54 protein-coding genes, 1 pseudogene and 1 riboswitch (2 of these 56 cut by a window edge) are annotated in these 56,937 nt (G+C 56.8%); of the genes and pseudogenes, 25 read left to right on the forward strand and 30 right to left on the reverse strand.

From position 1 onward, the window contains the following. Positions 1-397: the start of a hypothetical protein gene (locus RA157_RS17325; RefSeq protein ID WP_350334368.1), read on the reverse strand. 1,091 nt of this gene lie to the left of the window's left edge; only the first 397 of its 1,488 coding nucleotides appear in the window; its start codon is at positions 395-397; its stop codon lies beyond the left edge, outside the window. Positions 398-831: 434 nt separating this feature from the next. Here RA157_RS17325 and RA157_RS17330 point away from each other — a divergent pair, with 434 nt between their 5' ends. Next, on the forward strand, positions 832-1,167 hold the full coding sequence (locus RA157_RS17330) for a hypothetical protein (protein ID WP_350334369.1): 336 nt from the start codon (positions 832-834) through the stop codon (positions 1,165-1,167). A 23-nt stretch (positions 1,168-1,190) separates the two neighbouring features. Here the strand turns inward: RA157_RS17330 and RA157_RS17335 are convergent, their stop codons facing one another. The 6 genes from RA157_RS17335 to bhcA all read right to left on the reverse strand — a co-directional run bounded on the left by RA157_RS17335 (position 1,191) and on the right by bhcA (position 7,580). Further along, on the reverse strand, positions 1,191-1,937 hold the full coding sequence (locus RA157_RS17335; protein WP_350334370.1) for a hypothetical protein: 747 nt from the start codon (positions 1,935-1,937) through the stop codon (positions 1,191-1,193). Continuing rightward, a complete protein-coding gene (locus tag RA157_RS17340) occupies positions 1,934-2,932 on the reverse strand; it encodes a GSCFA domain-containing protein (RefSeq protein ID WP_350334371.1) in 999 nt (332 codons plus the stop codon). Before RA157_RS17340 ends, RA157_RS17335 begins: the two co-directional genes overlap by 4 nt. A 202-nt stretch (positions 2,933-3,134) precedes the next feature. Beyond that, positions 3,135-4,100: an iminosuccinate reductase BhcD gene (bhcD, locus tag RA157_RS17345; RefSeq protein ID WP_350334372.1), complete on the reverse strand. Its 966-nt coding sequence runs from the start codon at positions 4,098-4,100 to the stop codon at positions 3,135-3,137. A 150-nt stretch (positions 4,101-4,250) separates the two neighbouring features. Continuing rightward, positions 4,251-5,414 carry a 3-hydroxy-D-aspartate aldolase BhcC gene (gene bhcC, locus RA157_RS17350; protein ID WP_350334373.1) on the reverse strand — a complete coding sequence of 388 codons (1,164 nt, stop codon included), beginning with the start codon at positions 5,412-5,414 and terminating at the stop codon, positions 4,251-4,253. A 17-nt stretch (positions 5,415-5,431) separates the two neighbouring features. Then, complete coding sequence (gene bhcB / locus RA157_RS17355) at positions 5,432-6,379, reverse strand: beta-hydroxyaspartate dehydratase BhcB (protein ID WP_350334374.1); 948 nt, start codon at positions 6,377-6,379, stop codon at positions 5,432-5,434. Between the two features lie 10 nt (positions 6,380-6,389). Then, positions 6,390-7,580, reverse strand: coding sequence for an L-aspartate--glyoxylate aminotransferase BhcA (gene bhcA / locus RA157_RS17360; RefSeq protein ID WP_350334375.1), 1,191 nt, complete (start codon positions 7,578-7,580; stop codon positions 6,390-6,392). Between the two features lie 194 nt (positions 7,581-7,774). Between bhcA and bhcR the strand changes: the two genes are divergently transcribed. Continuing rightward, a complete protein-coding gene (gene bhcR / locus RA157_RS17365; RefSeq protein ID WP_350334376.1) occupies positions 7,775-8,587 on the forward strand; it encodes an HTH-type transcriptional regulator BhcR in 813 nt (270 codons plus the stop codon). 19 nt (positions 8,588-8,606) lie between these two features. Here the strand turns inward: bhcR and RA157_RS17370 are convergent, their stop codons facing one another. From RA157_RS17370 to RA157_RS17415, 10 genes are all read right to left on the reverse strand, one after another. Then, positions 8,607-9,353, reverse strand: coding sequence for an ABC transporter permease (locus RA157_RS17370; RefSeq protein ID WP_350334377.1), 747 nt, complete (start codon positions 9,351-9,353; stop codon positions 8,607-8,609). Beyond that, positions 9,353-10,087, reverse strand: coding sequence for an ABC transporter ATP-binding protein (locus tag RA157_RS17375; RefSeq protein ID WP_350334378.1), 735 nt, complete (start codon positions 10,085-10,087; stop codon positions 9,353-9,355). The genes RA157_RS17370 and RA157_RS17375 overlap by 1 nt, the downstream gene beginning before the upstream one ends. Positions 10,088-10,111: 24 nt before the next feature. After that, on the reverse strand, positions 10,112-10,795 hold the full coding sequence (tenA, locus tag RA157_RS17380; protein WP_350334379.1) for a thiaminase II: 684 nt from the start codon (positions 10,793-10,795) through the stop codon (positions 10,112-10,114). After that, entirely contained in the window at positions 10,792-11,727 is a 936-nt protein-coding gene (locus RA157_RS17385) for an ABC transporter substrate-binding protein (protein ID WP_350334380.1), read from the reverse strand. Before RA157_RS17385 ends, tenA begins: the two co-directional genes overlap by 4 nt. A gap of 58 nt (positions 11,728-11,785) precedes the next feature. Further along, positions 11,786-12,382: a thiamine phosphate synthase gene (locus tag RA157_RS17390; protein WP_350334381.1), complete on the reverse strand. Its 597-nt coding sequence runs from the start codon at positions 12,380-12,382 to the stop codon at positions 11,786-11,788. After that, positions 12,379-13,149 carry a thiazole synthase gene (locus RA157_RS17395; RefSeq protein ID WP_350334382.1) on the reverse strand — a complete coding sequence of 257 codons (771 nt, stop codon included), beginning with the start codon at positions 13,147-13,149 and terminating at the stop codon, positions 12,379-12,381. The genes RA157_RS17390 and RA157_RS17395 overlap by 4 nt, the downstream gene beginning before the upstream one ends. Before the next feature lie 284 nt (positions 13,150-13,433). Then, positions 13,434-13,631 carry a sulfur carrier protein ThiS gene (gene thiS / locus RA157_RS17400; protein ID WP_350334383.1) on the reverse strand — a complete coding sequence of 66 codons (198 nt, stop codon included), beginning with the start codon at positions 13,629-13,631 and terminating at the stop codon, positions 13,434-13,436. Beyond that, positions 13,600-14,595, reverse strand: a complete 996-nt coding sequence (locus tag RA157_RS17405) for an FAD-dependent oxidoreductase (RefSeq protein ID WP_350334384.1) — start codon at positions 14,593-14,595, stop codon at positions 13,600-13,602. The genes thiS and RA157_RS17405 overlap by 32 nt, the downstream gene beginning before the upstream one ends. Beyond that, a complete protein-coding gene (gene thiD / locus RA157_RS17410; protein WP_350334385.1) occupies positions 14,588-15,412 on the reverse strand; it encodes a bifunctional hydroxymethylpyrimidine kinase/phosphomethylpyrimidine kinase in 825 nt (274 codons plus the stop codon). The genes RA157_RS17405 and thiD overlap by 8 nt, the downstream gene beginning before the upstream one ends. A gap of 211 nt (positions 15,413-15,623) precedes the next feature. Then, positions 15,624-15,723: riboswitch (TPP riboswitch) on the reverse strand. A 188-nt stretch (positions 15,724-15,911) separates the two neighbouring features. Beyond that, on the reverse strand, positions 15,912-16,940 hold the full coding sequence (locus RA157_RS17415; protein ID WP_350334386.1) for an AbiJ-NTD4 domain-containing protein: 1,029 nt from the start codon (positions 16,938-16,940) through the stop codon (positions 15,912-15,914). Between the two features lie 347 nt (positions 16,941-17,287). Between RA157_RS17415 and RA157_RS17420 the strand changes: the two genes are divergently transcribed. From RA157_RS17420 to RA157_RS17430, 3 genes are all read left to right on the forward strand, one after another. After that, positions 17,288-18,238, forward strand: a complete 951-nt coding sequence (locus RA157_RS17420) for an isopenicillin N synthase family dioxygenase (RefSeq protein ID WP_350334387.1) — start codon at positions 17,288-17,290, stop codon at positions 18,236-18,238. 273 nt (positions 18,239-18,511) lie between these two features. Further along, positions 18,512-19,531 (forward strand): HEAT repeat domain-containing protein, encoded by a 1,020-nt coding sequence (locus RA157_RS17425; RefSeq protein ID WP_350334388.1) that lies wholly within the window; start codon positions 18,512-18,514, stop codon positions 19,529-19,531. A gap of 383 nt (positions 19,532-19,914) precedes the next feature. Beyond that, entirely contained in the window at positions 19,915-20,961 is a 1,047-nt protein-coding gene (locus RA157_RS17430) for a DmpA family aminopeptidase (RefSeq protein WP_350334389.1), read from the forward strand. A gap of 2 nt (positions 20,962-20,963) precedes the next feature. Here the strand turns inward: RA157_RS17430 and RA157_RS17435 are convergent, their stop codons facing one another. Continuing rightward, complete coding sequence (locus tag RA157_RS17435; RefSeq protein WP_350334390.1) at positions 20,964-21,929, reverse strand: DUF3137 domain-containing protein; 966 nt, start codon at positions 21,927-21,929, stop codon at positions 20,964-20,966. Positions 21,930-22,072: 143 nt separating this feature from the next. On the opposite strand from RA157_RS17435, the gene RA157_RS17440 reads away from it, so the two are divergent. Beyond that, a complete protein-coding gene (locus tag RA157_RS17440) occupies positions 22,073-23,392 on the forward strand; it encodes a hypothetical protein (RefSeq protein ID WP_350334391.1) in 1,320 nt (439 codons plus the stop codon). A 131-nt stretch (positions 23,393-23,523) separates the two neighbouring features. Next, positions 23,524-24,507: an ion transporter gene (locus RA157_RS17445; RefSeq protein WP_350334392.1), complete on the forward strand. Its 984-nt coding sequence runs from the start codon at positions 23,524-23,526 to the stop codon at positions 24,505-24,507. Positions 24,508-24,510: 3 nt separating this feature from the next. On the opposite strand, the gene RA157_RS17450 is transcribed toward RA157_RS17445, so the two are convergent. Further along, entirely contained in the window at positions 24,511-25,407 is an 897-nt protein-coding gene (locus tag RA157_RS17450; protein WP_350334393.1) for a LysR family transcriptional regulator, read from the reverse strand. A gap of 116 nt (positions 25,408-25,523) precedes the next feature. Here RA157_RS17450 and RA157_RS17455 point away from each other — a divergent pair, with 116 nt between their 5' ends. Together RA157_RS17455 and RA157_RS17460 are read left to right on the forward strand one after the other, a co-directional pair. Further along, complete coding sequence (locus RA157_RS17455) at positions 25,524-26,699, forward strand: acyl-CoA dehydrogenase family protein (RefSeq protein ID WP_350334394.1); 1,176 nt, start codon at positions 25,524-25,526, stop codon at positions 26,697-26,699. A 102-nt stretch (positions 26,700-26,801) separates the two neighbouring features. Continuing rightward, positions 26,802-28,439 (forward strand): AMP-binding protein, encoded by a 1,638-nt coding sequence (locus RA157_RS17460; RefSeq protein WP_350334395.1) that lies wholly within the window; start codon positions 26,802-26,804, stop codon positions 28,437-28,439. Between the two features lie 59 nt (positions 28,440-28,498). Here the strand turns inward: RA157_RS17460 and RA157_RS17465 are convergent, their stop codons facing one another. Next, positions 28,499-29,359 (reverse strand): DMT family transporter, encoded by an 861-nt coding sequence (locus tag RA157_RS17465; RefSeq protein ID WP_350334396.1) that lies wholly within the window; start codon positions 29,357-29,359, stop codon positions 28,499-28,501. A gap of 176 nt (positions 29,360-29,535) precedes the next feature. Between RA157_RS17465 and RA157_RS17470 the strand changes: the two are divergent. After that, positions 29,536-30,881 (forward strand): annotated as a pseudogene (locus RA157_RS17470) (aminotransferase-like domain-containing protein). A 24-nt stretch (positions 30,882-30,905) separates the two neighbouring features. Here RA157_RS17470 and RA157_RS17475 read toward each other — a convergent pair. After that, positions 30,906-31,790: a LysR family transcriptional regulator gene (locus tag RA157_RS17475; RefSeq protein WP_350334397.1), complete on the reverse strand. Its 885-nt coding sequence runs from the start codon at positions 31,788-31,790 to the stop codon at positions 30,906-30,908. Positions 31,791-31,893: 103 nt separating this feature from the next. On the opposite strand from RA157_RS17475, the gene RA157_RS17480 reads away from it, so the two are divergent. Beyond that, on the forward strand, positions 31,894-32,907 hold the full coding sequence (locus RA157_RS17480; protein ID WP_350334398.1) for a zinc-binding alcohol dehydrogenase family protein: 1,014 nt from the start codon (positions 31,894-31,896) through the stop codon (positions 32,905-32,907). A 28-nt stretch (positions 32,908-32,935) separates the two neighbouring features. Here RA157_RS17480 and RA157_RS17485 read toward each other — a convergent pair whose 3' ends face one another. Then, the gene (locus RA157_RS17485) at positions 32,936-33,415 is read right to left on the reverse strand and encodes an Lrp/AsnC family transcriptional regulator (protein WP_350334399.1); all 480 of its coding nucleotides are present in this window, start codon (positions 33,413-33,415) and stop codon (positions 32,936-32,938) included. A gap of 140 nt (positions 33,416-33,555) precedes the next feature. Between RA157_RS17485 and RA157_RS17490 the strand changes: the two genes are divergently transcribed. Continuing rightward, positions 33,556-34,572: a 1-aminocyclopropane-1-carboxylate deaminase gene (locus RA157_RS17490; protein WP_350334400.1), complete on the forward strand. Its 1,017-nt coding sequence runs from the start codon at positions 33,556-33,558 to the stop codon at positions 34,570-34,572. Here RA157_RS17490 and RA157_RS17495 read toward each other — a convergent pair. Further along, the gene (locus RA157_RS17495) at positions 34,569-35,027 is read right to left on the reverse strand and encodes an Lrp/AsnC family transcriptional regulator (RefSeq protein WP_350334401.1); all 459 of its coding nucleotides are present in this window, start codon (positions 35,025-35,027) and stop codon (positions 34,569-34,571) included. The genes RA157_RS17490 and RA157_RS17495 overlap by 4 nt on opposite strands. A gap of 114 nt (positions 35,028-35,141) precedes the next feature. Between RA157_RS17495 and RA157_RS17500 the strand changes: the two genes are divergently transcribed. The 3 genes from RA157_RS17500 (at position 35,142) to RA157_RS17510 (ending at position 40,642) form a co-directional block, all read left to right on the forward strand. Continuing rightward, positions 35,142-36,344, forward strand: coding sequence for a methionine gamma-lyase (locus RA157_RS17500; protein WP_350334402.1), 1,203 nt, complete (start codon positions 35,142-35,144; stop codon positions 36,342-36,344). A 31-nt stretch (positions 36,345-36,375) separates the two neighbouring features. Then, a complete protein-coding gene (locus RA157_RS17505; RefSeq protein WP_434058512.1) occupies positions 36,376-38,757 on the forward strand; it encodes a thiamine pyrophosphate-binding protein in 2,382 nt (793 codons plus the stop codon). A 1,555-nt stretch (positions 38,758-40,312) separates the two neighbouring features. Then, complete coding sequence (locus tag RA157_RS17510; protein WP_350334403.1) at positions 40,313-40,642, forward strand: hypothetical protein; 330 nt, start codon at positions 40,313-40,315, stop codon at positions 40,640-40,642. Between the two features lie 148 nt (positions 40,643-40,790). Here the strand turns inward: RA157_RS17510 and RA157_RS17515 are convergent, their stop codons facing one another. Then, entirely contained in the window at positions 40,791-43,583 is a 2,793-nt protein-coding gene (locus RA157_RS17515; protein WP_350334404.1) for a bifunctional aconitate hydratase 2/2-methylisocitrate dehydratase, read from the reverse strand. A 21-nt stretch (positions 43,584-43,604) separates the two neighbouring features. Next, positions 43,605-43,784 (reverse strand): hypothetical protein, encoded by a 180-nt coding sequence (locus tag RA157_RS17520; RefSeq protein ID WP_350334405.1) that lies wholly within the window; start codon positions 43,782-43,784, stop codon positions 43,605-43,607. Between the two features lie 298 nt (positions 43,785-44,082). On the opposite strand from RA157_RS17520, the gene RA157_RS17525 reads away from it, so the two are divergent. From RA157_RS17525 to RA157_RS17545, 5 genes are all read left to right on the forward strand, one after another. After that, positions 44,083-44,718, forward strand: a complete 636-nt coding sequence (locus RA157_RS17525; protein WP_350334406.1) for a helix-turn-helix domain-containing protein — start codon at positions 44,083-44,085, stop codon at positions 44,716-44,718. 288 nt (positions 44,719-45,006) lie between these two features. Then, positions 45,007-45,537: a hypothetical protein gene (locus RA157_RS17530; protein WP_350334407.1), complete on the forward strand. Its 531-nt coding sequence runs from the start codon at positions 45,007-45,009 to the stop codon at positions 45,535-45,537. 551 nt (positions 45,538-46,088) lie between these two features. Beyond that, a complete protein-coding gene (locus RA157_RS17535) occupies positions 46,089-46,385 on the forward strand; it encodes a helix-turn-helix transcriptional regulator (protein ID WP_350334408.1) in 297 nt (98 codons plus the stop codon). Further along, entirely contained in the window at positions 46,378-47,262 is an 885-nt protein-coding gene (locus tag RA157_RS17540; protein WP_350334409.1) for a reverse transcriptase family protein, read from the forward strand. Before RA157_RS17535 ends, RA157_RS17540 begins: the two co-directional genes overlap by 8 nt. Before the next feature lie 611 nt (positions 47,263-47,873). Then, positions 47,874-48,209 (forward strand): hypothetical protein, encoded by a 336-nt coding sequence (locus RA157_RS17545; protein WP_350334322.1) that lies wholly within the window; start codon positions 47,874-47,876, stop codon positions 48,207-48,209. Between the two features lie 258 nt (positions 48,210-48,467). On the opposite strand, the gene RA157_RS17550 is transcribed toward RA157_RS17545, so the two are convergent. The 5 genes from RA157_RS17550 to RA157_RS17570 form a co-directional block, all read right to left on the reverse strand. Further along, complete coding sequence (locus RA157_RS17550; RefSeq protein ID WP_350334410.1) at positions 48,468-48,848, reverse strand: group II truncated hemoglobin; 381 nt, start codon at positions 48,846-48,848, stop codon at positions 48,468-48,470. 66 nt (positions 48,849-48,914) lie between these two features. Next, positions 48,915-49,958 carry a heme-dependent oxidative N-demethylase family protein gene (locus tag RA157_RS17555; RefSeq protein ID WP_350334411.1) on the reverse strand — a complete coding sequence of 348 codons (1,044 nt, stop codon included), beginning with the start codon at positions 49,956-49,958 and terminating at the stop codon, positions 48,915-48,917. 9 nt (positions 49,959-49,967) lie between these two features. Continuing rightward, positions 49,968-50,933, reverse strand: a complete 966-nt coding sequence (locus tag RA157_RS17560) for a PDR/VanB family oxidoreductase (protein ID WP_350334412.1) — start codon at positions 50,931-50,933, stop codon at positions 49,968-49,970. Further along, positions 50,930-51,541: a dimethylamine monooxygenase subunit DmmA family protein gene (locus tag RA157_RS17565; RefSeq protein WP_350334413.1), complete on the reverse strand. Its 612-nt coding sequence runs from the start codon at positions 51,539-51,541 to the stop codon at positions 50,930-50,932. The genes RA157_RS17560 and RA157_RS17565 overlap by 4 nt, the downstream gene beginning before the upstream one ends. Before the next feature lie 227 nt (positions 51,542-51,768). Beyond that, positions 51,769-52,902, reverse strand: coding sequence for an aminomethyl transferase family protein (locus tag RA157_RS17570; RefSeq protein ID WP_350334414.1), 1,134 nt, complete (start codon positions 52,900-52,902; stop codon positions 51,769-51,771). Between the two features lie 166 nt (positions 52,903-53,068). On the opposite strand from RA157_RS17570, the gene RA157_RS17575 reads away from it, so the two are divergent. The 5 genes from RA157_RS17575 to RA157_RS17595 all read left to right on the forward strand — a co-directional run. After that, the gene (locus RA157_RS17575) at positions 53,069-54,427 is read left to right on the forward strand and encodes an ammonium transporter (RefSeq protein WP_350334415.1); all 1,359 of its coding nucleotides are present in this window, start codon (positions 53,069-53,071) and stop codon (positions 54,425-54,427) included. Positions 54,428-54,437: 10 nt separating this feature from the next. Beyond that, positions 54,438-54,653: a hypothetical protein gene (locus tag RA157_RS17580; RefSeq protein ID WP_350334416.1), complete on the forward strand. Its 216-nt coding sequence runs from the start codon at positions 54,438-54,440 to the stop codon at positions 54,651-54,653. Between the two features lie 167 nt (positions 54,654-54,820). Beyond that, positions 54,821-55,717 carry a class II glutamine amidotransferase gene (locus RA157_RS17585; protein WP_350334417.1) on the forward strand — a complete coding sequence of 299 codons (897 nt, stop codon included), beginning with the start codon at positions 54,821-54,823 and terminating at the stop codon, positions 55,715-55,717. Positions 55,718-55,721: 4 nt separating this feature from the next. After that, complete coding sequence (locus tag RA157_RS17590; RefSeq protein ID WP_350334418.1) at positions 55,722-56,408, forward strand: GltB/FmdC/FwdC-like GXGXG domain-containing protein; 687 nt, start codon at positions 55,722-55,724, stop codon at positions 56,406-56,408. Between the two features lie 9 nt (positions 56,409-56,417). Then, positions 56,418-56,937: the 5' portion of an FMN-binding glutamate synthase family protein gene (locus RA157_RS17595; protein WP_350334419.1), read on the forward strand. Its footprint extends 806 nt past the window's final position; the window shows 520 of its 1,326 coding nt (coding positions 1-520); the start codon lies at positions 56,418-56,420; its stop codon lies off the right edge, out of view.

The raw sequence follows: 56,937 nt of genomic DNA on the forward strand, positions 1-56,937 counted from the left end.
TTCGAGCTAATTTTTTAAAAACCTCCCTGTGTTGACTAGGAGATTTCTTCGGATCCTTAAGTAATTTCAGAGCACACAAACGCCTATTGCCTTCGGCTACAACGAAATTTACATCTCCTGGATCGTCCTGTGTATCCTCTTGAAAGACCATGAAGCGCTCGAGAGGAGATAGGCCATTTTCTACTATATCCTTTGCCAGTTCGAGAACTTTTTCTCCCTTGCAAAGCGCTTCAATTGCTTCTGCCTCTTCAAGAAGTCCTTCAAAACGAGGGTTGTCGTCGTGCAATATCAAACGGCTCAGAAAGACCCTTTTCACTTCGAACATAGCTATCAAATTCCAAAATTCATCACTTAGGTTCCATAAATCTCTTTTAAAAAGAGAATGTAAACCATTCAAGGTTGATTTTTAATATCTTTTAATAGAAGTATCAGAATTAATGGTACCGGAATCCAGGGCTAGAGCGAACCTCCTCCACATCCCCCTTGCCCACAACCGTCAAATCACTCTATAGTTGCATCAGGGTCGGGCTTAAACGGCCCCGGGGCTTGATAACCCCTCAACAAGCGGCTGACATCAGCCGTATAATGGTGTCTCCTCACTCATGTGATACCGTCACATGACGATTCGTCACGACGTTTCTATGGGCGGGGAGGCACTGGCCATAGAGAGTTGGGCTTTCGGGTCCGGCTTAAAAGCCAGTGCGACCGTCTTGTTGCGGTTTATCAACTCCCCGTCCGCCAGAGAGCTATAAGAAGACGTGCCCCTTGAGGGGGAGCGTCGGGTTCTTGCCCTCTCTGGCGGTTCCATGAAACGCAAGCGGGGTTGTGACGATGGAGAATAACGGATCTTTCCTGTTCGATATGTTCGACACGCTCCAGTCCATGCCGGACTGGATCAAGATGGCCTGGGTGCTGATGCCCTCCCTCACCTTTATTGCCGCTCTGGCGCTGGTGCTGAACTACCGGATCCGCCGGATGGAGGCCCAATGGCAGAAAGAGGATGAGGTTGCCTTCCGAACGGCGCGCAATCTGGGGGTCCATATGCTGCCTGATGATGCGCTGGTCGGCATTGTCTACAAGACCAGCGACGGCCTTTTCCGCATCCGCCAGCTGACCGACGGTGGCGAGATTGAAGGCCGGGAGCTTGAGGCTTTGCCCAAGGGGTGAGGAATGGGTGAGGTCTGATTGCGCTACCGCAAGACTTCTTCCAGGACCAGTCTGCCATAGGCTGCATTCATGTGTCTGAAATCCGTATCCGGGTGCAGTTTATTCATATTCTCGGATAATCGGACCGACCCTTTGCAATAGGTGTGGTGTGTGAACAGCCCGTGTTGTTCCAGTGTGCTTTCGGGCGGACCCATAATGCGGAAATTGTCTGTCGAGCTTGCCCGGACCTTTTCTTCAAGAAAGGCCTGAATTCTTTCAGCATGATGGCGTGTTCTGGATTGGGGGGCACTGATCTTCTGCAAAATCGTTTTTGCGTCGGGTGCTTCGCAGGAGATAAATGGTACCCCGATATGAGATACAAGCGTATTGCTGTTTGCTTCAGCCGTTTCCTTTACAAGCCGCATGAACCAGCTTTTCTCGATTGCTTTCCAGATTTCGTCCATAACTCTTTGACTCAACGCTGGAATGTCATCTCCTGCGATGAATGGACGGGCAGACAGCATGGAATTGCCCAGAATAAAGACAATCTCGTCGAATTCCGAGATGACAATTTCTGTTGCGCCGCCTGATGTCCAGCGAAAGCTCTCCTGAACAGAACTGTTGCTTGACGAGATAATGCCATTACGTACGCGAGCTGTTCTGATTGAATCGCGGTGGCTGCCAAATATGGTGATGTCTGCAGCCTTACCTGCACCAATATCATCATAGCTTGCGAGAGCCTTCTTCAAGGCACCAACATGTGAGTTTCCAACAAAACAGATGCGCTTCATTTGCTAAAAGCTTCCAGCATTTCATCATCGCACTGCACATCCGTGATCGAACTTATCCCGGTGTGGCTTTCAACGGATTCCATGGCCTCGGTACCGGGCGGGTGCGCCGAGAAAAACGTCTTCATGACAACCTGGACACCGTGGTCCAATACGGAGCGCAGATTGGCAGCAAAAAAAACACCGCGCGCGGCCGGATTGGTAATGATCTCGAAGCTGGGGAAATAGTCGACGTTTTCATACTTGTCGGACAGAAAGCCGGCGGCGGCGCGGAGGACTGATTTTGAATATGTTGTAGCTGCCAATACGTGATTTCCACTGGCTGTAGCAGTCAGGGGTACGGGCGATACGGTCAGGAGATAATGCAGATCACGACCTCTCTGCTCACGCAAGACAGCCATGATGGCCTGGAAATCAGAAACCACATCCTGATATGAAAAATTGACAAAGTCGTAAGTGTGGACCTGGTCTGCCCCGGCGACGACGCCCGGTGCCAGCGGGACAACGCGCGCTGTGTCCTTGTGGACCCAGGCCTCTGTCAATCCAAGTGTGAAAACAATAAGATCAACATTCAGGAACAGCGCCCTTAGACGTTCCAGATGGTAGGCCCGTGCATCAGCGACTTCCTGTCGAGAGCTGAAGCCGTCAGGTTCAATGTTGGGGCGGAGCGCGTCATAGAAGCGACCGTTCTTTTCCCATATCAGAAGATCCTGCGGCTCGTCTGAAAAGGCTTCTTCGATCAATTGCCTGAGTTGGCGTGTTGTGTAGATGTTTCCATATCGGCCGGAATAAAGTGAATAACCAAACGCCTCATGCAGGGGGCGTGGCAATCCATTGGGAGCCGGTTCAGCATCAATGATATGATATCCGTTGGATCTCAGGTGACGGGTAATATGTTGCGCAAAACAGCTGCCTGCTGTCGCAATGTTCCAGTCTTTCTGAATTGTCCATTTCTTTTGATAAATGTCAGGAACACCAAGAGGGTCCGCCTCAGCCAATCCGGTTTTCCAGAACGACCTTGCTTCTAAGCTGGCGTAAAAACTTGTCATGGAATTGCCTGACACAAATCTTGTTAGTTTTCCTGTTTTGTCTGATAGTCCCTGTCATATTACATGTCAAACTCTGTGCACGATAAGCCGTTAAACGACCTGTGCTAGAGCTGATCTGCCGGTTCTGACGAACCATTTATGGGTCTGAATCCTAAAAGTCCACCTCAACCGCTACTCCTTTGGCCACGGCGATGTCGACCACGGCGGAGGCGACGGCGAGGTCTTGCAGGCCGACGCCGGTGCCGTCGAACAGGGTGATGTCGTCAGGGCTGGTGCGGCCCTGATGTGTGCCGTTGATGACGGCGCCGATTGCGGTGATATCCGCGTCCTTAATCAGCCCCTGGGCCACGGCGTGCTGTGCTTCGCCGATTGTGACCGACTGGGCCACTTCATCGGTGAAGACACGAGCCTTTGCCAGCAGATTGGCATCCACTTCCTGTTTGCCCTTGGTGTCTGTTCCCATACAGGCCAGATGAGTGCCGGGGGTGACCTGGGCCGCGTTCAGGATAGGCGCGAAGCTTGAGGTGATGGAGATGATCACATCCGCCTCGGCCCCCAGCCGGTCGAGGTCCACCGCCTCAAAGGGCAGGCCTGCCTCACGGGCTGTTTCTTCCAGTCGGGAAAGCATTTCGGGGTGATAATTCCAGCCGATGACCTTCTCGAAACTGCGCTGCTCAAGGGCGGCCCGCATCTGGAAAGCGGACTGGTGCCCGGCGCCGATCATGCCCAGAACTTTCGCGTCCTCACGGGCCAGATGGCGGATGGAGACGGCAGAGGCGGCTGCGGTTCTAAGCGCGGTCAGAAGGTTGCCGCCAACCACCGCTTTCGCCTTGCCCGTATCCGCATCAAACAGAAAGACGGTGGACTGATGATTGGTCAGGCCTTTCGCTTCATTGCCCGGCCAGTAACCGCCTGACTTGAGCCCCAGCACCAGACCGGCGCGGTCAAACCCGCTTTTGAAGCCATAGAGCGCGTCCGCATGGCCGATTGCTTCGCGGATGACCGGAAAATTATAGGCGTCATCGCGGGCCATGGCGGCAAACACGGCCTCAATGGCGTCAAAACTTTCCGTCCGGCCGATGAGGTCGCCAATGGCATTTTCCGGGACAATGATCATGAGCGCATTCCTTGGGTCTTGAATAAAGGGGTCTTGAACAAAGCGATAGGAATAAAATCCTAAAATTCAAAAAGAGAGCGATAAGGCGGGAGAGGCGCAGAATGCCCGCTGGCCTGCCCCTCTCCCCCTGTTTCAGCCGCTTGCGGTTGGTCAGTAAGCCTTGCCGCGGGCGGAAACCGGCCACAGGGTTTCCACCTTGCCGTTGCGGACGCCCACATACCAGTCGTGCACATTGGCGGTCGGGTCACAATGGCCGGGCACAAGGCGCAACTTGTCGCCCACTTTCAGCTTGCCGTCCGGGTCTGCAATCACCCCGTGCTCGTCAGAGCACTTGATATATTCCACATCATCCCGGCCATAGATGAAGGGCAGGCCGCTATCCACCGACTGGGCCTTGAGGCCTGCATCGCAAATGGCCTTGTCCGCCTTGGCGTGGCTCATCACCTGGGTGAACAGGAAGAAGGCGTTCTCCCACTCGCCCTGATCGATGCGGTTGCCGTCCTTGTCGAGAATGCGGCCATAATCCGCATCCATGAACGCGTAAGACCCGCATTGCAGCTCGTTATAAACGCCGGAATTGGATTCAAAATAATAGGAACCGGTGCCACCGCCTGAGACCAGTTCCGGCTCAAGACCGGCGGCCTTCAGGCCCTCGACGGCGTCCCTGACCATGGCAATGGCGATGTCGAGCTTTTCCTTGCGGCCCTCATAGCTGTCAATGTGCTGCATGGCCCCCTGATAGGCCTGAATGCCGGTGAATTTCAGATTGTCGGCTGCATCAATGGCCCGGGCGATGGTGACAACCGCATCTGTTGTGGTCACCCCGCAGCGACCTGCACCACAGTCAATCTCCACAAAACATTCAAGGGTGGTGCCGTGCTTCTGAGCGGCCTGGGAGAGGTCTGCCACATTCTCAAGGTCATCGACGCAGACAATGGTGCGGGCTCCCAGTTTCGGCAGCTGGGCCAGCCGGTCCATCTTCAGCGGATCGCGCACCTGGTTGGAAACCAGAACATCCTTGATGCCACCCCGGGCGAAGACTTCGGCCTCTGAAACCTTCTGGCAGCAGACACCAATCGCGCCGCCGAGCGTCTCCTGAAGCCTGGCCACATCTACGGATTTGTGCATCTTGCCGTGCACCCGGTGGCGCATGCCGTGGGCTTTGGCGTAATCACCCATCTTTTTGATATTACGCTCAAGGGCATTCAGATCGAGCACCAGACAGGGGGTCTGGATATCGGCCTCATCCATCCCCGGCAGGGCAGGAACATCATAGCCAACAACGAGGGTGTCGGGTTTTGTCTGCGCGTTCATGTGTTTTCTCCTGTTGTCTATTGCCAGGGAAGCCTGTCCAGATCCACATTGCCGCCGGTGATGATCACCCCCACTCGTTTGCCGCGGAACACGTCCGGGTTCTTGAGAATGGTGGCCAGCGGTACGGCGGAGGATGGTTCCATGACAATCTTCATCCGCTTCCAGATGAGGTGCATGGCATCGATGATCTCGTCTTCTGACGCAGTCAGAATGTCGGTGACGTGGTTTGAGACGAAATGCCAGGTGAGGTCCTTCAGCGGCACTTTCAGCCCGTCAGCCACAGTGACCGGGGCATCATCCGCAATAATGTGCCCGGCCTTGAAACTGCGATAAGCGTCATCGGCCTGCTCGGGTTCTGCAGCATAAATCTCCACATGCGGGGCGAGGTTTGAGAGGGTCAGGCAGGTGCCAGAGACCATGCCGCCGCCGCCAATCGGTGCGATGACCGCGTCCAGTCCGTCCACCTGGCCCATCAGCTCGCGGGAACAGGTGCCCTGCCCGGCAATCACCCGGGGATCGTTATAGGGATGGACAAATTCCGCGCCGGTCTCGGCCACCACCTCGGCAAACACGGCCTCACGGCTGGAGGTGGAGGGTTCGCATTCCACCACGCGGCCGCCATAGCCCTTCACGGCATCCTTCTTGGCCTGCGGGGCGGTGCGCGGCATAACCACCGTGCAGGGAATACCCCGGCGACCGGCAGCATAAGACAGGCAGGTGCCATGATTGCCGCTTGAATGGGTGGCGACACCCTTCTGAGCCTGCTCATCGGACAGGCCAAACACGGCATTGGATGCGCCGCGCGCCTTGAACGCCCCGGCCTTCTGCAGGTTCTCGCATTTAAAGAACAGGTTTGCGCCGGTCAGCGCGTCCAGATAACGCGAGGTAAGCACCGGGGTTTCGTGTACATGCGGCCTTATCCGGTCATGGGCGGCCAGCATGTCATCAACGGTCGGGATGATCATCAGAGCCTCCTCACGCCGCCAGCCTGCTTGTATCGGCACGGCTTGAGCGGTAGTGCTCCTGGGCTGCGGCAACACCGGAACCGAGCGTGATCTCCAGGCCCAGATCAGCCATACACATCTCGGCCGTAGCGATGCCGCTGAGCGCCATCACATCGGTGAGGCTGCCCAGATGGCCGATGCGGAAGACCTTGCCGGCCACATCACCCAGTCCGACACCAAAGGCCACCCCGTAATGCCGGGCCGCATGGCTCACCACATCCGTGGCGTTGAACCCGTCCGGCGTGCGGATGGCGCTGACCGTATCGGACCAGAGGTCCGGTGAGGCGGCGCACAACTCAAGCCCCCAGGCGCGAACCGCAGCCCGCACCCCGCCCGCAATGCGGGCATGGCGGGCAAAGACATTCTCCAGACCTTCCGCCTGAAGCAGGGCACAGGACCGGTTCAGCCCGTTCAGCAGGCCGACCGATGGCGTATAGGGATAGCCACCGCCCTGATAGCTCTGCCGCATGTCGCGAATATCAAAGAAGGTGCGTGGCAGGCGCGCCGTTTCTACCGCCTCAATCGCCTTTTTCGAGAAAGCGACAATGGCCAGACCCGCAGGCAGCATGAAGCCTTTCTGCGACCCGGTCACAGCAACATCAACGCCCCATTCATCGAAGCGGAAATCCATCGAGGCAATGGAGCTGACACCATCCACAAACAACAGCGCCGGGTGGCCTGCGGCATCAAGTGCCCGGCGAACCGCGGCAATATCGGATTTCACACCGGTGGCCGTCTCGTTATGGGTGACGAGCACCGCACGGATCTGATGGGTCCGGTCGGCAGTGAGGATTTCCTCATAGCGGTCAACCGGAACACCCTCGCCCCATGGCACATCGACCACATCGACCGCCAGAGCGTGACGCTGGCACATGTCGATCCAGCGGTGGGAGAACATGCCGTTGCGGGCCGCAAGGATCCTGTCACCGGCACTCAATGTGTTGGTCAGTGCGGTTTCCCAGCCGCCGGTGCCGGTGGAGGGAAAGAAGAAAATCTCGGCATGGTCGCTTTTCACCACCGCCTTCACCCCGTCACGAGCCGGATGCAGGATCTCGGCAAAGGCTTCTGACCGGTGGTCCATAGTGGGCATGTCCACGGCCTTGCGCAGCGCTTCCGGCATGTTGGTGGGGCCGGGAATGAAGACGGGGTTCTGATCGCTCATGTGAGGGACTCCTGTAATGCTGAAAACAGGATAGGAGTCCTTGTTGCAGAAGGAAATTTTTTTGAAAAATTTTTTCAAAAATAAGAAATAGTGATTTTCATCATATAAAACAGTCTTCTATATTTTTTCATTGGATGAATTGGTTTTTCAATTATATTTGAAACTGCTTTCCGATTTATAGGCAAGGAGGCGAAATGCCCCCCTCTCTGCGCCGCAAGGGCCGTCCGAAAAATTTCGATACAGATACCACCACAAGCCGTATTCAGGCGCTCGACCGGGCGCTGGATGTGATGGATGCCCTGGCTGAGGCACAGGGGCTGACGCTGACCGAACTGGCGGGTGCCCTGAACCAGTCACCGGCGACCATTTATCGGGTGCTGTCCACCCTTGAGGCTCGGCAGATTGTCGAGATGGACCCGGTCGATCAGGCCTGGCATATGGGCTCTGCCGCCTTCCGGCTCGGCTCGTCCTTTCTGGCCCGCAACAATGTGGCTGAACGCAGCCGCCCGGAAATGCACGAGCTGATGCGGTTGACCGGCGAGACCTCCAATCTGGGCATTGAACGCAATGACGAGGTGATGTTCGTGGGGCAGGTGGAAACCCCGCAATCAATCCGGGCCTTCTTTCCGCTGGGCACCATCTCTCCCATGCATGCCTCGGGTATCGGCAAGGCGCTTCTGAGCTGTTATCAGCCCGAGCGGCTGGACCGTTATCTGCGTGATGCCGCACTCGAACGCTTCACCACCCATTCCATTACCGAGCCGGAGGTCCTCCGCGCAGATCTGGAAAAAGTGCGTGAGCGGGGCTGGGCGCTGGATGATGAGGAAAAGGCCGACGGCATGCGCTGCGTCGCCGCCCCCATCACTAATATCTATGGCGAGGCCATTGCCGGAATCTCGGTCTCCGGCCCGGCCATGCGGATGACCAATGACCGCCTTGCTGAAATCGGCCAATGGGTCTCAGACGCCGCAAAGCGGGTGTCGCTTTCCATGGGTATGGCGGGGTGAGGCTCCAGAGGCTTCCGGTTCAATCCACCCCGTCGGACTGAGCGGCCCAGCGGGCTGTCAGGCGGCGGGTGATTTCGTAGAGCAGGATTGAGAAAACCCCAAGGGTCAGCATGGCGGCGAACATCAGGTCTGTCTTGGCCCGGCCATTGGCCAGCAGCATCAGATAACCCAGCCCTTTCGAGGCTCCGACCCATTCGCCGATAACGGCCCCGATTGGCGCATAGACGGCGGCCAGCTTGAGACCGGAGGCCAGTGATGGCAGGGCGGCGGGAATACGGATATGCAGCAGGACCGCGCGCGGGCTGGCCTGCATGGTGCGGGCCAGATCCAGATAGCCCTGCGGGGTGCGCATCAGCCCGTCAAAGAAGGAGGATGTGACGGGGAAATAGATAATCAGCACTGCCATCGCCACTTTTGACCAGAGCCCATAGCCGAGCCACAGGGTCAGGATGGGGGCGAGTGCGAACACCGGCAGCGCCTGGGTGAAGACCAGAATGGGCCGGACCAGCAGCCGGGCGGCTTTCGAGGTTGCCAGCTGAATGGCTGTGACAATGCCAAGCAGAGCCCCGAGCGCGAGGCCGATCAACACCTCGATGGCTGTAATCAGCGTATGTTCGGCAATCACTTCGCGGTGGAACCACCAGGTTTCCGCTACAAGCAGCGGTCCCGGCAGGATAAAGCGCGGCAGGTCAGTCAGGCTGACAATGGCCTGCCAGACAGTGATGGCGAAAACAGCCGCAAGCCCGGCATAGACATAGCCCTTCATCAGCCGTCCTCCCGCATCAGCCGCATCAAGGCGCCCTGACTGTCGAGCGTCGCCCGGTCATCCACCTGGCGGGGGATTGGCGCATCAGGCGGGGTGCAATGGGTGAGCCCGGTCTTGCGCATGACCACGATTTTGTGGCCGATGCGTGCCGCCTCTGCCGGGTCATGGGTGACCAGAAGCACCGTCTTGCCATGGAGCAGTTCAACCGCCAGATCCTGCATATCGGCGCGGGTGCGGGCATCAAGGGCCGAAAAGGGTTCATCCAGCAGAATGATGTCCTTGTCTTCCATCAGCGTTCGGGCCAGCGCCACCCGCTGTCTCTGGCCGCCGGACAGTTCAGACGGTTTTTTGTTGGCATGCGCATCAAGACCGACGCGGCGCAGAAGTGTCTGAAGCCGGTCCGTGTCGGTTGGCTCCCCGCGCAACCGCGCGCCCAGCGCCACGTTGTGGGTGACACTGGCCCAGGGCAGCAGCAGGTCGTCCTGGGCCATATAGGCCACGCGGGTCATCACATCATCGCCGTCAGAGGCGGTGATGGTGCCGGAAAAACGTGCGCCGGTGCTGAGTCCGGCCACCAGTCGCAGAATGGTGGATTTCCCCACACCCGATCCGCCTAGCAGGCAGGTCCACTGACCCGGGTTCAGCACCAGGGACAGGGGCGCAAACAGCGCCACCCCGTCAATCGCGGCTGACCCGTCAATGGTGATGCCCGGCGTCTCGGGTGCAGATGTCATCAGCAGGACCTCATCAGGGCGCCATCAGGGTGTCAGGCCCATCTGCCAGAACCCCACTTCAAGCCGTGTGGCCATGGTGAAGGTCTCACAGAGCTTCTGCCAGACCGGCAGCGTGTCGTAGTCCTCGCCCAGACGGCGGACCAGTGCCTTGTCCAGCAGGTCACCCACCGCCTTGCACGACCCCTGATACTCCTCACCTGAATAGGTGTTGATCCAGTCACGATAGATCTCGCTTGTGGCTTCTGTGCTGAGCCGCGCGCCAATCTCGCCATAGCCCATAACGCACGGGGCGAGAGCGGCCAGCAGGCTGAGGAAATCGCCGGAGAAACCCGCTTCCAGCACAAACCGCGTATAGGCGAGGTTCTCGGGGCGCTCGGGCGTTGCGAACAGCGCGTCCTCGGAAATGCCGAGATCGGCGCAGATGCCGATATGCAGCTTCATTTCCTCACCGACCAGCGCGTTAACCGTGGCGGCGGCCGTCATCATTTCCTCGTGGCTTTCGCCCTTCACCACGGCAAGTGCCCAGGCGCGGGAGAAATGCACCAGAAACACATAATCCTGTCTGAGATAATGCAGGAATGCCTCTTTCGGCAGCGTGCCGTCCTTCATGCCCTCAACGAAGCCGTGGCGGGTATAATCCCGCCACAGATCGCCGGAAGCCGCGCGCATCAGCGAGAAGGCGCGGCCATAATCGGGACGGGTGCTCATTTCGCGGTCACATCAACGGTGATTGCATCGACCGCGTTCTGAGACGGGATCATGCCTTTTTCGTTGAGGAAGGCCTCAAAGCGTGCATACCGACCTGCATCAAAGCCTGCCGGACGCAGGGCAAAACGTGGCAGGGTATCGCGCCAGGCGCGCTTGTTCAGCTCATCCTGCAGTTCTTTTGAGGTGCCGGAGAAGATCTCCCAGCTTGCCTTCGGATTGTTGACGATGAACTGGGTTGCTTTCTCGGTTGCCGCCAGGAAACGGGCCACCTTGTCTGCATCCATGCGCTCCGGATTGGCCACATAGATCAGCTCGTCATAGGAGGGAACGCCCTCTTCCTCGATATAGAAGCAGGTGCCCGGACGGCCTTCGATATCCATCTGGTTCAGCTCGAAATTGCGATAGGCACCGATCACCGCATCCACCTGACCGGACATCAGGGACGGAGACAGGGAGAAGTTCACATTGATCATCTCAACATCGCTGAGCTTGACCCCGTGCCGCTCCAGCACCGTGCCGAGAACCGCTTCTTCAACACCGGCAACGGAGAAGCCGATTTTCTTGCCCTTCAGGTCAGCAGGTGACTTGATCGGGCCGTCTTTCAGCACCAGCAGGCAATTGAGCGGGGTGGCCACCAGTGTGCCCACACGCTTCAGCGGCAGGCCCTCATGGATCTGCAGGTGAAGCTGCGGCTGATAGGAGACGGCCAGATCAGCCTGACCGGCAGCCACCAGACGGGGCGGTGCAGACGGGTCAGCCGGTGGCACGATTTCCACCTCAAGCCCTTCATCGGCGAAATAGCCCTTTTCCTGCGCCACGATGATCGGGCCATGATCCGGGTTGATGAACCAGTCGAGCAGAAGCGTCATCTTGTCTGCCGCTATGGCCGGGGTTGAGGCCAGCATAGCCAGCGCAAAAAGCAGTTTTTTCATGAAAGGCGTTTCCTTCTCCGAGACGTCTGTTGTTCCGTTTGTTCTATCGATTATGAGCTCACCGGGTCGCCGCGAGCCATTGTCTGACCCGGCCTTCCGGGTCGTCGTTCAGTGTGATGTCGGTGACCGCCGAGACGATATCGGCACCGGCTTCAAAAACGCCGGGTGCGCGCTCAACACTCATGCCGCCAATGCCCACCAGCGGAATGGACCCGACCCGCTGTTTCCACTCGGTCACCCGTGGCAGGCCCTGCTGATGCCATTTCATCTTCTTGAGGATGGTGGGATAGACCGGGCCAAGCGCCACATAGTCGGGCTCCATGGCCAGCACCCGCTCAAGCTCGTCATCATCATGGGTGGAGACACCCAGTTTCAGCCCCGCCTTGCGGATGGCCCTGAGGTCTGCGTCATCCAGATCTTCCTGACCCAGATGTACCCAGTCGCACCCGGCCTCAATGGCTATCTGCCAGTAATCATTGACCACCAGAACGGCGTCATGCGCGCGGCAGAGATCACGGCCGGTCTCGATTTCAGATCTGACCTCCTGATCGGGCCTGTCCTTGATGCGTAACTGCACCAGTTTGACCCCGAGCGGCAGCATCCGCTTCAGCCAGTCCGTGTGATCGAAAATCGGGTAGAACGGATCGAGCGTCATGACAGGAAAGCCTTTCCGATAACCGGGGTTGAGGCTTCCGCCATATCGCGCGCCTCAATCGGGTCGGCCTCAAAGGCCAGCCTGCCCGCTTCAATCGCCAGCGCCATGGCCTTGGCCATGGTGGCAGGTTCTCCGGCGCGGGCCACGGCGGTGTTGAGCAGCACCGCGTCATAGCCAAGCTCCATGGCATGGGCCGCATGGCTGGGCAGACCAATGCCCGCATCCACCACAAGCGGCACATCGGGGAACTCGGCCCGCATGGCTCTCAGCGCATATTCATTGTTCAGCCCGCGACCCGAGCCGATAGGCGCGCCCCAGGGCATCAGCACTTCGCAGCCCGCTTTCAGAAGCTGCTCACCGACAATCAGATCCTCGGTGGTGTAGGGAAACACCTGAAATCCGTCCTCAGAGAGAATACGCGTCGCCTCCACAAGCTGGAACACATCCGGCTGCAGACTGTCTGTGTGCCCGATCAGCTCGAGCTTGATCCAGGGCGTGCCGAAAACCTCCCGCGCCATCTGGGCGGTGGTGACGGCTTCCTTCACTGTGTGACATCCGGCTGTGTTGGGCAGAACCAGAACGCCAAGCGCCTTGATCATCTCCCAGAAGCTGCTGCCTTCACCGCCTGCGCCCTCACGGCGGAGCGAAACGGTGGCTACTGCCGCCCTGCTCGACCGGAACGCCTCTTCCAGAATGGCCGGGCTTGGATATTGGGCCGTGCCCAGCATCAGCGGATTGGCCAGCTCTGTACCGTAGAATGATCGCATCGTCTCAGCCTTTGCCCTTAGGGTCAGGACCCATTAATTTCATTCATACTGCGGAGGAGATTTTTCTGTTCGGCGCGGCGAAGATCTGAAGGAAACCTGGCAGGTTTTCGAAGAGCTTCAACAAAGCCGAGCGGTAAAATCACCCCGCCCTACGGGTTTGTCAGGGAAATGCAGCCTGGACACAAATCAGACCTTGAATAGGGTCCACCTGTCCTGCGTCCTGTTTTGCGCCCATTCTACATTTCCCTGACGAACAGAATGAACGAAATTAATGGGTCCTGACCCTAACCACCTTGCATAGGGGCGACCACTTCAACCCGGTCGCCATCCTGCAGCTTCTGTGCGGCACGGTCTGGTGCGGGCACGAATTCCTCATTCAGCGCGGTGGCCACAGGGCGGTCTCCATAGCCGCATTCATCCAGAAGCGCGGACAATGTGTCCGCTGCGCTGTTATGCGCTTTGCCGTTCAGCGTGATCTTCATCGACCATCTCCGACTGTCTGTTCTCAAGCACCAGATCGGCTACCCCGCGCGCCAGCGCCGGGGCCAGCAGATAACCGTGCCGGTAAAGTCCGTTTGCATGAACCACTGAACCCTTGCGGCGGATACGCGGCAGATTATCCGGGAAGCCGGGGCGCACATCGACGCCGATCTCCAGAATTTCCGCCTCGCCGAAGGCCGGGTTCAGGGCATAGGCCGCGCTCAGCATTTCCAGCATGGAGCGGGCTGTTATACGCGTGCCATCGCCGCTTTCGATCATGGTGGCCCCGAGCATATAGACCCCGTCGCCGCGCGGTACGATATAGAGCGGCATGCGCGGATGCAGCAGGCGCACAGGCCGGTTCAGCGTCACATCCGGTGCCCGGATGACCAGCATCTCGCCTTTTACCCCGCGCAGATCCTTAAGGCTGTCCCGCGCTGCAAGCCCCCGGCAATCAATGGCGTTCGGCAGGGTTTCCGGATTGACCTCTTCTGGTACAAGGGTGACGCCCTTTGCGATAAGCGCGTCATACAGATCCGTCAGCGCCCGGCGCGGGTCGAGATGGGCTTCATCAGCAAAGAAAAGCCCCTTTGTAAAGCCGTGCAGGTCCGGCTCCAGCTCCTGAATGCGGGCCTCACCAACCTCGTCAAACCCTTCGGTGCGACGAGAGAACCGGCGTAGGTCCGGCAGGTCGCGCGAGTTGGCCACAACAAGCGTGCCGCGCCGGGTGACAGGCGTGCGGGTGGCCCACCAGTCAATCGCCTCCCGGCCAAGACGCAGAACGGGCTCTTCAGCATTTTCAAACTCGCACCAGGGGGCCAGCATGCCGCCTGCCCACCAGCTGCAACCGTGAGGTCCGGGCGCGCCGGACCGGTCATACAGCGTGACGGTCGCCCCGCGGTCCACAAGCTCTGTGGCAACCGCAAGACCGGCAACGCCCGCGCCGATGACAGAGATATCACTCATGTGAGCCCTGCCCTGTCGACGTCCATGCCTGGTAGAAATGATGCACCGGCCCGTGACCCTGGCCGATATCGAGCGCGTCTGCGGCGGCAATGGCCCCCTGCAGATAGCTGTGGGCTGCGCCCACGGCCTCAATCAGGGGCAGGCCTCTGGCCAGTCCGGAGGCAATGGAAGAAGACAGCGTGCAGCCCGTGCCATGGGTGTTGCGGGTCTGTTTGCGGGGGGCGGTAAATTCCGCCGCGACCCCGTTAGAGGTGATCAGCAGGTCGTGACAGAGTTCGCCTTTGGCGTGCCCGCCCTTCATCAGCACGGCCTGTGGCCCGAGCGCGCAGAGCTTCTGCCCCTGCAGACGCATGTCGTCAGGTGTTGATGCCTCTTCAGTCTCAAGAAGCCGGGCGGCCTCGGGCAGGTTGGGCGTTAGGACAGTGGCGCGAGGCAGGAGCACATCTCTGAGCGTCTCAACCGCATCATCAGCCAGAAGTGCATCCCCCGATTTGGCAATCATCACTGGGTCAACCACCACCGGGCCTTCATACTCGCTGAGGCCATCAGCCACAGCCCGGATAATCTCGGGCACCGCCAGCATGCCTATTTTGACCGCATGAATCTCAATGTCAGACAGCACCGCCTCGATCTGGGCGGTAATCACATCGGTGGGGATGGAATGAACCGCCGTAACCGCGCGGGTATTCTGGGCCGTGATGGCCGTAACAACGCTGGCCCCATAGACCCCAAGCGCCGACATGGCCTTCAGATCCGCCTGAATTCCGGCACCGCCGCCGCTGTCTGATCCCGCTATGGTCAGTGCGCTATAGGCCACATCCTTGCTCCGCTTCTCTTTGCTGAAGCGCGCTCCCGAAAAGCTGGAGACTTTTCGGATAAGAGTTCGCTCAAAACAATGACTTAAAGTGCTGATCCTTCGGAATGAAGGCAGGCACTTTATCTCTTTGCTGAAGCGCGCTGTTCATCACCAGACCGGGTCCCCGCTCTGGTGCAACACGCGTTCATGAAGGCAATGGATGAAGGGACGGCTTTCTGGTGACACCGTTCCCTCCGCCGGCACTGCCCGGATCAGGTTCGATGGGTTGGCACAAAGCCTCTCAGCCCGGACGGGCACCCCAACGGCAGAAGGTTTGAGTACCACCCGACCGGGGTGACGTCAATTTTATTGATGAGGGTAGGGAAACAGCTCATACGGGCAACCGACCATCCTAAGGAAAAACACCACAAAAGGCCAATAGAGTAAGACATGCGGACGTGAGGCCAGATTAGTGCACTACAACAGTGTTCAGCGATTTTCTGGCGTCTAAACAAGAATGCTACAGACGCATTATAAGGCTCTTTATCCAGCTCATACTGAATTCAATTGCCCATTCTGTCTGTTGTTTTGTCAAAGATGGCATAGTTGAGCTACCAGCTCCATGCCCCAGCGGATTTCGAATATGTGTAAAGAAGTCTTTGATCAGCGCACATTCCCAAGGAGCTAAGAAGGTATTTTTCTTAGAGCCAAGATTATCAATATAATTATGTGCTCCCTTCTCGCCTCCATGAGTCCATTTTTTGGTATCGGAGATGACCTTGATGGTACTTTCCAAAGCCCTTGCTGCATAGAATGCAGGATCCCTTCCATCACTATCGCGAAGATCTAGAGCTTCTTTCATGTCCGTATCGACATTTTGCCATTTTGAGTCTGATAACAGAGACCAGAAAGGAGTTTCAATCTGATCCTGCACAAAGTCGTCAGTAGCTATTTGAATGAAGCCATTGTGGTAGTTCAGTGGGTATTTAGCTTGACGAAAACGAGTGTTCAACTCAGCAGTAGCATCCTGAAATACACTTAAACGCCTGGCTCTTAGAGAACGCGCCGCATCTTCGGGATCTCCCCGCACTCTCGGTCCTGTGGATTTCAACGAGGCAATTAGCTTCTCAGTTTCTGAGATCGCCTTCCTGTTCTCTGCTTCAATTTCGGTTTCCTTAGCACGAAAGCCAAGTTCAATAAGGCTCAAACGCTCTTTTATATAGATATCAGGAGAGCCAGAAACGGGTTGTGACAACCACGTTTCACAGACCTTGAGAAGAGTATTCTTAGATGCCTGAACGTACCCGTTAGCATTGTAAGATGACCATTTCGGAGAAAGCGCTTTAATACCAAGTTCACGTGATAATCCGCTTTCAAGTGATGTCCAGAAATTGACAGATTTAGAATCCTCTTTCCCACCTAGGTAATAGGGTGATAGATCCTCTGCCAAGATACGGAATGCTTGGATGAGTAGGCGACGATCCCTATCCTCAAAGGTGTTTCTGAGCTGGAACTCATCATAGCGGCGTGCAAAAATATCAATAAGCATTGTGTTATGACGACTATACAACGCTAGTCGCGGCCCTTCCTAATTTCATACTTGGGAGATGTGTGATGTAGTTGCTTACCAATTGAAAGTCACCCACAAGCATTGGATTTTTTTAGGTTATTTTGTGATGATGAATTTGAGTAGAAGCAATGAACCAATATCCTGGTCCGTGTCTTGCTGAGCTTGATCATCGAGAGTGCTCGCTCTAACCTGAACGTTATGTCAGAGTTTCTCCACATCATCGTCCTTGAGCGTCACAGCGCACATCGGCGGAAGCGGTTTGCTGGTTAGCGACGCTCTGTTGCACGCCTTTATGCACGTTTCGCACAGCAATCTGGAGACCTTGAATGACTGAATTCACATCAATTCCGGTGCTTGATCTTGCGCCGCTTGTCAGGGGTGAGGACACGTCGAGTCTCGCCCGGACCTTTGCCCTTGCTTATGGTGAAACCGGCTTTGGCTATGTGATCAATCATGGCATTGATCCCGCCTTGCGGGCGGCTGTGTTTGACGCCTCGAAGCGGTTTCACGCCCTGCCGGAGGAGAAAAAGCAGGCGATTGCGCTCAACGGCAATCATCGCGGTTATATCGCCATCAACACCTCAACGGATGTGACATCTGATCTGGCGGAGGTAACGAAGCCCAACCAGTCGGCGTCTTTCATGATGATGCGTGAGGATGCTGTGGCCGATCCTGATACTTATCTGTCCGGGCCCAACCAGTGGCCGGAACTGGACGGGTTTCGCGAGGTTTGCGAGGCCTATGCCGAGGCGATGACCGGGCTTGGGCAAAAGCTGATGGGTCTGGCACTGGAGGCCATCGGGGTGACGGACCGATCCATTCTCACAGCGTTTGACCCGCCAACCCTCTGGCTGCGCCTGTTGCATTATCCGCCGCAATCCCCTCAAGCCCCGGATGACCTCTACGGCTCCGCTCCCCACAAGGATTTCGGATGCCTGACCCTGCTGGCGCAGGATGATGTGGGCGGCCTGCAGGTTCAGACGCCGGAGGGCCGTTGGGTGGATGCCCCGCCGATGGAGGGTGCCTTCGTGGTCAATGTGGGCGACATGCTGCACCGGCTGTCGAACGGCAGGCTCCTGTCAACGCCACACCGGGTGATCAATACCTCAGGACAGGAACGCTATTCCGTCCCCTTCTTCTTCGACCCCCACGTCTCCGCCACCATCAGCCCCCTGCCCGGCACAGGCCCCGCGCAGTTTGAGCCGCTGGTCTTCGGCGATTTCCTGAGAGGAGAACTCGAAGCCAGCTACGACGCGCATCAGGCGGAGGAGGCTTGAGGGGGTGGGGGGAGCAAGAGCACTGATCAGCGCGGGCTACCCGAGGTTAGGTTGCAGGAGCCCGATCAGCGTCTTAATGCGAATGGTCGATTTTGAGCCCGACTTTCCAATTCAGAGATTGTCACTTCTATAGCATCTTAAAACTTAAGTACTTGACAGCTATGAACCTAAGTCGCCAAAATCACTTGGCAAATGGTGTCGTTCACGCTGATTGCATTTGACGGAAACGACGTCATATTGGTTTTCAAAGCTTTGGGTCGGGACAGAAGTATTTTGTTTCATATCAGTCTTGAAAATGACCTAAGATTTGCTCGGTCAGAAAGATTTAAATCGACCACCCAACAAATCCTTGTGAAGCTTTCTGAGAATTTCTGGAACAATAAATCGTTGAAGTCTTGCACTTTCGACGATCTCGATTTTTTCAAAAGTGCGTTTGTTTCTGAGGACAGTGAAATTTGGACGAGAGCAGCAACCGCGATCACACGTTTGGCGCAAGATAACGAAAGCTGCAGACAATTATGGCTGAGCCTCGCGGTATCGCCTGATACCGAAACAAGGGTCAAGGTTGCAGAAAAATTTATTTTTTCGCCACCAGACCTGATCGAGCAAATTTGCCGCACCTTGAGCACAGATGCGGATGTACGTGTGCGATCCGAATTAGTTAAGGCGCTAAAGGATAATGGTGACCCTTTGGCGTTGCCGATCATCAAGGACGCGCAGGCATCGGAAACTGACCCGATGATGAGAAGAAAATGGGGTGCAGTATTCCGCCACATACATCGGTACTTTACCCCGCAAAAAAGCTTTGAAATTTTCAAATGGGACAAAATCGGTCAGTTGCTTCTCGATGATTCCTGCGAACTGTTGAAAGCTTTCGGCGACCAAGTACCAGATGTGGAACCTCGCGCGATAATTTTGGACTGTAATCCACCTTACGGCGAAGTCCTCATTACAATTGGTACAGCTGCAGATATTAAATCTGAACCTACACGCTGGGATGTTGGAAATTGGGAGTTCTTTGATCTAGAAACAACGTTGAGTAGTCGAAAAAAGCGATATTTTAAGAAATGGTCTAGACAGGGAAGCCGTATCAGCGAACTTATGCACGAAACGGAGTTTGCACTGGGTGAGAATCCCGAAGAAGACTTCATGTTAATGGCAGCAGGGGTTGCGAAGTTGCTTGAGAAGTCCGTCACCGTCCGAAACTTTTCTCGAGGGGCAGAATTGATGGTACTGGCAGTCTCACATGATGAAAGCATCAATACGGCGATTGAACGTCGCAGAGCTGTCTGAATTGGAACTCTAAGACTGCTAATAGCAAAAACCTGCCTCCGGTATTGTCGCATAGCTGATATTTAACTTCAGCAGTTCAGCAGAAGAAGAATCCACACCAGAACTATCGCTCAATTGAGCTATTTCCAATTTGTTGAATGAGAATCATCTCTATTCGTCTTTGACAATGGTATCCTTAGTTAGAGGGATCTTAAGTTTCGCCGTAGAGCATCGAAGCTCAAACCTATCCCGCCTCTTCAGCCAGTCGACCAAGCCGTATTGGGTGCGGTCGTCGAAGATCCAGGTTACCCGGGTGGGCTGCCAGCCGGCATGAGCAACACCATTGTATCCTCAGCTCCAATCCGCTACCCCTCCCGTGATATTCCACTGAAGGACCCTCCCCCATGCTTGACCAGAAGCGGATTCGTGATTTTGGTGTTCGGATTGGTGACATGCGCACCGGTGAGCGGAATGCGATCAGTGATGTGGCGGAGGTGACTGTCGGGCATGTGACCCTGGCTGACGGGCCGACCCAGACCGGGGTGACGGCCATCCTGCCCCATGGGGGTAATCTGTTTCGCGACAAGGTGATGGCTGCGGGCCACGTGATCAACGGGTTTGGCAAGTCCATGGGGCTGATGCAGATCCAGGAGATGGGCACCATCGAGACCCCTATTCTGCTGACCAATACGCTCTGTATTGGTACAGCGTCTGATGCGCTGATCCGCCATATGCTGGGGGATAATCCTGATATTGGTCACACCACGGGAACCGTGAACCCGGTGGTGTGTGAATGCAATGACGGCTATCTGAACGACATCCGCAGCAATGCCATTGAAGCCGACCATGTGCTTGAGGCCATCGCTTCAGCCTCAGACATGTTTCTGGAAGGGGCAGTCGGGGCCGGACGTGGTATGTCCTGTTATAAGCTGAAGGGCGGCATCGGCACGGCTTCGCGGGTTTTCGAGCTGGATGGAGCCGGTCACACGCTTGGGGCTCTCGTGCTCTCCAATATGGGGCAGAAGCGGGATCTGACGGTTGCAGGCAACCGTATCGGGCCGCTGGTTGCAGCGCGCGACAAGGATGACAGCCTGCCTGATGTGGGCTCCATTGTGGTGGTTCTGGCGACCGATGTGCCGCTGAGCGAGCGGCAGCTTGGCCGCATCGCGCGCAGGGCCGTGGTTGGTATTGGCCGCACCGGGTCTTTTATCGGCAATGGCAGCGGCGAGCTGGTGCTGGCCTTTTCAACCGGGAACCGGGTTGCCCATTATGACGAATGGGCCCAGCAGCCGATGATGCGCCTGCGCGAGGGGGATCTGGACCTCTTGTTCCGGGCCGCTGTTGAGACCACGGAGGAAGCCATTCTTAATTCCATGATTACGGCGGAATCTGTCACGGGCCGCAATGGTCACAGCCGCCGCTCGCTGCTGGAGTTTGAAGAGCTGTTGTAGGGTCAGGCCAGCAGTTCGTCGATGATTCTGGCTGGTATTCTGAGGTCCGCAAGGGCAGCGCTTATTTTGTCGTTCAGCTCATGCAGTGCATCCCCGCCCACATCGAAGTTCATGAAATCATAGGGCAGGTTAATGGCCATGTAGAATGTCCTGCCCCTGAACGCTGCGGCTATGTGTTTCCTGCCGCCCTGATAGTCTCTGGCAAAGGCCAGCAGCTTCTGGCCAAAGGCCGGATCGAGCAGCGTCTGCGCCGCGTCCAGGTCATCGGTATAGACCTCAAACACCTCTTCCACCTCCTGGTCGGGGAAGTGCAGTTTGTGAGGCGGACGGACGGCACGTGTTGCCCAGCCGAAGAGCTTGTTCATCGTGTTGCCGTAGTCGGGGTAGAACACCACTGTGGGCATGTCGGCTGGGCAGGCGATTTCAAGAATGATCCCCCTGAACAGCCGCCTGGTCCTGCGGTCTCCATCGCTGTCACGATCCTCATCATAGAAGGCTGCCTTGGTCAGGCGATAGGCGGTGTTGCGCCAGGTGCCGGAGAAGCTGGGACCGATGGACTGACGGTCCGCCTGGGGTACGAGATTCAGCGACCGCAAATCGCTGAGCGAAAAGCTCTCGCCCGGATGCAGGTCCGAATAGGTCACATCGTCGAAAAAATCACACAGGATCGGGCGGATGAATCTGGTCAGCTCGCTCTGCAGCTTGTCAAACCGGCTGAGATAGAGAAAAAGCCCCAGTCCTCCACCAAAGAAGATCGGGAAAATAGCCGCAACCGGATGCAGTTGAGTGGCGTACAAGGCCAGAAGCGCCGTGATGGCACCGACAATCCCCAGCCGGATTTTATTGCGTCTGGCTATGGCCTGTCGCTCGGCTTCCTTCTCCCTGAGATAGGGCACGATTTTCTCGTCATAGACTTTGGAAAAGCCCTGTTCGTAGTCTGCGCGTTCTTCGTAAGTAAAGTCAGTCATCGGTGGGCTGTCCGTTTCGTGGTTCGGCTTTTGCGAGACCCAGAAAGGATACTGGGAGGGTACAGGCAATGCGCGGTATAGGCGTTGCGTCGCCGGTTACCCTGATTGTACTCTCTTGAGAGGTGACGCCAACAGGGCTGAAGATGATTTTTGGGGTGCTTTTTGTGTTGGGGCTGGCTTGCATCGTCTTTGGGCGGTGGGGGCTCTATTCGTCTGCCGGACAGGAGCTGTTTCCGGAAATGGCGGGTATCATCCCGGCCTTTACCGAGATACTGGGCTATGGGCTGATCGGTCTTTCTGTTCTCATTCCGCTGCTCCGCAAATTTGTTTTCAAAAGAGGTCAGCGCACAAACAAGACATCTTCAAAGGGTGGGAACAGTGACCCGGGCGCCAGGCCTTATGATGGTCCGGATTACGGGCGCCTGGCCAATTATGGTCTTCTGTGTCTGGTCATGACAAGCGGACTGCTGTTTCATCTGATCTGTGTTCTGACCGTGGATGCAGACGGGCTATATGTGCTGTCCATCTGGTTGAAGGCTTCGGATCTGGCCTGGGTCGCCTTTGGGGTGGCCCTTGTGATTATCCTCTTTGCATCAATCCTGCTGCTTGACTTCCTGAAGGTGCATTATGCAATCCGCCGGGCACGTGAGACCTCTTTCCTGGTTCTCGGCAGGGATCTGAACAACGGCACTATTCTGCTGAAGCCCGATGCAGCCCGTGGTGAGGAAATTGTCGCGGCCGGTTCCATCTATGACCAGACAAAATGGTTCTTTGATCGCCTTGGCGATCTCGAAGAGCGAACCATGATCGAGATCGGCCCAAGGGCACAGGAGAGGGCACAGGATCTGATTACCTTTGAAGAGCTTCATGTGCGCCGGGTCATCAGGTTTGTTGTCATGGAGCTGCTTCTGACCGCCATTCTGGGTCTCATCGCCCTGTCAGCTATCGGGACCTATCTTGAAGAGGAGGCCAGCAGCCTCTTTGTGGTGCAACAGGCGGAATCCTCTCTGATGACGGCCATCCTCTGGCTTTGGGATATGGCCCCCGCCCAGATGATGGCAACGCTTGCGGTTGCTCTGGCGCTCTTTGCCGGTCTGGTCAGGGCAACAGCGTCCGTGCACAAGACCCTGCGCCGGAAACTCGGTCACAGATTGATTGAGAAACGGCCGTCAGATCTCACAGCAGGCGATCGCATCCTCGGTGAGATCACCGAGCTGGCACTTGAAAACGCCCATTCCGAGCCAGGATCGCGGCCAAGGCGGTCGCATGCAAATCTGCTTATCAGGTTCAGCCGGATCTTTGAGGTGCCGGTCTATCTGCGGGTGAGCCTGCGAGATAACAAGGCCAGCCGGAACTGGCTCAAGAAACTCGATCATGGCCTCCCATACAATCAGCGTTTCACCATCCGGGACGATTTCACCCTATGGCCAGACGATCTGGCTGATGAGGATTCTGCAATTTGATCCTGATCGTTTCATCACGATTTGGGCCGATGTATGCTTGGTGATCTGATACCGTGGGGGCGAGTCGGATGTGTCCTGCCGTATTAAGAGCTTCCTGAACCGGAGAGCCACCAACGACAATGGGGCAATGCATGACGACAGATCAGACCATCCAACAGAATACCCTCAGAAAACGTGTCTTCGACAAGCTGGAGCCCACCGACCGGTCTGATATGCCGGGGAAGCTGGTTGACCTGTTTCTGATCACGCTGATTGCCGTCAATATCATCGCCGTAGTGTTGGAAACGGTCGCTAGCATCAGGGCAGAACATCAGCGGCTGTTTGAGGTAATAGAACTGGTCTCGGTCGCCATTTTCACGGTGGAATATATCGCACGCCTCTGGTCTTGTGTTGAGAATCCGGACTATACTGGAGAAACCAGTCCCCGCCGGGCTTATATGCTGTCGCCTATGGCGATTATTGACCTGATTGCCATTCTGCCTTTCTATCTCAGTTTTGTTCTGGCCATCGATCTGCGTGTGCTCAGGGTGTTGCGTCTGCTACGGGTCTTCAAACTGACCCGCTATTCCTCGGCCATGTCCATGCTGCTGAATGTGATCCGAGAGGAGGCGAATGCCTTCTTTGCCGGGTTCTTCATTTTGATGGTGTTGCTTATTCTGGCCGCCAGCGGTGCCTATCTGGTGGAGCATGATGCCCAGCCGGATAAATTCGGTTCCATCCCTCATGCCATGTGGTGGGCGATGGCGACATTGACCACGGTGGGTTATGGCGATGTGACTCCTGTTACTCCGGCTGGCCAGTTTTTCGGGGCGCTGGTCACAGTAATCGGGGTTGGCATGGCCGCGCTCCCTGCCGGTATTCTGGCCTCAGGCCTGGCTGATCAGTTGCGTCGCAACCGGGAAGAACTGACCAGCGAACTGAGACGCGCGCTCGAAGATGGCATTATCGACGAGAATGAGGAAAGTGAACTGGAAGAACTGCGCAAATCCCTCGGCCTCAGTCAGCGGATTGCCCGAGAAGTGCGCAAAAGCGTCCATGACCAGCGCGAAGCCAGCGAAACCTTCTGCTGCCCGGAATGCGGAACAGTGACTGTCAGGGAGGTGGTGCAGAAGTAGGAGTTACTCCCCCACCAGAACCTCGCGGACAGCGCGTCCCCGGCGGGTGTCGAGAAAGCCCGGGCGGGAGAGGAGCCAGTAGCCTGCGTCTGACTTGAGGCTGTGGTTTGAGACACGGACCAGGCTGCGGCTGGCGAGAAGATCTGTCACCACCCCGAGCCAGCCAAGCGCGACCCCGGCCCCGCTCAGGGCCATATGCAGGGCAAGGCCGTGATCGGTGACCGAGATACGGTTTTCCGGCAGCTCAGAAATCAGATCCTGGCTCTGGTGCCAGTCTGCCCAGGTTACCCAGCGCTGTTCTGCGTCCTCCTGCTCGATGATCGGAGCGGCTTTGAAGAAGGCTTCTTCATTGGTTGCCCCAATGGCGTCTACCAGGGCGGGCGCTGCCACCGGGCAGACATCTTCCGGAATGATCATGTGGCTTTCAAAGCCCGGCCAGTCGCCCCTGCCAAAGGCAATCCAGCAATCGGCATTTTCCTTGAACAGCTCGCGGTCGCTGATCACCGTGACAATGCGGATATCGGGCTGGCTGTCCGGTGCCGTTCCGCGCGCCACCTGCCCCAGACGCGGGGTCAGCCAGTAATTGGCCAGCCCCGGATAGGTGGCCAGCGTTATGGGCGCGTCAGACACAGCCCGGCGAATGTCGCTGCAGGCCTCGCGGACGGAATCAAAAGCCGGAGCCAGCTTGTCGAACAGGTCATCGGCATAATGGGTGGGAACAAGCCGGTTGCTGCGCACCACAAACAGTTTCACCCCCAGCTCTCCCTCAAGCTTCTTGATCTGGTAGCTGATGGCCGGTTGCTGCACGTTCAGCCGTCGGGCGGCTTCCGTAAAGCTGCCAAGCCTGTGGCACATTTCAAAGGCCTGCAGGGCCTTCAGGCTGGGGAGAGATTCGCTCATAAAATTTTTCAATGACCATCTTAAATTTTTCAAGATACTAGCACAGACAAATATCAGGTAAACGGTCTTTCAGTCTTCAGTAACCTGCGCTGAATTTGCGCATCGGGAGGTTTTTCATGACAACGAAACTGGACCAGATTCTGGACGCTGCACGCAGCCATACTGACGAGGTGATCAAGCCTAATGTGGATGCATGGAACGAGGCCGGTGTATGGCCGCGCGATGCGTCTGACAAGGCGGGCGCGCTGGGGCTGACCGGGCTCTATGCGCCGGAAGACTTTGGTGGCCAGGGCCTGCCTCTTGGCGAGGGCATTCGCGTTTATGAAGAACTGGGCAAGGGTGATGGTGCCTATGCGTTCGCGCTCTCCATGCACAATATCTGCACTTTTGCAGCCTGTGGCTATGGCACAGACAAGCTGAAGGATGACTGGGCACGGGATCTGACCTCGGGCCGTAAGCTGGCCAATTTCGCCCTGACCGAGCCGCAATCAGGCTCTGACGCCACAAACATGTACAGCCGTGCCGTGATCAATGAGGATGGCACCTGGACAATCAACGGCGCGAAAGCCTGGGTCAGCCTGGCCGGTGAAGCGGATATCTATTTCACCGTGGTCAAAACCACCGATGAACCCGGCCACAAGGACATGGCAATGATCGCCATTCCGAAAGACACGCCAGGCCTCAGCTTCGGGCCGCGCTATGAGACCCCGAGCTATAACTTCCTGCCGCTGTCCGAGATGTATATGGACAATGTGATTGTCTCTGAAGACAACATCATCCTGCCTGTGGGACAGGGCCTGCAGGGGTCTCTGATGGCGATTGATATTGCCCGTGTCTCCATTGCTTCGGGCTGCTGCGGGCTGATGGAAGCCGCCCTTGATACGGCGCTGTCCTATGCCAAGAACCGCAAGATGTTCAAAGGCAGCAATCTGGACCTGGACGGCATCCAGTGGATGCTGGGCGAGGTGGCAACCGAGCTTGAAGCCTCGCGCCTGCTCTATCGTGCCGCGGCCAATGCTCTTGGCACGCCGGAAGGTCCGCTGATGGCGGCGCATGCCAAGCGGTTTGTGCCTGATTGTGCAGTAAAGGCTGCCAACACCTGCACCCAGGTTCTGGGTGGCATGGGGCTGCTGAAACCCTATGGCATGGATCGGTTGAGCCGCCTGTCGCAGATGCTGCGCATTGTGGATGGCACAACGGAAATCAGCCGGGTTGTTATTGGCCGCAGCCTCAAAAAGCGGGCTGAGGGTCTACCTGATCTGCCGGTTCCCAAAGGCTTCGGCGAGCGCTAAAATTCAGATTCGGGACAAATGATCAGACCCGCGCCGGGACAGAACCGAAACAACAGGTTTGAGAGTGCGGGTCGAAACCCCTGACGGTTCGGGAGGACGACCATGAAAGAGCAGTTTGACGCCTTTGGCCAGACAGGAGCCAACCATGTGCCCCTGTCACCCCTGTCCTTTCTGAACCGGGCGGAAAGTCTGTTTCCAGACCGGACAGCGGTGATTTATGGCGACTTGCGGCTGAGCTGGCAGGAGGTCGGGCAGCGGGTCCGTTCGGTGGCCGCCGGGCTGCAGGCCATGGGCATTGGCGAGGGGGACACGGTGACGGTCCTCGCCCCCAATATCCCTGAACTGTTCGAGCTGCATTTCGCCGTCCCCCTCTCCGGTGGTGTACTGAACACGCTGAACACCCGGCTTGAAGCGGAAACCATCGCCTATATCCTCGACCATGCGGACAGCAGGCTGGTGATTGCCGACCGGGAATTGCTGCCGCTTCTGAAAGATGCCTTTGAGCGTCTCGGACGCACCATTCCGCTGGTTGAGATCAATGACCCGGCCACCAGCATTGAGATGACGCTGGGCGGTGCAGGTTATGACACGCTTCTGTCGGCAGAGCCGATAACGGGTCTTCTGCCCCTGCCACAGGATGAATGGCAGGCCATTGCGCTCAACTATACGTCCGGTACATCCGGCAAGCCGAAGGGCGTGGTCTATCATCATCGCGGGGCCTATCTCATGGCGCTCGGCACGGTGCCAGCCTGGCAGGTGGCGCCTTTCCCGGTCTATCTGTCCATCGTGCCCATGTTCCATTGCAATGGCTGGGGGCATCCGTGGATGATGGCGCTGACCGGCGGCACCATGGTCTTTACCCGCATGCCGCTTCCCGCTCTCATCTTCAAGGCGATTGAAGAGCATGGGGTGACCCATCTGGGCGCGGCACCGATTGTGCTGCAGATGCTGGCTGAATCCGAGCACGCCCCGCAGAAACCTCTGTCGCCCCCGATCCGGGTGATGACAGCGGGTGCTCCGCCTCCCCCGGCTATCCTGCAGAAATCCAAGGAAATCGGCCTTGATGTGATGCAGGTCTACGGGCTGACGGAAACCTATGGCCACATCACTCAATGCCTCTGGCAGGACGCCTGGGCTGAGGCCTCCCCGGATGAACAGGCCCGCCTGCAGGCCCAGCAGGGCATTGCCTTCCCCATGGTGGAAGCGGTTGCGGTAATCAATACCGAGACCGGCGAGGAAGTCCCCCGCGATGGCGAGACACAGGGCGAGATTGCCATTCGCGGCAATACGGTGATGAAGGGCTATTACAAAGATCAGGACGCATCCGAAAAGGCTTTCAAGGATGGCTGGTTCTGGTCCGGTGATGCGGCCGTTGTCCATCCGGACGGTTATATCCAGATCCGCGACCGGCTGAAGGATGTGATCATCTCGGGCGGTGAGAATATCTCATCGGTGGAAGTGGAAGCCGTGCTCTACCGGCATCCGGCCGTGCAGGCAGCGGCCGTTGTGGCCCGGCCTGACGAGAAATGGGGCGAATCCCCTTGCGCTTTTGTGGAAGTCCGCGACGGCGAAGCCCTCACCCCCGAAGACGTCATCAGCTTCTGCCGAGAAAACCTCGCAGGCTTCAAAACCCCGAAAACCGTCGTCTTCCAGGACCTGCCGAAAACCTCAACCGGCAAAATCCAGAAGTTCCAGCTGCGCGAGGTGGCCAAGGAGCTGGGGGTCAAGGAGCGGGAGTGAGGGGGAAACACCTGCTAGTTCGGGGCGTTTTCCTGCTGAAATGTGTTTACTGATGGCAATCACGCAAACCGTTTTGCTCCGGCAACGCAGAGGACGACCAGACCTGTCACCAGAACCATTCCCGCGCTGACCACTTCACCAAGCAGGAGGCCCGCGAGCATCAGGCCGAAGAAGGGTTGCAGCAGCTGGAGCTGTCCGACCCCTGCAATTCCGCCTGTTGCCAGGCCCCGATACCAGAAGATGAAGCCGACCAGCATGCTGAACACCGAGACATAGGCAAGCCCGGTCCATTGGGGCAGGGTGACATGGGTCCAGTCCGAAGGCAGTGTGAACAGCGCAATCGGTGCCATTACGGGTAGCGACAAGGCAAGAGCCCATGAGATGACCTGCCAGCCGCCCAGGCGGCGCGAGAGGATTCCACCTTCCGCATATCCAAGTCCGCAGACAATAATGGCCAGGACCATGTAGAGATCGCCGGTCACAGATCCTTCTGCACCCTGAAACCAGGCAAAACCTGCAACAAGGGCACTGCCCAGACCGGAAAAAATCCAGAAAACCGGATGTGGCCGCTCACCGCCGCGCAAGACGCCGAAAAAGGCCGTCAGCAGAGGCAGCAGGCCGATGAAGACAATCGATCGGGCAGAGGTGATGTGCTCAAGCGCCAAGGCTGTGCATAGCGGGAAACCCACAACAACACCGAAAGCCACGATTGTCAGCGACCTGATATCGCTCTTTAAGGGGCGTTTCTCCTGTAAGACCAGAAGGCACAGAACCCCGAGCCCGGTTGCAATCACAGCCCGGGCAGCGGTCAGAAACACAGGGTCAAACCCGCCAACGGCCACCCGTGTTGCGGGAAGTGAGGCGCTGAAGATGATCACGCCCAGCAAACCGTTCCCCCAACCTGCCATCCGTCTCTGCATTGTCCGCCTTCCCTTTGCTCTCGGAACAAAACTATCAGCTTGCGGGTGGCGTTGACAGAAACAGACAAGTACAATTTAGAAGAACTGTATTGGTATGAAAGCCCATACAGTCTTAGCTTCAGGCGCAGTTTCTAGCGGAGCTTCTGGTGAAAAAGACAACCCGGACTGAAGAGGTCATGCTGTCTGTGACAGAGCGCATCGCGGCACGCACGCTGACGTCAGGCGACCGGCTGCCCTCCATTCGTCAGCTTGCGGCAAAGATGAAGGTTTCGCCCTCTACCGTGGTCGAGGCCTATGCACGTCTGGCTGCAGAGGGAACAATCCGCTCCCGCCCCGGATCCGGCTATTATGTCGCCAGAGCGACCGCGCCTCTTGTTCTCGCAGAGGCCGGGCCACAGGTGGAGCGTGAAATCGATCCGCTGTGGGTATCTCGGCAGTCGCTGGGCTCTGAGACGACCACGCTCAAGCCCGGCTGCGGGTGGATGCCTGCAGACTGGATGCCAAATGACATCATTGCCCGGTCTGTACGGTCAGCGACACGTCAGGACCTGGCAGTTCTTGCCGATTATGCGGATGCCAGCGGTGCTGCAGACTTGCGGCAGCTTCTGTCCCGTCAGTTTGTTGATGAAGGACTTCAGGTCTCCGCCGATCGGATCATGCTGACCGTTTCCGGAACGCAGGCGATTGATCTTGTCTGCCGGTTCCTTCTTCAGCCGGGCGACACTGTGATTGTTGACGATCCCTGTTACTTCAATTTCCAGGCGCTCCTGCGGGTTCATCAGGCCCGCGTTGTGGGTGTGCCCTACACGCCCTCAGGGCCGGATGTGGAGGCCTTTGAGGCCGTGTTGAGAGATCATCAGCCGCGGCTTTATATCACGAATTCCGGCCTCCATAATCCGACCGGTGCAACGCTGTCCCCGCAAACGGCCCACCGTATTCTGTCTCTGGCCAACACCCATGGCCTGACCATCATTGAAGACGAGATCTTCGCGCCTCTGGAGCCGGACCCCTCCCCTCGCCTGGCTGCTTTGGATGGTCTCAATCAGGTTATTCGGATTGGCAGCTTCTCCAAGATTGTGTCTGCCTCCATAAGATGCGGTTACATCGCCGCCAGGTCAGACTGGATCGAGGCCCTTGTCGATATGCAGGTGGCGACAAATTTCGGCGGTGCCGGAACGTTCGCCACAAGTGTGATCAAAGGCGTTCTCTCTGACAGCCGCTACCAGCGACACAGAGACCTGCTCCATTCGAAACTGAACCATGCACGCCAGAAGATTGCCGGGCAATTATCTGCCATCGGCATTGAGCCTTGGATCATGCCAAGAGGAGGGTTCTATCTCTGGTGCACCCTGCCTGAGGGCCTGAGGGCCTGAGTGCGACAGAGCTCTCAAAAAAAGCGTTGACCCAGGATGTCGTCCTCGCCCCTGGCAATGTGTTCAGCCCTTCTCAGACCATGGACCGGTTTATGCGCTTCAATGTCAGCCAGATGGATGACCCGAGGATATTTGATATCCTGGCATAAGGGGCTGAAGGGGCACTGCCTGCGCTATTGCGGCATGGCAGCACAGAGCTTTTCTACCAGCGCGTGGATGCGTCTTGGTTGTGAGCGGCCAGGTGGGAAGATGATCTGCAACGGGGTTGGAGGTGATGCATAATCTTCAAGAAGCGGCACAAGCCGTCCGGCCTTGAGATCTGATGCGACATCAAGTTCCGATTTCAGCACGATGCCGAGCCCGTCGAGGGCCCATTGGCGGACCAGCATACTGTCATTGACGATTGAATTGCCGCGGACAGTGATTGTCTCAAGTCTGGTTCCATTCTGGAAATGCCAGATGTTGTCCAGTGTTGTGCCAAATCTCATGATCAGGCAATTGTGGTCATGGAGATCGGATGGACTGCGTGGTGTGCCGTTTGCGGCGATATAGGACGGAGCGGCACAGACGATCCTGCGATGGCTTCCGAGGCTGCGGATGCGCAGGGTGCTGTCGGGAACCGTGCCGAACCGGATAGCCAGATCAAAGCCTTCACCGACAATATCGATATAGCCGTCAGACAGGGACAGCTCTACCGAAATGGCCGGATGCTCCCGGGTGAAGGCGGTGACAATCCCGGCGACCATGTTGCGGCCAAGATCAACCGGTGCGCTGATCCTGATCGGACCTGACAGGGTCTGGGCCCCGTGGCGGATGCGCGCATGCAGTCCGTCAACCTCACTCAGCACCACTTTGGCACCATCAAGCAGGGTCTGTCCCTCATCAGTCAGATGCAGGGAGCGGGTGGTCCGGTTGAACAAAACCACACCGTAATGTGCTTCCAGTGTAGACAGGCGCTCGGAGACAGTGGTGGCTGAAAGGCCGAGCTCGCGTCCCGCAGCGATGAGGCTGCCCTTCTCGGCGATCTTCTGGAACAGGCGGATGTTATCAATCAACATTATGCGGATAATCCGGATTATGATTCCGTAAAGTGACTGTTTATCCGAAAAAGGCAAGTTTTTATCTAGGATCAGGAAAGAATAACCTGATAAGGACCAAGCCATGAAAGCCGTCGGTTATTTAAGCACAGGCCCGATTGACCGCCCTGATGCGCTGATCGATTTCGAGACTGATACACCTGAGGCCAGGGGCCACGACCTCCTGGTCAGCGTAGAGGCAATCTCCGTCAATCCGGTGGATACCAAGATCCGTATGCGGCGCGCGCCGGACGGGGATGCCCCGGCCATTCTGGGATGGGATGCGGCCGGGCGCGTTGTTGCTGTTGGAGACAAAGTCAGCCGGTTCAAGCCTGGCGACAGGGTCTGGTATGCTGGTGCGATCGACCGGCCCGGCACCAATTCGGAATACCATCTTGTGGATGAGCGGATTGTCGGCCATGCCCCTGCATCCATTGAAACCGCTGCGGCTGCAGCGCTGCCCCTGACCACGCTGACCGCCTATGAAATGCTGTTTGACCGTCTGGATGTGCTGAAGCCTGTGCCCGGCGCGGCGCAGGCTGTTGTCATCATCGGCGGTGCGGGTGGTGTGGGGTCCATCGCTATCCAGCTTCTGCGTGCGATGACAGACCTGACCGTGATTGCTACGGCGTCCCGGCCCGAGACGCAGGACTGGGTGCGCGAACTTGGTGCCCATCACGTGATTGACCATTCCAAACCCCTTACGGACCAGATAGCCGCCCTTGGCATTGGAGCGCCAGGTTTTGTCTTCTCAACCAATGGCTCGGAGCATTATGTGCCGGAGATTGGCGCCTTTATCGCGCCGCAGGGCCGGTTCGGGCTGATTGATGATCCGGCTGGGTTTGACATCATGCCGTTCAAGCAGAAATCGGTCTCGATCCACTGGGAGTTCATGTATACGCGATCCCTCTTCCAGACAGAGGATATCGCCCGACAGAGTGATATGCTGAACGAGGTGGCCGGGTTGATCGACGCAGGCAAGGTCCGGTCAACGGTAACGGAAACCTTTGGCACCATTACGGCGGCCAACCTTACCCGCGCGCACAGCATGCTGGAAAGCGGCAAGGCCAGAGGCAAGATCGTGCTGGAAGGCTTCTGATCAGGAAAAGGGCATCCCGGCAGGGTCTTCAAAAATGAAGGGGGGCATTCTCGATGACCTCCTTCAGGACAAAGAAGCTGCGCAATTGCCTGACACCTGGAAGGGTCAGCAATTGTGCCCGATGCAGTGTGTTGAAGTCGGAAATATCCTTCACACGGACCTTGAGGAAATAGTCGAAATCTCCGGCTACGCACTGGCATTCGAGAATGAAGGGAAATTGCGGGATCGCGGCTTCAAACTCTGCAAAGCTCTCAGGTGTTGAACGCTCCAGAACAGCACCGACCAGCACCAGGACGCTGAGGTCCACAGCATCCGGTCTGACCTGAGCGGTGACGCTCGAGATGATGCCGTCTTCGAACAGGCGCTGGGTCCGCCGGTGGCATGTGGCCGGGCTGACATTCACCTTCTCGGCGATTTCAGCGTTGCTCATGCGGCCATCTGTCTGAAGACACTTGAGAATTTTGCGGTCGATTTTGTCGATATTATGAGATGTGGAATTTTCTTCCATAAAATCCTCATATTTGAGAAGAGAAAGAATGTGATGGTGACTATATATAAATCAGACAGTATTTATACAGCTGTATTTGAGAGCACATTTCATTTTTCTTCACTTAAGATGATGGCGGATTGTCTCAAAGGAAGAACAGCATGAACCTCTCGAAATTTGACCGTTACCCGCTCACATTCGGCCCGACTGCAATTGAACACCTGCCCAGGCTTTCCGAGGCTATTGGCGGAGATGTTGAAATCTATGCCAAGCGTGAAGACTGCAATTCGGGCTTGGCGCTTGGCGGTAACAAACTGCGCAAGCTGGAATATATTGTCCCCGATGCGATTGCATCGGGTGCTGATACGCTGGTGTCCATCGGCGGGGTGCAGTCCAACCATACGCGCATGGTCGCGGCAACGGCAGCCAAGATAGGCATGAAGTGCGTGGTCATTCAGGAAAGCTGGGTACCCCATGATGATGCGGTCTATGACCGTGTGGGCAACATTCTGATGACCCGTCTGATGGGGGCTGACAGCCGTCTTGTTGATGAAGGGTTTGATATCGGGATCCGCCAGAGCTGGGAGGATGCCATGCAGTCAGTCCGGGATGCGGGCGGAGTGCCCTATGCCATTCCGGCTGGTGCGTCGGTGCATAAATTTGGCGGGCTTGGCTATGCGGGCTTTGCTGAGGAAGTGCGCGCCCAGGAAGCGGAAATGGGCATCACGTTTGATTATATCGTTGTCTGCTGTGTGACGGGGTCGACACAGGCAGGCATGGTTGTCGGTTTCGCAGCGGATAACAGGGCGGACAGGGTCATCGGTATTGATGCCTCCGGAACGCCAGACCAGCTGCGCGGGCAGATGCGTGGGATTATCGACAACACCGCCGACCTTGTGGAACTGGGGCGTGCCGTGCGCGATGATGAGATCATCATCAATCCCGATTACGCCTATCCGGCCTATGGGGTGCCCAGTCACGAAACCAACGAAGCCATGCGGCTGGCGGCGCGCACTGAGGCCATGATTACGGACCCTGTCTATGAGGGCAAATCCATGCAGGGCATGATCGACCTGGCACAGAAGGGCTTTTTCCCGAAGGGCTCGAAGGTTCTTTATGCCCATTTGGGCGGCGCACCGGCCATTAACGGCTACAGCTACACGTATCGCAACGGTTAATCGATTGCCGGAAATACGTTGGTTTTCTTCACGGTAGAGTAGACGAAGCTGGTGTCAATGGAGGCAATGCCTCCGATGGGGTGGATGCGATGACGGATGAAATCCTCATAGGCATCCAGCCCGGGCACCACCACCCGCAACTGATAATCCGAGGCTCCGGTCAGGACATGACACTCAAGCACTTCGTCGATTGCATGGATTCGGCTTTCGAAGCTTCGGACATCGTCTTCGTTGTGGCGTTCCAGCCGAATGCGCACAAAGACCGTGATCGGCAGGCCATAGGTCTTTGCGTCCACCTCGGCGCTGTATCCCCGGAGCGTGCCGTTTTCTTCGAGATTGCGCAACCGGCGCAGACAGGGCGACGGGGACAAGTTGACTTCTGCGGCGAGGTCCTGATTGGTCATGCGGCCATTTGCCTGCAATGCGCGGATAATCTGTCGGTCTTTGGCGTCCATTTAAGCCTCTCATTGGCAGAAAATGCCAAAATCTATAGTCAACATAGCATAACTCGCAATCATTACCCCGCCAATACATCGTATCCTGTCTCAAACAACATGAGAGAGGTTGCCATGAGTTCGTCCAAAGGCTTTGCCACCCGCGCTATCCACCACGCCTATGATCCCCAAGAGAACGAAGGTGCGTTGACGCCGCCCCTGCACCTCACATCGACCTTTGCATTTGAGACCACTGAGGCCGGAGGCGAAATGTTCGCTGGCGAACGCCAGGGGCATATTTACAGCCGTATCTCGAACCCGACCTGTGATCTTCTGGAGCAGCGCATTGCCACGCTCGAAGGGGCTGAAGCCGGGCTGGCCTTGTCCAGTGGCATGGGCGCCATTACGGCGGTGCTGTGGACTCTGCTGTCGCCCGGCGACGAAGTGATCGTCGACAAGACGCTTTACGGCTGCACCTTTGCCTTCATGCGGCATGGGCTGGCGAAATGGGGTGTGACCATCACTCATGTGGATATGACAGACCCGGAAAACCTGCGTGCTGCGATCTCAAAGCAGACCCGGGTCGTTTATTTCGAAACCCCGGCCAACCCGAACATGCGGCTGGTGGACATTGCCGCCACCGCCACAATCGCGCATGAAGCCGGGGCGCAGGTGGTCGTCGACAACACCTACGCTACGCCTTTCCTGACACGACCCGTTGAACTGGGCGCTGATATCGTGGTGCACTCCGCCACCAAGTATCTCGGTGGACATGGCGATGTGGTGGCCGGGCTGGTTGCCGGCACGGCCGAACAGATCGCCGAGATCCGACTTGTTGGAATGAAGGACATGACGGGTGCGGTTATGGCACCGTTCAATGCGATGCTGATCCTGCGCGGGTTGAAAACTCTGGCCCTGCGTATGGAGCGCCATTGCGCTTCGGCTCGAATTGTGGCCGAGTATCTGCAGGAGCATCCGTCGGTCCGGACCGTGTATTTTCCCGGGCTGGACAGTTTCGCCCAGCACGAACTTGCAACGTGTCAGATGTCCAGGCCCGGCGCGATGATCGCCTTTGAAGTCGAGGGCGGCATGGCGGGTGGCATCCGGTTCATGAACAACCTGAACATGATCCAGCGGGCCGTATCCCTGGGTGATGCCGAAACGCTGATCCAGCATCCGGCCTCTATGACCCACTCCACTTATACGCCCGAGGAGCGTGCCGAGCACGATATTGCTGACGGGTTGATCCGTTTGTCTGTCGGGCTGGAGGATGTCGATGACATCATCGCCGACCTGGATCAATCCCTGCCGCGACCCATTCATCACGCCGCCGAGTAAGGAGCTTCTCATGCCCACCGACATCGCCCAAATGAAAACCATTGAGCAACGGCTTCTGTGGCTGTCCCACTGGATGATCCATCATGCCAATCACATCCGGCCCAAGGCGGATGAGATCAAGGTCGGGGGGCATCAGGCGTCTTCCGCCTCCATGGTGTCGATTATGACGGCACTCTATTTCTCGGCCCTGAAACCCCAGGACCGGGTGGCTGTCAAACCTCATGCGTCGCCCGTGTTCCATGCGATGCACTATCTGATGGGCAATCAGACCCGTGAGAAAATGGAGAATTTCCGCGGCTATGGCGGGGTGCAGTCCTATCCCAGCCGGACCAAGGATATTGATGATGTGGACTTCTCTACCGGGTCTGTCGGGCTGGGTGTGGGGATAACGGCGCTTGCGTCCATGGTGCAGGATTTCATCAAGGCCAAGAGCTGGGGACAGAACACCGAAACCGGTCGCATGGTGGCGCTTGTGGGCGACGCGGAGCTGGATGAGGGCAATGTCTATGAAGTGCTGCAGGAAGGCTGGAAAAACGACTTGCGCAACACCTGGTGGATTATCGACTATAACCGCCAGTCGCTGGACGGGATTGTCCGTGAGGGCCTTTTTGAGCGTCTTGAAAAGATCTTTGACGCCTTCGGCTGGGATGTGGTCCGGGTGAAATATGGTGCCCTGCAGCGGGCCGCCTTTGCGGAGCCTGGCGGCGAGAAACTGCGGGCCTGGATTGATGCCTGCCCCAATGCGGACTATTCGGCCCTCACCTATATGGGCGGCGAGGTGTGGCGGAAACATCTGATGGATGATCTGGGCGATCAGGGAGATGTCACCGCCCTGCTCGATTGCAGAAGTGATGCCGAGCTGGCGGCGCTTATGGAGAATCTCGGTGGCAATTGCGTGCACACCATGGCCGAGACATTCGATGCCATAGACCACGACCGCCCCACATGTTTTCTCGCCTATACCATCAAGGGCTGGGGAACACCCATTGCCGGGCACAAGGACAATCACGGCGGTCTGATGACCAAAGCCCAGATGGCAGACTGGCAGGCCCATATGGGTGTTCAGGCAGGAGAGGAATGGGAGCCATTTGCGACGGTTGATGATGTGGATGGTCTCAAGGCATTTCTGGCGCAGGTTCCTTTCTTTTCCAAAGGTACCCGGCGTTATTCAGACGACCGGATTGCCGTGCCTGCCCTCCATGTGGATTCAGAGCGGGAATTGTCCACCCAGACCGCCTTTGGCAAGATCCTCGACACTCTGGCCAGGGGTGACAGCGACCTTGCGGCCCGCATCATGACCACATCGCCGGATGTGACCGGGACCACCAGCCTCGGGCCGTTTGTGAACCGCCGGAAACTGTTCGCGCGGGATGAGCTGAAGGATGCCTTTATCGAGCATCGTATTCCCTCCACAGCCAAGTGGAATTTTGCGCCCGATGGGCAGCACCTGGAGCTTGGTATTGCCGAGATGAACCTGTTTCTGCTGCTCGGTGCGGCCGGTCTGGCTCACAGTCTCTGGGGCAAGCGAATTATTCCGATCGGCACGGTCTACGACCCCTTTGTTCATCGTGGTCTGGATGCGCTCAACTATGCCTGTTATCAGGACGCCCGTTTCATGATTGTCGGCACGCCGTCCGGTGTTACGCTGGCACCGGAGGGCGGCGCGCACCAGTCCATCGGCACCCAGCTTACAGGCATCGCCCAGGATGGCCTGGCCTCATTTGAGCCTGCCTTTGCCGATGAGCTGGCGCTGATCATGGAGTGGGCGTTTGACTATATGCAACGCGATGGTGAGGGTGACCCGGACGAGCGCACATGGCTCAGGGATGAGACCGGAGGCTCAGTCTATCTGCGCCTGACCACAAAGCCGCTTGAGCAGCCCGCAAAGCGGACGGACGAGCTCTTCCGCAGAGGCGTTATTGACGGTGCTTACTGGCTACGGGAGCCGGGTCCCAATTGCGAGCTTGTCATCGCCTATCAGGGCGCTGTGGCAAACGAGGCGATTGAGGCCGCTGGCAGGCTGGCGGAAAGCCGTCGTGATATCGGGGTTCTGGCGGTCACCTCCGCCGACAGACTGAATGCCGGCTGGACAGCCGCCCAGCGCGACCGGGCCCGGGGCAATCGCAAGGCAAGAAGCCATATCGAAACCCTTCTCGGCACCCTGCCCAACCATTGCAGCCTGCTGACCGTGGTTGACGGTCATCCGGCCACCCTGTCCTGGCTGGGGGCCGTTGCCGGACACAGGACCATCCCGCTCGGGGTGGAGCATTTCGGTCAGACCGGAACCATCGGCGACCTCTACCAGCACTTCGGCATCAACCGCGACAGCATAGTCCAGCAGGCCCACGGTGCCCTGCAGACGGGCGCAGAACTCTCAGAAGCCAGAAAAGCCGCGATCAGAGCCGTGAACTGACGGAGGTTGGGGGGGGCTTCATTGAGGCCCTCCCCGGCACCCTCGCAGGCTTCTTCTGCGGGGGGGGGGGCGTTCAGCCAGGCAATCAGTGATCAAGTGTTGAAGCTAGTCTGATGGCTCGGTTGAGGCGGAAATAGAAGAAAAGCATGAGAAGAGCCATCATGGAAAATTCGAATGCTGATGTCCCGTCCTCAATGAGTGCTGTCCCGGCGAACACATCACTCAGAAGGGCAAGTAAGTAGAAAAGTATTATCAATAGAAGTGCCTTGACTGCTACTGGAAAACTCAGGCATAGAGATCGTGATATAAAATCTCTGTTGTCACCTTTTGAATTTGTATGATATATGAGGATAGTTCCTAATATATTGCTTAATATAATAAGTATATCTGCATAAATATCCCATTTATTTATCGTTTCTAACAGATTGCTGGAAGCCCATGTTGACGTTAATATCGATATGAGTGCCGTATAAATAAGAAAATAAAAGAATTTCTCCCTTTCGGAAACGGAATCGCTCCTAAATCTTAGAGCCAGTTTCGTATCATTAAAAATTTGCATGCAGATTTATTTCCTGAGTCGATATTTGTAATTATTGAGGTTCAAATTTAGGCGAGGTTCGCGGATTCGGTCAACTGACGGGTTTAATTTTTGATTGCAGCATAGACTGGTGGTGAATATTACAATTATTAGAGCGCTTTCCCGGAAAGTGTGTGCGTAATTGATCCGTTACCGTAATTTATCGACTGGATGCCGGGTCAAGCCCGGCATGACACAGAGGGTGTGGTGGTCCTCTGCCTCATGATACTGAGGGGTTGGTGCTCGGCCTTTATCCCACCTGCTGCCGGTCCTCCCGGGCAAGCAAAGTGCAGATCCGGGAACCAGAGACGGCAGGTTCTAATTGTTTGGAATCCTTCCAGCTGGATCCCGGCTCGGGGGCCGGGATGACACCGAACCTGTGGCCAACCTTCTACCCCGCAACACCCACAGCCTGTCACCCCGGCCAAGCGCAGCGTAGAGCCGGGGTCCAGAGGCGGCAGGCTCCGAGGGTGTGGTTTCTTCCCGGCTGGATGCCGGATCAAGTCCGGCATGACACTGGGGGTGGTGTGACGCTCTGCTTCATGACACGAAGGAGGTGGCCAATCTTCGGCCTCTGCCTCTGCCCCAGCCACTCCCTGTCGTCCCGGACAAGCGGAGCGCTGATCTAGGAACCAGAAGCAGCAGGTTCTGAGAGTGGGGCGACTCTCTGCCCTACCCCCTGCCTGTCGTCACCGAAATTCCACGATGTTGAAGCTCTGACAAGGACGCCTCCGTGAAGGCATCCTTGAATCAGAAGCACGCTGATTTGCAAACCCTGTCGCATGATGTGGTATCTCTGGATGCTGGACGAACGTTTGCTGCATGCATGAAGCCGGGTAGAGCAGTGGCTCATGACGACGGCTTATATTTTGTGATTTTGCAATTTTTATTATAATCTCAGGTGAACTGAAATTCATCAATAAGGTGATGGGTTTCAATTTAATATTGCAAGTAAAGAAAGAGAAAAGGTATCCAATTTTGATTGGTATTCTCGCATTAGCGTCACTTTTACCATCGTTAGCATATATAATGGCATTTGGCGCAACATTTTTTAGATATCGGGATTTAAAGAGTTCTATAGATATTAGGGGAAGTTATATTTTCTTTGTTTTGTTATTTTCTCTTCTGCTTTTTATTTTATGCTGGTATGCTCGGATATACTTGGTAGGTGCGATGGGTTCGGATTCCGATGATCCATATGATGATTTGGCTTTATATTTTTGGATAAATGCTGCAACTCCAATTCTTGCATGGATAGTTGTCTGCAGGCTTTGGCATCGTCTTTCAAATGAAGCAAAAAGAGAATGAATACTGCTTTAGATTGTTATTAATTGCCGTGGCGCTTTGACAATCAAACCACCAAGCACAAAAACGCCGGGCTGGTTTTCAACCCAACCCGGCGCTTTACTGAGCAGTTTGTCTGTCTCAGCTCATCTAGCCCCTGGAACGCTCCACTCTAGAAATGCACCGACCGTGAATTGGCGGATTTTTCCAGTGAGGGGGCGAATTTTGTGAGGTCTATGCCGTCTACGGCTGACTTGTATTCGTCCATGTTCGGGGTTCTGCCGAGAATGGCGGAGAGGACGACAACCGGGGTTGAGGCCAGAAGGGACTCGCCTTTCTTGTCGGCTGAATCTTCCACCACGCGGCCCTGGAACAGGCGGGTGGATGTGGCCAGAACCGTATCGCCCTTTTCTGCCTTTTCCTGGTTGCCCATGCAGAGGCTGCAGCCCGGACGTTCCAGATAGAGCACGTTTTCATATTCGGTGCGGGCTGTGTTTTTCGGCTTCAGATCATCGAACTCGAAGCCCGAATATTTCTGCAGGATTTCCCAGTCGCCTTCGTCCTTCAGCTCATCAATGATGTTGTAGGTCGGGGCGGCCACTACCAGCGGCGCGTTGAACTCCACCTTGCCGGTTTTCTTTTCCAGATTGCGCAGCATCTGGGCGACGATTTTCATGTCGCCCTTGTGCACCATGCAGGAGCCGACAAAGCCCAGATCCACCTGCTTTTCACCCCTGTAGAAGGAGACAGGGCGGATCGTGTCATGGGTGTAGCGCCTGGAGACATCCGCGTTGTTGACGTCCGGGTCGGCAATCATCGGCTCGTCGATCTCGTCCAGATCAACCACCACTTCCGCGAAATATTTGGCGTTGGCGTCCGGCGACAGGGCCGGTTTCTCGCCGGAGCGGATTTCGGCAATGCGCTTGTCGGCCTTCTCGATCAGGCCATGCAGGGTGCGGGCCGGATTTTCCATGCCCTTGTCGATCATGATCTGGATGCGGCTCTTGGCGATTTCGAGCGATTCAATCAGCGTCTCGTCTTCCGAGATACAGATGGAGGCCTTGGCCTTCATCTCTGCGGTCCAGTCAGTGAAGGTGAAGGCCTGGTCGGCCAGCAGCGTGCCGATGTGCACCTCGATGATCCGGCCCTGGAAAACATTGTCGCCGAACTGCTTCAGCATCTGGGCCTGGGTGGCATGCACCACATCACGGAAATCCATGTGATCCTTCATGGTGCCCTTGAAGGTGACCTTGACGGATTCAGGGATGGGCATGGTGGCTTCGCCTGTGGCCAGCGCCAGGGCCACGGTGCCGGAATCAGCCCCGAAGGCAACACCCTTCGACATGCGGGTGTGGGAATCGCCGCCAATGATGATGGCCCAGTCATCCACGGTGATATCGTTCAGCACCTTGTGGATCACGTCTGTCATGGAATGATAGACGCCTTTCGGATCACGGGCGGTGATGAGACCAAAACGGTTCATGAAACCCATCAGCTTGGGGATGTTGGCCTGTGCCTTCACATCCCACACAGACGCCGTGTGGCAGCCGGACTGATAGGCGCCATCCACCGTGGGCGAGATGACGGTCGCAGCCATGGCCTCAAGCTCCTGGGAGGTCATCAGGCCGGTCGTATCCTGGGAGCCGACAATGTTCACCTTGACCCGCACATCGGAACCCGCATGCAGCGCACTGTCGCCGGAGATGCCAACCGCATTGGCGTTGAAAATCTTCTCAACGGCGGTCAGGCCCTGCCCGTCGTGGGAGATTTCCTTTGACGGAGCAAAGACCGGCTCAACAGCCACGCCCAGGGCCTGGGCGGCAAAGCTCTGCAGCTTCTTGCCGAAGACAACGGCATAAGAGCCGCCCGCCTTCATGAATTCCACCTTCTGCGGGGTAAAGGCAGAGGCCACATCCACCAGCTCTTCGTCACCGGCCTCGTTATAGAGCTTCTTCTCTTTGGTGTTGATGGTCAGAACGGTTCCCGTCTCGACGGAATATTTCTGTTCGAGAACCGGGCTGTCATCATTGTTGAGAATAGGCTTGCCATCCGGGCCCAGCTTTTTGACCCAGTTTTTCAGGTCAATGCCAATGCCGCCTGTCACCCCGACCGTGGTCAGGAAGATGGGAGAGATGCCGTTTGTTCCGGCAACAACCGGGGCAATATTGACGAACGGCACATAGGGGCTGGCCTGCTTGCCAGTCCACAGCGCCACATTGTTGACGCCGGACATGCGGGAGGACCCCACACCCATGGTGCCCTTTTCGGCAATCAGCATCACGCGCTTGTCCGGATGCTGGGCCTGCAGGGCGCGGATGTCATCCTGCGCCTGTTCAGAAATCAGGCACTTGCCGTGCAGCTCGCGGTCGGCACGGGAATGGGCCTGGTTGCCAGGAGACAGAAGGTCGGTGGAGATATCACCTTCGGCAGCGATATAGGTCACCACCTTGATCTCTTCGTCAACGTCCGGCAGCTTGGTGAAGAACTCGGCCTTTGCGTAGCTCTGAAGAATATCCCTGGCCACTGCATTGCCGTCCGCATTGGCCTGGGCCAGACGGTCAGTATCGGCTTCATAGAGGAAGACCTGGGTCTTCAGAACGTCGGCCGCGCCCGCGGCAATGGTCGTATCGTCACCCAGTGCCAGATCCAGCAGAACCTCAACGGACGGGCCGCCCTTCATGTGGGACAGCAGCTCGAACGCGAACGCGCGAGAGATTTCTTCGACCGACACAGCGCCCAGAATGATGTCCTTCAGGAAGAAGGCCTTCTCGCGGGCGGCGCTGGTGGTGCCTGGCAGGGTGTTGTAGATCAAGAAGTCGAGAGACGCCTTTCTGTGCTCGCTATCCAGATCTTTAATCTGCGAGATGATCTCTCTCACAAGCGCAGCCTCTTCGATGGGCTTTGGATTCAGGCCCTGGGCTTTGCGAGTTTCAATCTCATTCAAGTAATCTGTATACAAGCTCATGATTTTCCCGACGCATTGGTTTCAGGGCCGAGGCCCATTCAGTTCATTCTGCAAAGGGGTTCCAGCCCCCTGTCCCGTTTCCGGGTGGTTCGGCAGGGTCAGACCGGCGCGCGGATCAGGCCTCAAGCGGGCCGCGAGCAGCGCCTTTGTCACCATATCCGTATCATGCAGACACCGGATATGCCGCCTTGCAAGGGACATCACCCAACCGAGCGCAGTAGTAAGTCAGCAGAGTCTGGCTGACAAGGTGTTTCCGTCTAGTAAATAAGTGGGATTCTGCCTGCCGCTTGTCCAGTATTTGCCCCGATTTCCGGGCCGGAGGCCGCCTGTGTGGTCTCATGGTACAAAGAGGGGCGGTTTCATAGGGGTATGCCGCACCCTCGCCCTTTTCATCCTCTTCCCCATCCGATAGAATATTTCCTGAGAGTGAAATGGAATCGCGGGATTTTCTGCAAACAACCTTGCATGATGGCCCGCACGACTGGAAGACAATATTCTTATGCTGAATCAGGATCCCCACAGCCTCAAGTCCAGAAAAGAAAATGTGCTCGAGGTGGCCATTGGCCGGGAAGTCCGCTCGTTCCGGAAACTGTCCGGGCTGACTGTGGCCGATCTGGCGGAGGCAACCGGGCTGTCCGTGGGGATGCTGTCGAAGATCGAGAACGGCAACACATCTCCGTCACTGACCACCCTGCGCCTGTTATCAGAAGCCCTGCGGGTGCCGGTGACGGCCTTCTTCCGGCGCTTTGAAGAAAAGCGGGAAGCCATTCATGTAAAGGCGGGCGAAGCAGTCGAGACCGAACGACGCGGCACCCGCGCCGGACACCAGTACAACATGCTCGGCCATATCCGCTGCAATTCAAGCTCGGTCATGGTGGAACCCTATATCATCCGCCTGACCGAGACATCCGACACCTTCCCCACCTTCCAGCATGACGGGCTGGAGCTCATCTACATGCTGGAGGGAGAAGTGGTCTACCGCCATGGCAGCGAGCTCTACCACCTGAAGCCCGGCGACAGCCTCTTCTTCGACGCCGACGCCGCCCACGGCCCGGAAAAAATGATCACCCTCCCCATCACCTACATGTCCGTGATCTCCTACCACCAGAACTGGGACCAGGGCGAGCGGGGGTGAATGGGGGATCAGGCTGAAATGATCGGGTTGTTTTGAAGGCTGTTGAATTTGTCTGATGACCGTGCCTGCACTTTGTCGAGATAATAGGCTCTGAGAGAGCAGCCGTTGTCTATGGTGGGAGTAGATGTTGTGGCCCATTACGGACTTGCTCACCTAGTTTGAGTCCTGCGGCGCTGCCTATCAAACCTGCCATCCTTAAGGATGAGGTTACGACACCTTTCAGTTGAAAATATTTCTTAGAAGCCCTATGTCCCAAAGAACGAAAGCAGAACATTTGGGGAGGTGTTTATGAGCTATAAAATTGAGCTTACAAGCAAAGAATCTGAAATTCTGAATGGGATTGAATTGGATCAATCCGCGCTTGATCGTGTGCAATGTCAACGACAGGCGCCGTTGGTGTTGGAGCTGCTGGAATCTTTAGAAGGGCGGAAGGCGATTCCGAAGGTGCGCTTGATGTACTGGATGGAACCAAAATACCAGATCGGAGGGGTGAAGACTTCCCACAAAGGCCTATTTGAACGAAACGGGCGGAAGGACGACGAAATCTATACTCATCCCAATTTTCTCAAATACCTTCGTTATTTCCTTTTCGGCGCACAACTACCAGAAGGTGCAGTCGCCGAGTTTGAAGAAGCTGTTGGCAACCCGGAATGGATTTCATCAGGCGACATACCCCACCTCACGAAAGGAACGCGGGCGATCGTTCGTAAATTTGGCTTGCAGAATGAGGACGAAGAATTTTACCGGCTGGCGTTGGATATTGGTTTGAGTCAATCTTTTGCCAAGTATGTCCGGGATGCGGTGAAACAAGTTAAGTAACTGATTAAAATAAACTCCTCAGAAAAGTTAGAAAAAGTTCGCTATTTGCGAACTTTTTTCTTGAAATGCCTTGTCTGCATTCCCATCTCAATTCCAGTTGGTCACAGCGGAAGGAAAAGTCATTACACATTGAGCTTTAAAGCTCGCGGGAGGTTCGCCTCCTACCGCTAAACCGGACCAAGGCCCTGACTCCCCTGAGGACTCCCGAGGCCGCGGGATGGCGAAGCAGAGACCCGCGATGACCTACGGGTCTCTTGGTACTTTGGTTTGGACGTCGTTATCCGCGCTTCTTGTTCGCGATGACACCCTGCCCACGGTGGGTTGGGGTGAACAAGAAGGAACCCAGAAATGGATTTAGAGACTAATGAACGACGACAGCGATTGAAAAGAACGAGCAAATGGCCCAAGTGGCTCCGTGCTCCGTTCCTGTTAAAGTGGGCACTGCGTCTTGGAGTGCTTGCCTACCGTATCTGGCGGTTCTGGAGCGCTCTTTCAGGAGTACCCGGTGACTAAATCGCTTCCACTGTATCCCAATGCGGAAAGGAGAATTAATGCTATCGGAAGCACTTCGGCTCATTCGAGTCTTTCACGACATGAAACAACAGGAAGTTGCCGATAAACTGGGGCTTTCCAAGTCCTATGTTTCAGAACTTGAGAATGGTAAGAAAGCTCCATCGGTCGAGGTCATTCAAAAGTACTCTGAAGCTTTCGGCATTCCTGCATCATCAATCTTGTTCTTTTCTGAAAATTTGGGCAATCCATCGAAAGCTAAAAAGGCAAAGAGCGCCATCGCAGGAAAAGTTCTGCAATTTCTGAACTTGATTGAGACAAAAACCGCCGATGGTTAGGGCAAAGTACCAACTACGCGATAGCCCATTCTTCCGACTTAAATCGAAAGGCAAGCTCGCACGTATCCTACAGATTTCGCCCGCTAAGCTAAAGAAACTATCAAAACTCGAAGGCGGTTATATCCAGTTTCAGAAGCCCAAGAAAAACGGGGGCAATCGAGATATCAGCGCTCCTATCCCGCCTCTCAAGTCCGTTCAGGCGAGGGTTGCTGTTTTATTAGGAAGAATAGCGCCACCGGACTATCTCTTTGCCCCAGTAGAGGGACGATCCTACGTTGATAACGCGGCTCGTCACATCGGCGCTGAAGCACTGAGGTTATTGGATATAGAAGATTTTTTTCCAAGCTGCACAATCAACAAAGTGATCTGGTTTTTTCACTCGAAAATGGAGTGCTCAACAGACGTTGCACTCATTCTCGCTCGTATTGCAACGTACGACGGCGTGCTGCCGCAGGGTAGCCCGTGTAGCCCAATCCTAGCCTATTTTGCCTACATCGACATGTGGGAAACGATCAATGAGCTTGTCGAGAGCGCAGGCTGCAAACTAAGTGTCTATGCCGATGACCTAACCATTTCCGGTTCGACTGTCCCAGAAGTTACAATCTGGGAAATTAAAAAGACCCTCTTCCAGCACGGTCACAGGTATGCCGTTCAAAAGGAACGCGCAAGAAAGGGACGTGCCGCGGAAGTTACCGGAGTCATCGTGACACGCGGCAGGGTAACTGCACCTAATCGTCAACGCCAAAAGATATATGCTGTCCGTGAAAACCTAAAGAATACGAAATCGGCAAAAGATACCAAACGATTTGAAGTCCAGCTTCGTGGACGATTGGCCCAACTCCGTCAAATTGACGCTGGCAACAAAGAAGCACGCTAGTGCCCCTTAGCGGATTAGGACTTTGTATCCTTGCCTGCCGCTTCTGGATCCCGGCTCTGCGCTTTGCTTGTCCGGGATGACAGAGAGTGGGGGTTGCGAGGCAGAAGACTGGCCACAGGTTCGGTGTCATCCCGGCCCCCGAGCCGGGATCCAGTCGAGAGATGCCGCATATCTCTACTGCTTTTGTTTGTCGCCCAGATATCCGGAGTGCAGCCCTGGCCCCGATTGCCATTCTGGTGAGTGCAAATCCCTCCCCACATCCCCCTTGCCCACAACCGACAAATCACTCTATAGTTGCATCAGGGTCGGGCATATACGGCCCCGGGGCTTGATAACCCCTCAAGTAGCGGCTGACATCAGCCGTATAATGGTGTCTCCTCACTCATGTGATACCGTCACATGACGATTCGTCACGACGTTTCTATGGGCGGGGAGGCACTGGCCATAGAGAGTTGGGCCTTCGGGTCCGGCTTAAAAGCCAGTGCGACCGTCTACTTGCGGTTTATCAACTCCCCGTCCGCCAGAGATGTGAGAAGACGCGCCCCTTGAGGGGGAGCGTCGGGTTCTTGTCTCCTCTGGCGGTTCCATGAAACGCAAGCGGGGTTGTGACGATGGAGAATAACGGGTCTTTCCTGTTCGATATGTTCGACACGCTCCAGTCCATGCCGGACTGGATCAAGATGGCCTGGGTGCTGATGCCCTCCCTTACCTTTATTGCCGCTCTGGCGCTGGTGCTGAACTACCGGATCCGCCGGATGGAAGCCCAATGGCAAAAAGAGGATGAAGCGGCCTTCCGCACGGCCCGCAATCTGGGGGTCCACATGCTGCCCGATGATGCGCTGGTGGGCATTGTCTACAAGACCAGCGACGGCCTCTTCCGCATCCGCCAGCTGACCGACGGGGGTGAGATTGAAGGCCGGGAGCTTGAGGCCTTGCCTAAGGGGTGAGGAATGCGTCTGAAGCTAAGACCTGTGTCCGAGGTAAGGCCGCTCTGGATCCCGCATCGAGTGCGGGAAGACGGTTTGTGGGTGGCGCAGAGGCAGAGTATCACCACCTCCCCAATGTCATGCCGGACTTGATCCGGCATCCAGCCGGGAAGACACCACACTCTCGGAACCTGCCGTTTCTGGACCCCGGCTCTGCGCGGCGCTTGGCCGGGGTGACAGTTGGTGGGAGTTGCAAAGGCGCAGAGCACCCCCAAACCCCTACGCGTTCACCAGAGACAGGGCCACCCGGCGGAAGGCTTCCTGCATCTGGGTGGCTAGGGTGGGGTCGGTGATGCAGTCATCTATGGCTTCGTCCATGCAGGTGAGCCAGGTTTCCGCGTGCTCTTTGGTGACGTCCACATGTTTGTGCATCAGCCTGACATTCATGTGGCCGTATTTTTCCTTGTAGTAATGGGGGCCGCCGAAGAAGCCGCAGAGGAAATTGAACTGCTCGATGCGGGCATGGGCCAGGCCGTGGCCGTCGAAATGCAGCTCAAGCAGGCTCCGGGCCTGGGGGCGGGTTTCCATGATGTCATAGAACCGCTCTGCCAGAGCCCGGATTCTGTCTTCGCCAATGCGGCTGTACAAGGTTGCTGTCATCGTCAGGTGTCCATGACTTTCAGAGAGGCTTCAGGGGGCTTGTAGTCTCACGCACCCCCTGCCCGTTCAGTCGTCAGGCCAGAATCCGGGTGATGTTTCGGAACCATCATCGTATTCGGAGAGGAAGTCCACGACCATGTCGCGGTAGCCGATGAGGCCCTTGTATTCGGCGAGTTCTGTTGGCAGGTCGCGGAGGACCCGGTGGAAGCGGCGGGCCCATTTGGGCTGTGTTACCAGCTCGTCCATCTTGATCAGATAGCAGCGGATGGGGAACAACAGGCCGTTTGAGCGGGGCAGGCGCCAGAAGCTCTGCAGCTCCACCCGCAGATGGGCTTTCTGACCCACATTGTCGCGGTTGATGCTGGTTTTTTCGATGCCCCATTTGGCATAGTTTTCCGGGCTGGTATCAAGGCGCGGATTGATCGTCATGGTCCAGTTCAGCCGCCGGGCCGGCTGGCCATGCTGAATGCTGGTGAGGAACTTCAGCGCCCGGACAAAAATGCCCTTCTCATGGGCTAGCGGCACCGGGGCGTGCCACTCGAAGAAGTTCATGCCGATATCGAAATCCAGCGACCAGTCGGCCTGTGTGGTGACCATGCCCGCATCCATCCACAGATTGCCCTCGCGCTGGTCGAGCACGGCAAAATCGCCCTGGGTCTGGCGGGTGATGTATTCCATCGGGCCGCAGGGCAAGGTGGTCTCGTCACCGAAGGTGAAGGTCTGGTTGATCCCGAGCGGCCTGTTGACCCAGTGCCAGATGGTGCCGTCCTTGGTGAGCGAGAACAGCTCGGGATAATCCTTGGCCTTCTCGGTCATGATCAGCTCAAGCGTATCCCAGCCGGCCAGCGTCATATGCGGCAGAGACTGGCAGCGCAGCGGGTCTTCGGAAAGAACAATCTCCCGGTCGGCCATTTCAGAGACATAGTGCTCGTCCACATCAAACGAGTTCTCATAGGCTGACCCGGCTCTGCCCCGTGTGTGCGGTTCCATATTGACCGCATACATGTAGCTGTCCTTGTCAAAGGGGAAGGGAAAGCGCCTGATCTGTTCCGGACTGTTGGAAAAGGTGTAGTCGTCGCGGAAGGTTTCTGTTTTGAAGTTGATGGTCATTGACCCCTCCTATCGGTCAAGTGTCAATGTGGAGCCGTCAAAGCGCGAGACGCAGGGCATGATTTTGCTGCCCGCCGCGCGCTCCTCGTCGCTCAGCCAGTGGTCGTTGTGCTCAAGGGTGCCGTCGCAGGAGACAATGGCTGTCTCGCACTGGCCGCAGGCCCCGCCCCGGCAGAGGAAGGGGGCGTCAACACCGGCGGCCTCAATCGCTTCAAGTAGGCTCTGCTGGGCGCTCACTTCAATGGTGATGCCCGAGCGCTCCAGATGCACCTGGAACGGCTTGCCGGTGGGAGGCGCAAGGAAATGCTCAAAATGTACCGCATGGTCAGACCACCCGGCCTGTTCGGCTGCCTGTCTGACCGCGTTGATCATGCCTTCCGGCCCGCAGACATAGACATGGGTGCCAAGCGGCTGGCCGCTCAACAGGCCCTTGAGATCAATCATCTGGTCCTGATCGTCCCGGTAGAGCGACACCCTGTCGCCATAGGTCGCCTGCAGCACGTCCGCGTAGGAGCTGAGCGCTGCCGAACGGGAGCTGTAATGCAGCTCGAAGGCCGCGCCGGAGGCCTGCAGCTGGGCCATCTGGGCGATGAACGGAGTGATGCCGATGCCGCCTGCCAGCAACAGGTGCTTGCGGGCTCTCAAGTCCAGCCCGAACAGGTTCACCGGCGTGGAAATGGTCATCCGGTCGCCGACCTTCACCCTGTTATGCATGAAGAGCGAGCCGCCCCTGCCTTCATCATCCCGGCGCACGGAAATCGTATAGGACGCGGTCTCGAGCGGGGAGCTCATCAGCGAATAGGGATTGCGGCGGACGATATCGCCGTCATGCATCTCCACCACCACATGGGAGCCGCCGGAAAAGGTGGGCAGAGCGTGGCCGTTGGGGCTTTCAAAGCGGAAGCGTTTGACGAGGCTGTTGATCTCGGTGATCTCGGTGACGGCCACATCCAGTTTCTTGACACCGGCACTCATGAGAACGCCTCCTCTTTCTCCGGATTGTAGGACGGATCTTCCGCATTGATGCAGACCCCCTGAAAGGCGGCGATGCGGCGGGAATAATGATCGCGCACCAGCAGCAGCAGCCCGCAATGGCTGCATTCGCAGGGCTGGGTGGTCACATCCTCGGTAATGCCCTTGCAGTGGACACATTGCACCCGGCGGGCCATGGAGCCGCGATGTTCAGACTGGATGGCCCGGTGATCATAACCGTGTTCCATCGCCAGTCTGGTGGCCCGGCCCATCAGCCCTTCGGTTCCGGCAACGCAGATCTGCGTGCCCATATGGGTGGTGGCGAGAATCCTGTCGAGGGCGGGCAGCATGCTGTCAATGCTGGGGCTTTCATAAAACCGGCCAGCGCCAAGGGCTTTCAGCCTGTCCAGATAGGTCTGGCCGATCTCGCGCGGCACATAGACGATATGCACCGTCTTTAAGGCGTCCGCCGGCGCGTCCGCCAGCATGGCGCAGATGGCCTCGGCCCCTTCGGCATCGGCGATGATCAGATGGGCCGGTGCATCGGTCAGCGACAGCGTGCCATAGACGGGCCTGCTCAGAATTGATTGTTCAAAAGTCTTGTTTGTCATATGCGGTCCTTCCCGGCGTGACCTCGTTCGGTAGCGTTGAGCGCAGTGATCCGCCGAATGGCCAGGACACTTGAGTAGGGCACTTGAGGTCCTGGCTCACTCGGCGGATCAGGTGGTGCCTCGATCCGGCGCGTGCCCTTTCGGGCCGGTTCTGGGAAAGAAATGCGCCTGACCGGGGGTGGGCTGGTTGGGGAAGCCCGGCTCACCACCCTGCTTTGCGACGCGGATCAGTCCCGAACTGTCCGGCGTTTCTTCTCAACATCATAGAAGGGCATGGTATGGGCAATCGCGGCAATATCGCCACTCTGGTTCTTAACCGTCAAAGCCGTGCCCTGGACCGCGCAGTCAACCTCCATCCGGGCAATGCCGACGGAGTGCTTGTTGAGCGGTGAATACATGCCGCAGGTGACAACACCCACCTGACGGTCTCCCTGATAAAGAGGGGCGCCCTCATCAGCTGCTTCCGTACCCTCCAGCTTGACGCCGAAGATCTTGAAGCGCTCCTTGCCCTTCAGGCGGTAATGCTCTTCCGCGCCCCGGAAACCCTGTTTGCCCGGGCTGACCGTGAAGTCGAGGCCAAGCTCCCAGAGCGTGTCTCCGGCGGCTTCGTTCTCAAACGGATACATCTCGGAATTGTCATAGGGGAAGAACAGCAGATAGCTTTCTGCACGAAGCAGGTCGAGTGTTGTAAAGCGCGTCGGGATGATACCCATGGCTGCGCCTTCTTCCACAATCGTGTCCCAGATATGGGGGGCATCCTGGCCGCGGCAGAAAATCTCATAACCGCGCTCGCCCGTATAGCCCGTGCGGGAAATCATGACGGGATGACCGAACAGGCTGGTCTGCATGTGGCTGAAATAGCGGAGCTGGCGAATGCCCTCCACATGCTTTTCCAGATACTCAACCGCCAGAGGGCCCTGAAGCGAGATGTCGTGCAGATTGTCATCAAAGCGGATGGAAACGTCACGACCGGTGGCCGCCATGGTCAGCTGCTCGTGGCCCTGGCCCGAGCCGTGCACCACCATGAAGGCATTGGGTCCGGTGCGGTAGATGACGCAGTCATCAACGAACTTGCCCGCATCATTCAGCATGCAGGCATAGGATGACCGGCCAGGCATGATCTTTTCCACGTTCCGTGTCGTGGCCCTGTCCACCACGTGGGAGGCGTGTGGTCCGGTGATGTGAACCTTCTTCAGGCCGGACACATCCATCACACCCGCTTTCGTGCGGATGGCGATGTATTCCTCGTCCCAGTCCTTGTCATAGGTCCAGGCGGTTCCCATGCCGCTCCAGTCCTCCAGGTTCGACCCAAGCGCCCGGTGCCGATCCCCAAGCGTCGAAAATCTCCATGATGACGTCATCTAAAAATCCTCCCAGATCAATCTTGACCAAATGGTTTTAATTTGGAACCAATATGAGCCATTGGCTTGATCTTGACAATAAGTGGTTAGGGGATGCAATACTAAAAATAAAAAAAAATTCATAAGAGGCAAAAATGCATCCTTCAAACCATTGGGAGAGACAACCATGGAAGGAAACTTAAACGCCCTCACGACGATCTTTACGGAGTTCTATTACTGGGTGACCGTCGTGTTCATGTTCCTGATTCATGTGGGGTTCTGCATGTATGAGGTCGGGGCCAGCCGCCGTCGCAATCACATGCACACGCTGATGAAGAACATCATGATCATCCCGCTGGTGACCGTGACCTTCTTCTTCTTCGGCTGGTGGATTTACTGGGCCTTTCCGGACTTCCCGTTCTTTGGCGGGCTTAATCACGAGATGGGCAATGCCAACCTTCCATGGTCAGAAACCATGGGCACAAACCTGCAGGATCGGATTACCGGCGTGTTCTGGGCGGCCTTCCTGCTGTTCTCCTGGACCGCTGCGTCCATTGTGTCCGGCTCGGTTATCGAGCGTATCCGGTCCAGTGCCCTCTGGGTGCACGCAGTGCTGATCGGTTCGGTCTTCTGGATCATTGACGCGGCCTGGGGCTGGCACTATGCGGGCTGGATGGTCAAATATCTCGGCTATCATGATGCCTATGCATCCGGCGTTATCCATGCGATTGCCGGTGGCTATGCGCTCGGCGTCATTGCCGTGCTGGGGCCGCGTATCGGCAAGTTTGCAGCCGACGGTACCCCGCGTGATATCCCGCCGCACAATCCGTGGATGCTCACGATCGGGATCTTTCTGATCTACACGGGCTTCTGGGGCTTCTACGCCGCCTGTAATGTGCCGATCATCTCACCTGAATCCATTGGCGGACAGATCACAGGCACCACCTGGACGGCAACCAACATCTATCTGGCACCCACATCTCTGAGTGCGATCACCTTTAACTTCCTGATGTCGCTTTCCGGTGGCCTCATGGCAGCCTATGTGGTCTCCAAGGGGGATGCCTTCTGGACCTTCTCAGGCGGTCTTGCCGGTATCATCACGGCCTCTGCGGGCAACGATCTTTACCATCCGATCCAGGCCATGCTGATTGCGGCTGTCGGTGTGGTGATTGTCTACAAACTGCATTTCTGGGTCGAGCGTCGCTTCAAGATCGATGATGCGGTCGGTGCTGTTGCCGTACATGGCTATGCCGGTTTTGTCGGCCTTGTCATTTCCGGCTTTGTGCTCTGGGGCGCGCCGTCCTCACCGTTTGAAGGTTATGCTGCGATCAATCCGATCGGTCAGTTCCTCGGTGCGGTGATCATGTTCTTCGGTCTTGGCTTCCTGCCAGGCTGGCTGGTTGCCAAAGCACAGAATGCTGCCGGTGCCCTGCGTGTGCCGGAAGAGATCGAACTGCAGGGTCTCGATTATGCCGAGCACCATGCATACGAAGATGCCAAAGCTGAAATCATCGAAGCCGACAAGGCTCACCTGACAGCGCAATAGGAGGTTGCTGATGTCTACGATTGGATATGAAAACTGGGCCGTGGATCTGGCCAGTGTTGGTGCGGTCTATCCGTTCCAGGGATCAGAGATCCTGCTGACCATTCTGGGCGTGGCCTTCTGGATTGGCTGGCACCGAATCCAGTTTGTCCGGGAATCGGCGCATCTGGAGGAAGCGCAAAAGGTCGGTAACAAGGAGAAGATCAAGGAAATGCTGGAGATGTATTGACGCATTTCCGTGAGCGATTGGGGCCGGGGCGGCAAAAACGCTGCCTCGGCTCCAGTTCTTTTGATCTCTAAAAATATCACTAGAGGAAAATTTTATTCTTTTCAGTTGAATTTCATTTTTGGGCCTGCTAGCGTTTTTTCATCGTTTCGATCAAGAGGTATCAGTCTATGTGCGGTATCGTTGGGTTGTTTTTAAAGGATCGGTCTCTGGAGCCTGAACTGGGTTCCCTTTTATCGGACATGCTTGTCACGATGACTGACCGTGGTCCGGACAGCGCAGGCATTGCAATTTACGGCGAAGGGTCCGGCAACGGGGCCAAGCTTACGGTTCAGTCATCCCGGCCGGATGAGGATTTTGGTGGTCTGGGTGAAGCCCTGAACAACCGCCTTGCGACACCGGTCAGCGTGGTGCGGAAAGACACACATGCGGTGATCACCACCAGCCTGGATAATCTGGCTGCGGCCCGTGAGGCCCTGTCTGATCTCCGCCCCGATGTGCGGGTGATGAGTTCTGGCGACAGTGTTGAGATCTACAAGGAAGTGGGTCTGCCGGAAACGGTTCTGGAGCGGTTTGGCATTGCCGGTATGTCCGGCAGTCACGGCATCGGTCATACGCGCATGGCAACGGAATCTGCGGTGACCACGCTTGGCGCGCATCCCTTCTCCACCGGGCCGGACCAGTGTCTGGTGCACAACGGGTCCCTGTCGAACCACAACAGCCTGCGGCGTAAGCTGATGCGGGATGGCATGACATTCGAGACCCAGAACGATTCGGAAGTGGCCGCCGCCTATATCTCGCACAAGCTGCAGAACGGCATGGATCTGGGCAATGCGCTCGAGCACAGCCTGGATGATCTGGACGGCTTTTTCACCTTCGTGGTGGGCACCCGCTCCGGCTTCGGTGTCGTGCGTGATCCGATTGCCTGCAAACCGGCCGTCCTGGCTGAAACCGACCGCTATGTGGCGTTCGGTTCGGAATACCGGGCATTGGTGGACCTTCCCGGAATAACCGAGGCCCGTGTCTGGGAGCCGGAGCCTGCAACAGTCTATTTCTGGGAGCATTGAGATTATGGCAACACTCGATCTTGCGGAAAGCTCCCTCAGGGAGCTGAACGAGACCCTTCAGAAGCTGCCGGACGGCACCAATGAAACCGACTGGGAAGTCATCAATCCGAAAGGCAGCCACGCACTGGCTGTCGGTCTTGATGCGCCGATCCATGTGACGGTCAGGGGCAGCACCGGCTATTACTGCGCCGGTATGAACAAGCATGCCACTGTGCATGTGGATGGTTCTGCCGGGCCTGGTGTGGCGGAAAACATGATGTCCGGCACGGTGATCGTCGAGGGTGACGCCAGCCAGTATGCCGGTGCCACCGGGCGTGGTGGTCTGCTGGTGATCAAGGGCAACGCCTCCTCCCGCTGCGGCATTTCCATGAAGGGTATCGACATCGTGGTGCGCGGCAATGTGGGGCACATGTCAGCCTTTATGGCGCAGTCTGGCAATCTGGTGGTTCTGGGGGACGCGGGCGATGCGCTTGGGGATTCCCTTTATGAAGCCCGCCTGTTTGTCCGTGGCACAGTGAAGAGCCTTGGGGCGGATTGCATCGAAAAGGAGATGCGTCCGGAACATCTGGAAATCCTCGCGGACCTGCTCGGCAAGGCCGGGATCACAGATGTGAAGCCGGAAGAGTTCACCCGCTACGGCTCTGCGCGGAAACTCTACAATTTCGACGTCGATAATGCAGATGCGTACTGAGGGCTGATCATGAAAGACACACCAAACACAACCCCGCGCAAGCCCAGCATTTTCGATGACTACACCATGTCGGAAATCCGCCGGGCCGCCGGATCGGGCATCTATGACATTCGTGGCGGTGGCGCCAAACGCAAGGTGCCGCATTTCGATGATCTGCTGTTTCTGGGCGCGTCCATCTCGCGCTATCCGCTGGAAGGCTATCGCGAGAAATGCGAGACGGCGGTGACCCTTGGGACCCGCTATGCCAAGAAACCGATTGAGCTGAAAATCCCGATCACCATTGCGGGTATGAGTTTCGGCTCGCTGTCCGGCCCTGCGAAAGAGGCGCTTGGACGGGGGGCAACCGCAGCCGGCACATCGACCACAACAGGCGATGGCGGCATGACGGAAGAAGAGCGCGGCCATTCCGAAAAGCTGGTCTACCAGTATCTGCCATCCCGTTATGGCATGAACCCCGATGATCTCCGCCGGGCGGATGCGATCGAGGTTGTTGTCGGCCAGGGTGCCAAGCCCGGTGGCGGCGGTATGC

This window comes from Coralliovum pocilloporae, from assembly GCF_030845175.1.
Lineage (GTDB): Bacteria > Pseudomonadota > Alphaproteobacteria > Rhizobiales > Cohaesibacteraceae > Coralliovum > Coralliovum pocilloporae.

What these genes read in the sequence shown, in the direction of transcription:
- RA157_RS17375 (WP_350334378.1), bottom strand. Translation starts at nt 10,087, where the DNA reads ATGACATCTGCACCCGAGACGCCGGGCATCACCATTGACGGGTCAGCC.
- RA157_RS17460 (WP_350334395.1), top strand. Translation starts at nt 26,802, where the DNA reads ATGAAAGAGCAGTTTGACGCCTTTGGCCAGACAGGAGCCAACCATGTG.
- RA157_RS17490 (WP_350334400.1), top strand. Translation starts at nt 33,556, where the DNA reads ATGAACCTCTCGAAATTTGACCGTTACCCGCTCACATTCGGCCCGACT.
- RA157_RS17560 (WP_350334412.1), bottom strand. Translation starts at nt 50,933, where the DNA reads ATGAGTGCCGGTGTCAAGAAACTGGATGTGGCCGTCACCGAGATCACC.
- RA157_RS17475 (WP_350334397.1), bottom strand. Translation starts at nt 31,790, where the DNA reads ATGTTGATTGATAACATCCGCCTGTTCCAGAAGATCGCCGAGAAGGGC.
- RA157_RS17440 (WP_350334391.1), top strand. Translation starts at nt 22,073, where the DNA reads ATGATTTTTGGGGTGCTTTTTGTGTTGGGGCTGGCTTGCATCGTCTTT.
- RA157_RS17330 (WP_350334369.1), top strand. Translation starts at nt 832, where the DNA reads ATGGAGAATAACGGATCTTTCCTGTTCGATATGTTCGACACGCTCCAG.
- RA157_RS17405 (WP_350334384.1), bottom strand. Translation starts at nt 14,595, where the DNA reads ATGAGTGATATCTCTGTCATCGGCGCGGGCGTTGCCGGTCTTGCGGTT.
- RA157_RS17395 (WP_350334382.1), bottom strand. Translation starts at nt 13,149, where the DNA reads ATGCGATCATTCTACGGTACAGAGCTGGCCAATCCGCTGATGCTGGGC.
- RA157_RS17585 (WP_350334417.1), top strand. Translation starts at nt 54,821, where the DNA reads ATGTGCGGTATCGTTGGGTTGTTTTTAAAGGATCGGTCTCTGGAGCCT.
- RA157_RS17450 (WP_350334393.1), bottom strand. Translation starts at nt 25,407, where the DNA reads ATGAGCGAATCTCTCCCCAGCCTGAAGGCCCTGCAGGCCTTTGAAATG.
- RA157_RS17390 (WP_350334381.1), bottom strand. Translation starts at nt 12,382, where the DNA reads ATGACGCTCGATCCGTTCTACCCGATTTTCGATCACACGGACTGGCTG.
- RA157_RS17555 (WP_350334411.1), bottom strand. Translation starts at nt 49,958, where the DNA reads ATGACCATCAACTTCAAAACAGAAACCTTCCGCGACGACTACACCTTT.
- tenA (WP_350334379.1), bottom strand. Translation starts at nt 10,795, where the DNA reads ATGAGCACCCGTCCCGATTATGGCCGCGCCTTCTCGCTGATGCGCGCG.
- RA157_RS17530 (WP_350334407.1), top strand. Translation starts at nt 45,007, where the DNA reads ATGAGCTATAAAATTGAGCTTACAAGCAAAGAATCTGAAATTCTGAAT.
- RA157_RS17435 (WP_350334390.1), bottom strand. Translation starts at nt 21,929, where the DNA reads ATGACTGACTTTACTTACGAAGAACGCGCAGACTACGAACAGGGCTTT.
- RA157_RS17570 (WP_350334414.1), bottom strand. Translation starts at nt 52,902, where the DNA reads ATGACGTCATCATGGAGATTTTCGACGCTTGGGGATCGGCACCGGGCG.
- bhcA (WP_350334375.1), bottom strand. Translation starts at nt 7,580, where the DNA reads ATGAGCGATCAGAACCCCGTCTTCATTCCCGGCCCCACCAACATGCCG.
- thiS (WP_350334383.1), bottom strand. Translation starts at nt 13,631, where the DNA reads ATGAAGATCACGCTGAACGGCAAAGCGCATAACAGCGCAGCGGACACA.
- RA157_RS17575 (WP_350334415.1), top strand. Translation starts at nt 53,069, where the DNA reads ATGGAAGGAAACTTAAACGCCCTCACGACGATCTTTACGGAGTTCTAT.
- bhcB (WP_350334374.1), bottom strand. Translation starts at nt 6,379, where the DNA reads ATGATCATCCCGACCGTTGATGACATGCTGGCCGCCCATGACCGGATA.
- RA157_RS17430 (WP_350334389.1), top strand. Translation starts at nt 19,915, where the DNA reads ATGCTTGACCAGAAGCGGATTCGTGATTTTGGTGTTCGGATTGGTGAC.
- RA157_RS17485 (WP_350334399.1), bottom strand. Translation starts at nt 33,415, where the DNA reads ATGGAAGAAAATTCCACATCTCATAATATCGACAAAATCGACCGCAAA.
- RA157_RS17525 (WP_350334406.1), top strand. Translation starts at nt 44,083, where the DNA reads ATGCTGAATCAGGATCCCCACAGCCTCAAGTCCAGAAAAGAAAATGTG.
- RA157_RS17540 (WP_350334409.1), top strand. Translation starts at nt 46,378, where the DNA reads ATGGTTAGGGCAAAGTACCAACTACGCGATAGCCCATTCTTCCGACTT.
- RA157_RS17590 (WP_350334418.1), top strand. Translation starts at nt 55,722, where the DNA reads ATGGCAACACTCGATCTTGCGGAAAGCTCCCTCAGGGAGCTGAACGAG.
- bhcC (WP_350334373.1), bottom strand. Translation starts at nt 5,414, where the DNA reads ATGAACGCGCAGACAAAACCCGACACCCTCGTTGTTGGCTATGATGTT.
- RA157_RS17335 (WP_350334370.1), bottom strand. Translation starts at nt 1,937, where the DNA reads ATGAAGCGCATCTGTTTTGTTGGAAACTCACATGTTGGTGCCTTGAAG.
- RA157_RS17550 (WP_350334410.1), bottom strand. Translation starts at nt 48,848, where the DNA reads ATGACAGCAACCTTGTACAGCCGCATTGGCGAAGACAGAATCCGGGCT.
- RA157_RS17520 (WP_350334405.1), bottom strand. Translation starts at nt 43,784, where the DNA reads ATGTCCCTTGCAAGGCGGCATATCCGGTGTCTGCATGATACGGATATG.
- RA157_RS17420 (WP_350334387.1), top strand. Translation starts at nt 17,288, where the DNA reads ATGACTGAATTCACATCAATTCCGGTGCTTGATCTTGCGCCGCTTGTC.
- RA157_RS17535 (WP_350334408.1), top strand. Translation starts at nt 46,089, where the DNA reads ATGCTATCGGAAGCACTTCGGCTCATTCGAGTCTTTCACGACATGAAA.
- bhcR (WP_350334376.1), top strand. Translation starts at nt 7,775, where the DNA reads ATGCCCCCCTCTCTGCGCCGCAAGGGCCGTCCGAAAAATTTCGATACA.
- RA157_RS17495 (WP_350334401.1), bottom strand. Translation starts at nt 35,027, where the DNA reads ATGGACGCCAAAGACCGACAGATTATCCGCGCATTGCAGGCAAATGGC.
- RA157_RS17385 (WP_350334380.1), bottom strand. Translation starts at nt 11,727, where the DNA reads ATGAAAAAACTGCTTTTTGCGCTGGCTATGCTGGCCTCAACCCCGGCC.
- RA157_RS17500 (WP_350334402.1), top strand. Translation starts at nt 35,142, where the DNA reads ATGAGTTCGTCCAAAGGCTTTGCCACCCGCGCTATCCACCACGCCTAT.
- RA157_RS17445 (WP_350334392.1), top strand. Translation starts at nt 23,524, where the DNA reads ATGACGACAGATCAGACCATCCAACAGAATACCCTCAGAAAACGTGTC.
- RA157_RS17455 (WP_350334394.1), top strand. Translation starts at nt 25,524, where the DNA reads ATGACAACGAAACTGGACCAGATTCTGGACGCTGCACGCAGCCATACT.
- RA157_RS17480 (WP_350334398.1), top strand. Translation starts at nt 31,894, where the DNA reads ATGAAAGCCGTCGGTTATTTAAGCACAGGCCCGATTGACCGCCCTGAT.
- RA157_RS17580 (WP_350334416.1), top strand. Translation starts at nt 54,438, where the DNA reads ATGTCTACGATTGGATATGAAAACTGGGCCGTGGATCTGGCCAGTGTT.
- RA157_RS17415 (WP_350334386.1), bottom strand. Translation starts at nt 16,940, where the DNA reads ATGCTTATTGATATTTTTGCACGCCGCTATGATGAGTTCCAGCTCAGA.
- RA157_RS17515 (WP_350334404.1), bottom strand. Translation starts at nt 43,583, where the DNA reads ATGAGCTTGTATACAGATTACTTGAATGAGATTGAAACTCGCAAAGCC.
- RA157_RS17565 (WP_350334413.1), bottom strand. Translation starts at nt 51,541, where the DNA reads ATGACAAACAAGACTTTTGAACAATCAATTCTGAGCAGGCCCGTCTAT.
- RA157_RS17370 (WP_350334377.1), bottom strand. Translation starts at nt 9,353, where the DNA reads ATGAAGGGCTATGTCTATGCCGGGCTTGCGGCTGTTTTCGCCATCACT.
- bhcD (WP_350334372.1), bottom strand. Translation starts at nt 4,100, where the DNA reads ATGATCATTGTCCCGGAAAATGCCATTGGCGACCTCATCGGCCGGACG.
- RA157_RS17505 (WP_434058512.1), top strand. Translation starts at nt 36,376, where the DNA reads ATGAAAACCATTGAGCAACGGCTTCTGTGGCTGTCCCACTGGATGATC.
- RA157_RS17465 (WP_350334396.1), bottom strand. Translation starts at nt 29,359, where the DNA reads ATGCAGAGACGGATGGCAGGTTGGGGGAACGGTTTGCTGGGCGTGATC.
- RA157_RS17545 (WP_350334322.1), top strand. Translation starts at nt 47,874, where the DNA reads ATGGAGAATAACGGGTCTTTCCTGTTCGATATGTTCGACACGCTCCAG.